At 45.0% G+C, this 57,307-nt stretch carries 60 protein-coding genes, 1 tRNA gene and 1 pseudogene (2 of these 62 only partly in view); 22 read left to right on the forward strand and 40 right to left on the reverse strand.

All coding sequences use genetic code 11. From position 1 onward, the window contains the following. A protein-coding gene (locus tag QMF28_RS06235; protein ID WP_281741755.1) for an ATP-binding cassette domain-containing protein crosses the window boundary here: on the reverse strand, positions 1-1,171 show its 5' portion. The gene continues 758 nt to the left of window position 1, outside the view; 1,171 of the gene's 1,929 nt are visible here — the first part of the coding sequence; it begins with the start codon at positions 1,169-1,171; its stop codon lies off the left edge, out of view. A gap of 67 nt (positions 1,172-1,238) precedes the next feature. Between QMF28_RS06235 and QMF28_RS06240 the strand changes: the two genes are divergently transcribed. Then, positions 1,239-1,835 (forward strand): P-loop nucleotide/nucleoside kinase family protein, encoded by a 597-nt coding sequence (locus QMF28_RS06240; RefSeq protein WP_281741756.1) that lies wholly within the window; start codon positions 1,239-1,241, stop codon positions 1,833-1,835. 60 nt (positions 1,836-1,895) lie between these two features. On the opposite strand, the gene QMF28_RS06245 is transcribed toward QMF28_RS06240, so the two are convergent. The 3 genes from QMF28_RS06245 to QMF28_RS06255 all read right to left on the reverse strand — a co-directional run bounded on the left by QMF28_RS06245 (position 1,896) and on the right by QMF28_RS06255 (position 5,743). Then, entirely contained in the window at positions 1,896-2,528 is a 633-nt protein-coding gene (locus tag QMF28_RS06245; protein ID WP_281741758.1) for an OmpW/AlkL family protein, read from the reverse strand. 168 nt (positions 2,529-2,696) lie between these two features. Further along, positions 2,697-4,112, reverse strand: coding sequence for an oxygen-independent coproporphyrinogen III oxidase (hemN, locus tag QMF28_RS06250; RefSeq protein ID WP_281741760.1), 1,416 nt, complete (start codon positions 4,110-4,112; stop codon positions 2,697-2,699). Between the two features lie 17 nt (positions 4,113-4,129). Next, complete coding sequence (locus QMF28_RS06255; protein WP_281741762.1) at positions 4,130-5,743, reverse strand: NAD(P)/FAD-dependent oxidoreductase; 1,614 nt, start codon at positions 5,741-5,743, stop codon at positions 4,130-4,132. Between the two features lie 121 nt (positions 5,744-5,864). On the opposite strand from QMF28_RS06255, the gene QMF28_RS06260 reads away from it, so the two are divergent. Beyond that, positions 5,865-6,410: a YaeQ family protein gene (locus tag QMF28_RS06260; RefSeq protein ID WP_281741763.1), complete on the forward strand. Its 546-nt coding sequence runs from the start codon at positions 5,865-5,867 to the stop codon at positions 6,408-6,410. 9 nt (positions 6,411-6,419) lie between these two features. Continuing rightward, on the forward strand, positions 6,420-6,836 hold the full coding sequence (locus tag QMF28_RS06265) for a putative toxin-antitoxin system toxin component, PIN family (protein ID WP_281741765.1): 417 nt from the start codon (positions 6,420-6,422) through the stop codon (positions 6,834-6,836). Here the strand turns inward: QMF28_RS06265 and QMF28_RS06270 are convergent. Next, positions 6,831-7,829: an LLM class flavin-dependent oxidoreductase gene (locus QMF28_RS06270; RefSeq protein ID WP_281741766.1), complete on the reverse strand. Its 999-nt coding sequence runs from the start codon at positions 7,827-7,829 to the stop codon at positions 6,831-6,833. The genes QMF28_RS06265 and QMF28_RS06270 overlap by 6 nt on opposite strands. A gap of 33 nt (positions 7,830-7,862) precedes the next feature. Between QMF28_RS06270 and QMF28_RS06275 the strand changes: the two genes are divergently transcribed. From QMF28_RS06275 to QMF28_RS06285, 3 genes are all read left to right on the forward strand, one after another. Then, complete coding sequence (locus QMF28_RS06275; RefSeq protein WP_068323477.1) at positions 7,863-8,084, forward strand: hypothetical protein; 222 nt, start codon at positions 7,863-7,865, stop codon at positions 8,082-8,084. Positions 8,085-8,099: 15 nt separating this feature from the next. After that, positions 8,100-8,300 carry a SlyX family protein gene (locus QMF28_RS06280; RefSeq protein WP_068323479.1) on the forward strand — a complete coding sequence of 67 codons (201 nt, stop codon included), beginning with the start codon at positions 8,100-8,102 and terminating at the stop codon, positions 8,298-8,300. A gap of 61 nt (positions 8,301-8,361) precedes the next feature. Continuing rightward, positions 8,362-8,709 (forward strand): phage holin family protein, encoded by a 348-nt coding sequence (locus QMF28_RS06285; protein WP_216186653.1) that lies wholly within the window; start codon positions 8,362-8,364, stop codon positions 8,707-8,709. 24 nt (positions 8,710-8,733) lie between these two features. Here QMF28_RS06285 and QMF28_RS06290 read toward each other — a convergent pair whose 3' ends face one another. Further along, a complete protein-coding gene (locus tag QMF28_RS06290) occupies positions 8,734-10,545 on the reverse strand; it encodes an AsmA family protein (protein ID WP_281741769.1) in 1,812 nt (603 codons plus the stop codon). Positions 10,546-10,611: 66 nt separating this feature from the next. On the opposite strand from QMF28_RS06290, the gene QMF28_RS06295 reads away from it, so the two are divergent. Then, complete coding sequence (locus tag QMF28_RS06295) at positions 10,612-10,956, forward strand: zinc ribbon domain-containing protein YjdM (RefSeq protein ID WP_281741770.1); 345 nt, start codon at positions 10,612-10,614, stop codon at positions 10,954-10,956. Positions 10,957-10,992: 36 nt separating this feature from the next. On the opposite strand, the gene QMF28_RS06300 is transcribed toward QMF28_RS06295, so the two are convergent. Beyond that, positions 10,993-11,208, reverse strand: coding sequence for an HP1242/YdcH family protein (locus QMF28_RS06300; protein ID WP_068323490.1), 216 nt, complete (start codon positions 11,206-11,208; stop codon positions 10,993-10,995). A 218-nt stretch (positions 11,209-11,426) separates the two neighbouring features. Here QMF28_RS06300 and QMF28_RS06305 point away from each other — a divergent pair, with 218 nt between their 5' ends. From QMF28_RS06305 to ppk2 (QMF28_RS06315), 3 genes are all read left to right on the forward strand, one after another. Further along, positions 11,427-12,305: a hypothetical protein gene (locus QMF28_RS06305; protein WP_281741771.1), complete on the forward strand. Its 879-nt coding sequence runs from the start codon at positions 11,427-11,429 to the stop codon at positions 12,303-12,305. A 467-nt stretch (positions 12,306-12,772) separates the two neighbouring features. Further along, a complete protein-coding gene (locus QMF28_RS06310) occupies positions 12,773-13,051 on the forward strand; it encodes a serine/threonine protein kinase (protein WP_281741772.1) in 279 nt (92 codons plus the stop codon). After that, the gene (gene ppk2, locus QMF28_RS06315) at positions 13,051-13,824 is read left to right on the forward strand and encodes a polyphosphate kinase 2 (protein ID WP_281741773.1); all 774 of its coding nucleotides are present in this window, start codon (positions 13,051-13,053) and stop codon (positions 13,822-13,824) included. Before QMF28_RS06310 ends, ppk2 (QMF28_RS06315) begins: the two co-directional genes overlap by 1 nt. Positions 13,825-13,829: 5 nt before the next feature. Here ppk2 (QMF28_RS06315) and ppk2 (QMF28_RS06320) read toward each other — a convergent pair whose 3' ends face one another. Next, positions 13,830-14,735 (reverse strand): polyphosphate kinase 2, encoded by a 906-nt coding sequence (ppk2, locus tag QMF28_RS06320; RefSeq protein ID WP_281743645.1) that lies wholly within the window; start codon positions 14,733-14,735, stop codon positions 13,830-13,832. Between the two features lie 51 nt (positions 14,736-14,786). Further along, on the reverse strand, positions 14,787-15,575 hold the full coding sequence (locus QMF28_RS06325; protein WP_281741774.1) for a lysophospholipid acyltransferase family protein: 789 nt from the start codon (positions 15,573-15,575) through the stop codon (positions 14,787-14,789). A gap of 104 nt (positions 15,576-15,679) precedes the next feature. On the opposite strand from QMF28_RS06325, the gene QMF28_RS06330 reads away from it, so the two are divergent. The 4 genes from QMF28_RS06330 to QMF28_RS06345 are packed head-to-tail and all read left to right on the forward strand — an operon-like array spanning position 15,680 to position 18,894. After that, on the forward strand, positions 15,680-16,489 hold the full coding sequence (locus QMF28_RS06330) for a UDP-2,3-diacylglucosamine diphosphatase (protein ID WP_425594885.1): 810 nt from the start codon (positions 15,680-15,682) through the stop codon (positions 16,487-16,489). Next, complete coding sequence (locus QMF28_RS06335; protein WP_281741775.1) at positions 16,486-17,514, forward strand: glycosyltransferase family 4 protein; 1,029 nt, start codon at positions 16,486-16,488, stop codon at positions 17,512-17,514. The genes QMF28_RS06330 and QMF28_RS06335 overlap by 4 nt, the downstream gene beginning before the upstream one ends. A gap of 12 nt (positions 17,515-17,526) precedes the next feature. After that, positions 17,527-17,931: a diacylglycerol kinase gene (locus QMF28_RS06340; RefSeq protein ID WP_281741776.1), complete on the forward strand. Its 405-nt coding sequence runs from the start codon at positions 17,527-17,529 to the stop codon at positions 17,929-17,931. A gap of 39 nt (positions 17,932-17,970) precedes the next feature. Continuing rightward, a complete protein-coding gene (locus QMF28_RS06345; protein ID WP_345739964.1) occupies positions 17,971-18,894 on the forward strand; it encodes a GNAT family N-acetyltransferase in 924 nt (307 codons plus the stop codon). A 68-nt stretch (positions 18,895-18,962) separates the two neighbouring features. Here QMF28_RS06345 and ppx read toward each other — a convergent pair whose 3' ends face one another. The 3 genes from ppx to QMF28_RS06355 form a co-directional block, all read right to left on the reverse strand. Continuing rightward, on the reverse strand, positions 18,963-20,525 hold the full coding sequence (ppx, locus tag QMF28_RS06350) for an exopolyphosphatase (RefSeq protein WP_281741778.1): 1,563 nt from the start codon (positions 20,523-20,525) through the stop codon (positions 18,963-18,965). 110 nt (positions 20,526-20,635) lie between these two features. After that, the gene (locus QMF28_RS09960) at positions 20,636-20,845 is read right to left on the reverse strand and encodes a GDCCVxC domain-containing (seleno)protein (RefSeq protein WP_425594886.1); all 210 of its coding nucleotides are present in this window, start codon (positions 20,843-20,845) and stop codon (positions 20,636-20,638) included. Positions 20,846-20,898: 53 nt separating this feature from the next. Continuing rightward, on the reverse strand, positions 20,899-21,615 hold the full coding sequence (locus QMF28_RS06355) for an MgtC/SapB family protein (RefSeq protein ID WP_281741779.1): 717 nt from the start codon (positions 21,613-21,615) through the stop codon (positions 20,899-20,901). 357 nt (positions 21,616-21,972) lie between these two features. On the opposite strand from QMF28_RS06355, the gene QMF28_RS06360 reads away from it, so the two are divergent. Beyond that, positions 21,973-22,173: a hypothetical protein gene (locus QMF28_RS06360; protein ID WP_281741780.1), complete on the forward strand. Its 201-nt coding sequence runs from the start codon at positions 21,973-21,975 to the stop codon at positions 22,171-22,173. Positions 22,174-22,176: 3 nt separating this feature from the next. Here the strand turns inward: QMF28_RS06360 and phoR are convergent, their stop codons facing one another. The 8 genes from phoR to QMF28_RS06400 all read right to left on the reverse strand — a co-directional run bounded on the left by phoR (position 22,177) and on the right by QMF28_RS06400 (position 29,008). Continuing rightward, entirely contained in the window at positions 22,177-23,475 is a 1,299-nt protein-coding gene (gene phoR / locus QMF28_RS06365; protein WP_281741781.1) for a phosphate regulon sensor histidine kinase PhoR, read from the reverse strand. A 62-nt stretch (positions 23,476-23,537) separates the two neighbouring features. Beyond that, positions 23,538-24,251: a phosphate regulon transcriptional regulator PhoB gene (gene phoB, locus QMF28_RS06370; protein WP_281741782.1), complete on the reverse strand. Its 714-nt coding sequence runs from the start codon at positions 24,249-24,251 to the stop codon at positions 23,538-23,540. 15 nt (positions 24,252-24,266) lie between these two features. Then, entirely contained in the window at positions 24,267-24,974 is a 708-nt protein-coding gene (gene phoU / locus QMF28_RS06375) for a phosphate signaling complex protein PhoU (RefSeq protein WP_216247610.1), read from the reverse strand. 12 nt (positions 24,975-24,986) lie between these two features. Next, positions 24,987-25,823, reverse strand: coding sequence for a phosphate ABC transporter ATP-binding protein PstB (pstB, locus tag QMF28_RS06380; RefSeq protein WP_281741784.1), 837 nt, complete (start codon positions 25,821-25,823; stop codon positions 24,987-24,989). A gap of 8 nt (positions 25,824-25,831) precedes the next feature. Further along, positions 25,832-26,698: a phosphate ABC transporter permease PstA gene (pstA, locus tag QMF28_RS06385; RefSeq protein ID WP_281741786.1), complete on the reverse strand. Its 867-nt coding sequence runs from the start codon at positions 26,696-26,698 to the stop codon at positions 25,832-25,834. Continuing rightward, positions 26,695-27,684: a phosphate ABC transporter permease subunit PstC gene (pstC, locus tag QMF28_RS06390; RefSeq protein ID WP_281741787.1), complete on the reverse strand. Its 990-nt coding sequence runs from the start codon at positions 27,682-27,684 to the stop codon at positions 26,695-26,697. Before pstC ends, pstA begins: the two co-directional genes overlap by 4 nt. 87 nt (positions 27,685-27,771) lie before the next feature. After that, positions 27,772-28,794 carry a phosphate ABC transporter substrate-binding protein PstS gene (pstS, locus tag QMF28_RS06395; RefSeq protein ID WP_216230462.1) on the reverse strand — a complete coding sequence of 341 codons (1,023 nt, stop codon included), beginning with the start codon at positions 28,792-28,794 and terminating at the stop codon, positions 27,772-27,774. 124 nt (positions 28,795-28,918) lie between these two features. Further along, positions 28,919-29,008, reverse strand: a tRNA-Ser gene (locus QMF28_RS06400). 134 nt (positions 29,009-29,142) lie between these two features. Between QMF28_RS06400 and QMF28_RS06405 the strand changes: the two genes are divergently transcribed. Beyond that, complete coding sequence (locus tag QMF28_RS06405; protein ID WP_281741791.1) at positions 29,143-29,388, forward strand: AbrB/MazE/SpoVT family DNA-binding domain-containing protein; 246 nt, start codon at positions 29,143-29,145, stop codon at positions 29,386-29,388. Positions 29,389-29,464: 76 nt separating this feature from the next. Here QMF28_RS06405 and QMF28_RS06410 read toward each other — a convergent pair whose 3' ends face one another. From QMF28_RS06410 to QMF28_RS06425, 4 genes are read right to left on the reverse strand one after another with little or no spacing between them, the layout of a single operon-like run. Continuing rightward, a complete protein-coding gene (locus QMF28_RS06410; RefSeq protein ID WP_281741792.1) occupies positions 29,465-29,869 on the reverse strand; it encodes a hypothetical protein in 405 nt (134 codons plus the stop codon). 11 nt (positions 29,870-29,880) lie between these two features. Next, positions 29,881-31,191 carry a serine--tRNA ligase gene (serS, locus tag QMF28_RS06415; protein ID WP_281741793.1) on the reverse strand — a complete coding sequence of 437 codons (1,311 nt, stop codon included), beginning with the start codon at positions 31,189-31,191 and terminating at the stop codon, positions 29,881-29,883. A 52-nt stretch (positions 31,192-31,243) separates the two neighbouring features. Next, entirely contained in the window at positions 31,244-31,924 is a 681-nt protein-coding gene (gene lolA / locus QMF28_RS06420) for an outer membrane lipoprotein periplasmic chaperone LolA (RefSeq protein WP_281741795.1), read from the reverse strand. A 10-nt stretch (positions 31,925-31,934) separates the two neighbouring features. Beyond that, positions 31,935-34,247: a DNA translocase FtsK gene (locus QMF28_RS06425; RefSeq protein WP_281741797.1), complete on the reverse strand. Its 2,313-nt coding sequence runs from the start codon at positions 34,245-34,247 to the stop codon at positions 31,935-31,937. 39 nt (positions 34,248-34,286) lie between these two features. On the opposite strand from QMF28_RS06425, the gene trxB reads away from it, so the two are divergent. Then, positions 34,287-35,243, forward strand: a complete 957-nt coding sequence (gene trxB / locus QMF28_RS06430; RefSeq protein ID WP_068323588.1) for a thioredoxin-disulfide reductase — start codon at positions 34,287-34,289, stop codon at positions 35,241-35,243. Between the two features lie 64 nt (positions 35,244-35,307). Here trxB and vapC read toward each other — a convergent pair whose 3' ends face one another. The 4 genes from vapC to QMF28_RS06450 form a co-directional block, all read right to left on the reverse strand. Further along, a complete protein-coding gene (gene vapC / locus QMF28_RS06435; RefSeq protein WP_068323595.1) occupies positions 35,308-35,706 on the reverse strand; it encodes a type II toxin-antitoxin system tRNA(fMet)-specific endonuclease VapC in 399 nt (132 codons plus the stop codon). Then, positions 35,706-35,939 carry a type II toxin-antitoxin system VapB family antitoxin gene (gene vapB, locus QMF28_RS06440; RefSeq protein ID WP_068323602.1) on the reverse strand — a complete coding sequence of 78 codons (234 nt, stop codon included), beginning with the start codon at positions 35,937-35,939 and terminating at the stop codon, positions 35,706-35,708. Before vapB ends, vapC begins: the two co-directional genes overlap by 1 nt. A 102-nt stretch (positions 35,940-36,041) precedes the next feature. Next, positions 36,042-36,197, reverse strand: coding sequence for a hypothetical protein (locus QMF28_RS06445; RefSeq protein ID WP_281741801.1), 156 nt, complete (start codon positions 36,195-36,197; stop codon positions 36,042-36,044). A 94-nt stretch (positions 36,198-36,291) separates the two neighbouring features. Next, complete coding sequence (locus tag QMF28_RS06450; RefSeq protein WP_068323605.1) at positions 36,292-38,352, reverse strand: sodium-translocating pyrophosphatase; 2,061 nt, start codon at positions 38,350-38,352, stop codon at positions 36,292-36,294. Positions 38,353-38,535: 183 nt separating this feature from the next. Between QMF28_RS06450 and ppa the strand changes: the two genes are divergently transcribed. The 3 genes from ppa to glnK all read left to right on the forward strand — a co-directional run bounded on the left by ppa (position 38,536) and on the right by glnK (position 41,137). Beyond that, positions 38,536-39,072 (forward strand): inorganic diphosphatase, encoded by a 537-nt coding sequence (ppa, locus tag QMF28_RS06455; protein ID WP_068323609.1) that lies wholly within the window; start codon positions 38,536-38,538, stop codon positions 39,070-39,072. A gap of 34 nt (positions 39,073-39,106) precedes the next feature. Beyond that, entirely contained in the window at positions 39,107-40,726 is a 1,620-nt protein-coding gene (locus tag QMF28_RS06460; protein WP_281741804.1) for an NAD+ synthase, read from the forward strand. Positions 40,727-40,798: 72 nt separating this feature from the next. Next, complete coding sequence (gene glnK, locus QMF28_RS06465; RefSeq protein WP_068323619.1) at positions 40,799-41,137, forward strand: P-II family nitrogen regulator; 339 nt, start codon at positions 40,799-40,801, stop codon at positions 41,135-41,137. 59 nt (positions 41,138-41,196) lie between these two features. On the opposite strand, the gene QMF28_RS06470 is transcribed toward glnK, so the two are convergent. Both QMF28_RS06470 and QMF28_RS06475 read right to left on the reverse strand, forming a co-directional pair. Continuing rightward, complete coding sequence (locus QMF28_RS06470; RefSeq protein ID WP_281741806.1) at positions 41,197-42,255, reverse strand: helix-turn-helix domain-containing protein; 1,059 nt, start codon at positions 42,253-42,255, stop codon at positions 41,197-41,199. A 78-nt stretch (positions 42,256-42,333) separates the two neighbouring features. Beyond that, a complete protein-coding gene (locus QMF28_RS06475) occupies positions 42,334-42,963 on the reverse strand; it encodes a response regulator transcription factor (protein ID WP_281741808.1) in 630 nt (209 codons plus the stop codon). A 220-nt stretch (positions 42,964-43,183) separates the two neighbouring features. Between QMF28_RS06475 and ilvD the strand changes: the two genes are divergently transcribed. Then, on the forward strand, positions 43,184-44,875 hold the full coding sequence (ilvD, locus tag QMF28_RS06480; protein WP_281741810.1) for a dihydroxy-acid dehydratase: 1,692 nt from the start codon (positions 43,184-43,186) through the stop codon (positions 44,873-44,875). A gap of 78 nt (positions 44,876-44,953) precedes the next feature. Here the strand turns inward: ilvD and QMF28_RS06485 are convergent, their stop codons facing one another. From QMF28_RS06485 to QMF28_RS06530, 10 genes are all read right to left on the reverse strand, one after another. After that, on the reverse strand, positions 44,954-45,442 hold the full coding sequence (locus QMF28_RS06485) for a copper chaperone PCu(A)C (protein ID WP_068323631.1): 489 nt from the start codon (positions 45,440-45,442) through the stop codon (positions 44,954-44,956). 47 nt (positions 45,443-45,489) lie between these two features. Then, entirely contained in the window at positions 45,490-45,966 is a 477-nt protein-coding gene (locus QMF28_RS06490) for a TlpA family protein disulfide reductase (protein ID WP_281741812.1), read from the reverse strand. Then, positions 45,963-47,222 (reverse strand): sialidase family protein, encoded by a 1,260-nt coding sequence (locus tag QMF28_RS06495; protein WP_281741814.1) that lies wholly within the window; start codon positions 47,220-47,222, stop codon positions 45,963-45,965. The genes QMF28_RS06490 and QMF28_RS06495 overlap by 4 nt, the downstream gene beginning before the upstream one ends. 2 nt (positions 47,223-47,224) lie before the next feature. After that, complete coding sequence (locus QMF28_RS06500) at positions 47,225-49,414, reverse strand: TonB-dependent receptor (RefSeq protein WP_281741815.1); 2,190 nt, start codon at positions 49,412-49,414, stop codon at positions 47,225-47,227. Positions 49,415-49,494: 80 nt separating this feature from the next. Then, positions 49,495-49,866, reverse strand: coding sequence for a DUF2946 domain-containing protein (locus QMF28_RS06505; RefSeq protein WP_281741816.1), 372 nt, complete (start codon positions 49,864-49,866; stop codon positions 49,495-49,497). Positions 49,867-49,969: 103 nt separating this feature from the next. After that, positions 49,970-51,469 (reverse strand): tripartite tricarboxylate transporter permease, encoded by a 1,500-nt coding sequence (locus QMF28_RS06510; RefSeq protein WP_281741818.1) that lies wholly within the window; start codon positions 51,467-51,469, stop codon positions 49,970-49,972. Positions 51,470-51,510: 41 nt separating this feature from the next. After that, a complete protein-coding gene (locus QMF28_RS06515) occupies positions 51,511-52,038 on the reverse strand; it encodes a tripartite tricarboxylate transporter TctB family protein (protein ID WP_281741820.1) in 528 nt (175 codons plus the stop codon). A gap of 84 nt (positions 52,039-52,122) precedes the next feature. After that, positions 52,123-53,124, reverse strand: coding sequence for a Bug family tripartite tricarboxylate transporter substrate binding protein (locus QMF28_RS06520; RefSeq protein ID WP_425594887.1), 1,002 nt, complete (start codon positions 53,122-53,124; stop codon positions 52,123-52,125). Positions 53,125-53,423: 299 nt separating this feature from the next. Then, entirely contained in the window at positions 53,424-53,891 is a 468-nt protein-coding gene (locus tag QMF28_RS06525) for a cyanophycin metabolism-associated DUF1854 family protein (RefSeq protein WP_281741822.1), read from the reverse strand. After that, positions 53,888-56,233, reverse strand: coding sequence for a cyanophycin metabolism-associated ABC transporter (locus QMF28_RS06530; protein WP_281741824.1), 2,346 nt, complete (start codon positions 56,231-56,233; stop codon positions 53,888-53,890). The genes QMF28_RS06525 and QMF28_RS06530 overlap by 4 nt, the downstream gene beginning before the upstream one ends. Before the next feature lie 205 nt (positions 56,234-56,438). Here QMF28_RS06530 and QMF28_RS06535 point away from each other — a divergent pair. Beyond that, a pseudogene (locus QMF28_RS06535) lies at positions 56,439-57,307 on the forward strand (cyanophycin synthetase) (its annotated part continues 1,312 nt past the right edge of the window); the annotation flags it as partial.

Consider the following 57,307-nt stretch of genomic DNA (forward strand, 5'->3'; position numbering starts at 1 on the left):
CAAGACCTTCGCGCATTTGATCAAAATAGGCGACCTCAATACGAGTACCCATCGTTGCGGTACCTGAGTCTGGTGCAATGGTTCCCAAAATCAATTTGAGCAAGGTTGTCTTGCCGGCGCCATTAGGGCCTAGTAAACCAACCTTATCGCCACGCAAAATCGTAGCTGTGAAATCCTTTACGATCGGACGGTCATAAGTCTTGCTGACGTTTTGCAGATCTGCCACAATCTTGCCGCTACGGTCGCCAGAAGAAACTGCTAACTTCACCTGCCCCATGGCATCTCGGCGTTCGGCACGGCTACTACGTAATTTTTCTAAGCGGGCTATACGAGCCACACTGCGTGTGCGACGAGCCTCAACTCCTTTACGAATCCAAACCTCTTCTTGGGCCAATAATTTATCTGCCCGAGCATTAGCTAGAGATTCAGAATTAAGCTCTTGTTCCTTAAGAACTTCATACTGAGTAAAGTTTCCAGGGTAGCTGCGCAGAATGCCGCGGTCAAGCTCAACAATTTGTGTACAGACGTTATCCAAGAAGGCGCGATCATGGGTAATCAAGATAACTGAGCCTTGATATTCCTTAAGCAACTCTTCCAACCAAGCAATCGAATCCAAATCCAAATGGTTGGTTGGTTCGTCTAGCAAGAGTACATCAGGCATCTCAACTAAAGCGCGCGCTAGAGCGACCCGCTTTTTGGTGCCACCAGAAAGCGTATTGATTTTCAGATCAGCTTCTAGGTGGAGACGATCTAGAGTTTCATGAACGCGCTGTTCCCAGTTCCAACCGCTTAGAGCTTCCAGCTGGGATTGCACTTCATCCAGACGGTGATGGGAAGCGTCATCCCATTCGCCAACGCTAAGCGCCTCATATTCTTCGCGCAAAGCTTTTGCTTGCGCCACACCCTTGGACACTGCATCAAAAACGGTTTCCTCAGCCTCAAAAATAGGTTCTTGAGGAACGTAAGCAATGCGCAAGCCTTGCTGATACTGCAGGAGGCCATCATCCATTTTTTCGATGCCGGCCAAGATCTTCAATAGAGAAGATTTGCCGGTGCCATTACGGCCAATTAAGCCAACACGTTCACCAGATTCCAGTGAAAAAGCAGTGTTTGCGAGGAGGTCAACGTGGCCAAAAGCCAGTTTTGCATCAGTAAGTACGATTAAAGCCATGGCGACATTATCGTCACTTCCCCAAAAGACGAGATATTTTCGTCAATTTCTGCGAGACTAGCTCTATATGGTCTGCAAATTAACCCCTTCTGCGCCCCGCCTCATCCTATTCGCCGGTCATGCGGGCACAGGCAAGTCCACTTTGGCAAAAAAAGCCTTGCCATTGATTATTGAGAAAACCGGGGAAGATTTTTTCTTTCTCGACAAGGACACTGCCTATGGTGCCTTTAGCGCTCATGTCATGCAACTCACTACCCAAAACCCAAATGACCGAGATAGCCCCTTCTATCTTGAAAATCTTCGTGACTGGGAGTACCAAGGGCTTATTGATATCGCAAGAGAAAATTTACTTCTTGGAGTAAATGTCATTTTAGTTGGGCCGTTCTCGAGAGAAATTCAGAGCGGCAGAATGTTTGATGCTCAAGCACTTGGCGTGCCACCGCAAACGAACATTCGGATTACCTGGATTGATTTAGATGAGTCTGAAGCCAAAAAACGCATGGAGAAACGCGCTGACCCTAGAGATGAGTGGAAGCTAGCGCATTGGGAGCAATACACTAAGCGCAGGACAGAGCCACCCACTCATACCTTATTGCATCGATTCGATAACTCTGTTTTTAACGATTCTGATTTTGAAAAACTCGTGGATGAGTTGGTGAAATAAAAAGTCAGAAAAAAATAGGGCTCCTAAGGAGCCCTATCTCAAGACCTAAGAACTGAATTCTTAGAACTTGTAAGTCACGCCTACAGCAGGCATCCATGGATTCAATGTCAACTTACCAAGATTTGTTCCACCTTGAACTGTAGTTACATTGGTGCTCATAGTTGCGTATTTAACATCAACGTTTAAGCCCCAGTTTTTATCAAACATGTAGTCTGCGCCAATCTGACCAACTACACCCACGCTATTTTGATCAACTTGTACAGAGTTATTTAAGCCAGGGAAATTAGCGCGGTTACCGAAGATGGTGTAATTAACACCAAGGCCAACGTAAGGCTTGAAAGCACCTAGATCAGTAAAGTGGTATTGGGCTAGCAATGAAGGTGGCAGCGCTGAAACTTTACCAATATTGGTATTTCCAGGTCCCGCAGTAATGTTTACCTGTTGTGGCCATGTCAACACTAATTCAGCAGCAATATTCTTAGTAAAGAAGTAGGAAACGTCAAACTCAGGAATAACTTGATTTTTAGCTTTTACGTTGAGATCTGCAACAGTACTTGTTTGACCATTCTGAAACAATAAATCTACTGCGCGTACGCGCACCATCCAAGGATTTTCTTCTGCTTGAGCTTGCGCTGCGATTGGAGCTAAGGATGCTACTGCAGCCATAGCTGCTACGAGTGACTTAATACGCATGATGGTTTCCCTTTTTGTTATCAATTTCGATGAAACTATTTTCGAATTGATACCAATGCGCGAATTTGATGTAAATCAAATGGAAAGCGCTTGAGAATTTTTTGATTGCTAAAAAGCAACACCGTTTTAAAGCTTATTTGATCTAGATCAAATGACTAGAGAGTTACCCTATAGAACCTTAGAGTAAGTTCCTTTTGCTTGTGATTCCCTGAGATGTCGATCAAAAGACATGGCAACTCGTCTCGCCAATAGGCGCCCCTTTGTGGGAACCAATATCGTATCGCCCTCCCAATCCAGAAGGCCCGCCTCACCCAGATGTTTTAACTCTTCAATCTCAGTTTTGAAGTAAGTTTGGAAATCAATCTGGTGTGATTTGGCAAAGGTCTTTGTATCCAATGCGAATTGACACATAAGTTCACCAATTAACTCACGCCGCAGCAAGTCATCTTGATCAAGTCTTAAGCCACGCAGTACTGGCAAATGCCCATGATCTAGTGCTTCGTAATATTCATCAAGGGTTCGCACGTTTTGCGAATAACAGTCATCCACCTTACCAATAGATGAAATGCCAAAGGCCAAAAGATCGCACTCTGCTTGGGTTGAGTAACCCTGGAAGTTACGGTGGAGCTTGCCCTCTTTTTGAGCGATTGCCAATTCATCATCGGGCTTAGCAAAATGGTCCATTCCAATAAAGACATAGCCAGCTTCACCTAGACGCTCAATCGTATTGGAAAGAATATCTAACTTATCAGCCGCTGGCGGTAAGTCTGCTTCAGCAATTCGACGCTGAGGCTTAAAGATGTGTGGCAAATGCGCATAGTTATAGACCGATAGACGGTCTGGATTCATTGCCAATACTGCATCTACAGTTTCTTTAAAGGTTGCCGGTGTTTGTTTGGGAAGCCCGTAGATTAAATCCACACTGCGCGATTTAAATCCATATTTTCTGGACCAATCCATGACCGCTTGAGTTTCTTCAATTGTCTGCACACGGTGCACAGCTTCTTGTACTGCCAGATTGAAATCTTGCACGCCCAAACTAATACGGTTAAAGCCCAACTCAGCCAAAAGTGCGATATCTTTTTCTGTCACTCGCCTTGGATCAATCTCAATAGAATATTCACCGCCAGGCATTAACTCAAAATGTTCACGGGTGTGCTGCATCAACTCAATCATCTCTTCATGAGAGAGAAAGGTTGGCGTACCGCCACCCCAATGTAATTGGGTAACTGGGATCTTTTTCTGGGAGCACATGGCTTTAGTCACCATGGCCATTTCTTTAGCAAGATACTTAATATACTTAGCACTGCGCCCATGATCTTTGGTAATAATTTTGTTACAACCACAGTAGTAACAAATATTAGGGCAAAACGGCAAATGGAAATAAAGGGAAAGAGGCTCATCCACTTTCGCCACTCGCTCTAGCGCACCTAAATAATCAGCTTCAGAGAATTCATTATGAAAGCGATCGGCGCTGGGATAAGACGTATAGCGAGGTCCATTGATATCAAATTTTTTCAACAACTCAGGATGAAATAAAACTTCTTTCTCTTGGGTTGAAGATGGATTTGCTACAGAGGTCATGGAGTGCTTATGTAGAGTTACTTTGACAAATAGTCTAGCGCTACTGCTTCCGCTACTTTAATCCCATCGACACCTGCAGACAAGATTCCACCCGCATAACCTGCGCCCTCGCCTGCTGGGTAAAGCCCTTTGATGTTGAGACTTTGATAGTTAGCGCCGCGCGTAATTCGTAAAGGGGAGGAAGTGCGCGTCTCGACACCAGTCAATACAGCGTCTTTCATTGAGAAACCTTTGATTTGTTTCTCAAATGCTGGAATTGCCTCTCTAATGGCCTCAATGGCATAGGCAGGCAAACTATCAGCAAGATCCGTTAGGTGAACACCTGGTTTATAGGATGGCAGAACACTGCCGAACTCAGTAGATGGCTTGCCCTCTAAAAAATCACCGATCAATTGACCCGGCGCCTCATACGTACCGCCACCCAACTCAAAAGCCTTAGACTCAATCGCCCTCTGAAACTCAATGCCCGCCAATGGACCACCTGGATAATCATCCGGGGTAATGCCTACTACGATGCCAGCATTAGCATTGCGTTCATTTCGCGAGTATTGGCTCATGCCATTGGTGACGACCCTATTCGGCTCTGAGGTTGCGGCAACAACTGTTCCACCAGGGCACATACAAAAGCTATAGACTGACCGACCATTTTTAGCGTGATGAACCAACTTGTAGTCTGCAGCGCCAATAAGCTCATTACCTGCATGAGGGCCGAGGCGCGCTTTATCGATTAGTGACTGCGGATGCTCAATACGAAAGCCTACCGAGAATGGCTTAGCTTCCATATAGACACCAGCATGATGCAATGCTTCAAAAGTATCGCGCGCACTATGTCCTAAAGCCAAAATCACATGACTAGCAGGCAAATCAGGTTGCCCCTCAATCTTGACCCCGGTAATTTGCTCGTTCTGAATATCAAAGCCAATCACCTTTTGGGTAAACCGTATCTCACCGCCTAGCTCAATAATTTCTTGGCGCATCTTTTCCACCACGCCAACCAAGCGGAATGTGCCGATGTGAGGTTTGGCTACATAAGTAATTTCTTCTGGCGCTCCGGCCTTCACAAACTCATGAATGACTTTGCGTCCATAAAACTTAGGGTCTTTAATCTGGCTATACAACTTGCCGTCTGAAAACGTACCCGCTCCACCCTCACCAAACTGAACATTCGATTCTGGATTCAGTTTATTTTTGCGCCATAAGCCCCAAGTATCTTGAGTGCGTTCGCGTACTTTCTTGCCACGCTCCAAAACAATTGGCTTAAAGCCCATTTGTGCTAGCACCAAAGCAGCAAAAATTCCGCAGGGGCCAAAACCAATTACTACTGGACGAAGCACTTTTCCGGAGTCAATTGATTCGGGTGCTTTGGCTACAAAGTGATAGCTCGTATCTGGGGAAGGCCTAATATGAATATCGCCTGCAAATTTTTTCAGCAGAGCATCTTCATTCTTTACGGATAAATCTACGGTGTAGATAAAAGATAAGGCAACATTTTTTCGGGCATCGTAACTTCGCTTAAAAACCTCAAAGCTTATTAAGTCTTTAACATGTAAATCCAAGCGTTTCAGAATCGCCTGCTCCAAGGCTTCAGGAGCATGGTCAATAGGTAGACGCAATTCAGTAATACGGATCATGGAGTTTTACGATACACAGTGATTTAAGGCCTTTTTAGCCCCCGAAGAAGCCATAGACCAAATAATACTGGTTATGGGCTCGCTCAGGCCAGGAGATCGCACATAAAGGCGATAATGCGTTATGGCTCTACGCGCAACTATCCACAAAGCAGATCTTCATGTCGCAGATTCTGACCGTCATTACTACGGCAGTCACTCCTTAACCATCGCTAAGCACCCCTCAGAAACTGAGCAGCGGATGATGATCCGGATCATCGCTTTTGCTTTGCAGGCTCACGAAGACCTGGTCTTCACAAAGGGCCTGAGCGACACCGACGAGCCCGATCTTTGGATCAAGGACCTCACTGATGCCATTAAGCTTTGGATTGAAATTGGCCAACCCGATGAGCGTCGTATTCTGAAAGCATGTGGTCGCGCAGATCAAGTGGTTGTCTATTGCTATGGCGGTCACACAAGTAAAATTTGGTGGGATGGCATTGCCAGTAAATTGACCCGTGCTCGCAACTTGCAAGTGATTTCTATTCCGGCCGAACAGGCTGAAGATCTCAATAAATTAGTTGAGCGCAGTATGGTCATCCATGTCAATATTCAAGATGGCGAAGCATATGTTTCATCTGACCAAGGTCAAGTGACCATTACCCCAGAGATTTGGCGCAACAATCAATAGGCCTCAGATATGAAGGTAGTGGTTTTTGATACCAATGTCTTGTTAGATCTATTTATCTTTAATGACTTTAGAGCGCTGCACTTAAAGCAAGCGCTCATTGAAGGCAAAATAGATGCTCTGGCAACACCAGCGACCTTAGAAGAATTTGCAGACGTCATTGCGCGCCCATTATTTTCATTAGACCAAGCACAGCAAGAGCAGATCTTTCTTCAATGGCAAGGTTTAGCAAGAGTACTAGACGACAAGGATCTAATGAAGTCGCTCTGGGCATGCCAAGACCCTGATGATCAGGTCTTTTTGGATCTTGCCTTTACCGCAAAGCCCTGCACCCTTATTAGCAAAGACAATGAAGTGCTTCGATTTGCAAATAAAGCAGTTTTAGAGCAGATCCTGATTACCGCAGACTACACAGCAATCACTCTATAGGCCTTGCGCTGCCTGAGCGGCGATCTCAAACGATCTGAGGCGAGCCTGATGATCAAATATTTGCCCCGTACAAATGATTTCATCTGCACCAGTGGTATCCAACCAATGACGCATTCCCTTCTTCACAGTTTCTAGCGACCCTACTACCGATACCTGCAAGGCTTGGTCTGCGGCAGCCCTCTCATGAGGCTCGCAAAATTCGTTCATGCCTGCAATTGGGGGTGGCAACTGACCCCTGGTGTTTCTGCGCATCCTCACAACATTTTGTTGCAAAGTAGTAAACAGATGACGAGCTTCTTCATCAGTGTCGGCCGCTACTACATTCATTACAAAGGCGCTATAGGGCTTAGCTTGCTGAGTCGATGGTTTAAAAAGCTCACGATAAATCTTCATTGCCTCCAGTAGCTGCTCAGGCGCAAAATGAGATGCAAAGGCATAGGGCAAGCCGAAGTGAGCGGCCAATTGGGCGCCGTACAGACTGGATCCCAAAATCCAAATGGGTACGTTGGTATTCATACCTGGGATCGCTTTAACCGATTGGCCCTCTTGCAGCGGGCCAAAGTAATACTGAAGCTCTCGAACGTCTTGCGGAAAGCGATCATCGCTGCCCAATAAATCTCGTCTCAATGCTCTAGCAGTCATTTGGTCGGTTCCAGGCGCCCTACCCAAGCCAAGTTCAATCCTTCCTGGATACAAAGACTCAAGCGTGCCAAATTGCTCAGCAATTACTAGCGGGGCATGATTAGGCAGCATCACCCCACCAGAACCCACACGAATGTGCTTAGTGCCACCAGCGATATAGCCAACGAGAACCGCAGTTGCTGAACTCGCATTACCAGTCATGTTGTGATGTTCTGCAACCCAGTAGCGGGTATAACCCCATTTTTCAGCGTGTTGTGCCACATCCAGCGAGTTTCGAAGCGCGTCAGCGGCAGTAAAGCCCTGCCGAATCGGAGATATATCTAGAATGGAGTATGGGATGGAATTTGCCATCGCTAGATCATACCGAGAAAGTGCATTATTTACATGAGCAAACCAAAAATGGCTGACCCCGATGATGGCCTATTTAAACCAGGTAGCAAACTCAGGCATATCAAGACCGGTGGCTTTTATAGGGTTGTCTTTCTTGCCAATGTAGAGGCTACCCTCGAGCCTGCTTATGTTTATGAATCAATGCAATCTCATGATTTCTGGATTAGACCTAAAACAGAAATGGAAGATGGTCGCTTTGAACTCATCTCCGAATAAGAAAGTCACATACACATGTCCGAAGAACGCATCACCAATCTCGAAATCAAACTGAGCTTTACCGAAGATCTCATCGAGAAACTCAATGAGACAGTTTATAAACAACAGCAGCAAATTGAATTTCTGTATCGCGAACTCAAAGCCATCAAAGAGCAGGCTAGCAGTGGTGGTGGCGGAGGTGGTAGCTTGAAAGATGAAATTCCTCCGCACTATTAATCAACTGCTAATATAGCTATTAGGCACAAACACCCTTACAACATCGGCAAAGGAATCCTCCGTGAGCAACTTAACGCTATTTTTAGTCCAGTGGGGCTTAACTTCTTTATCCCTTTGGGTTGCTAGCTACATTTTTAGTGGCTTACGCTTTGCAGATGGTGGCTCTTTAATCATTGCCGCTCTGCTTCTGGGTTTTGCGAACGCAATTGTTAAGCCATTGTTGATTCTTTTCACACTTCCGCTAACCGTAGTCACGATGGGCCTCTTCCTGCTCGTGATTAATGCTTTAGTGTTGATGCTTGTCTCTGCAGTAGTGAGCGGCTTTACGATTTCCAGCTTCTGGACTGCGTTTTTTGCCAGCATCTTTATTTCTTTATTCAGCCTCTTTGTTAGTGGCTTAGTTTTCTAAGAAATATCCCGAGCTTCGTTTCTCTTATTTGCTCGCTGAATAGATATCCGACCAAGAATGCAGCGCCGTTTTACAAGGCTGCGACTTGGTCGCCAAAGATTTAGCATTCTCGGCAGCAATACTAATACCGCCAGTCAAAAAGCCTAGTCCAATCGAGACGGCACTATTTACCACCCCTTCTTTGTTGACCCCCGCTTTTGGATTTTGCAGGGTGCCTTCAATCTTTACCAAGCCCCCAAGATCCAAGCCAGTTGTAAGGCCAGATTTTTCTCTTGGATTAATGCTGATATTCAACGCTTCATTAGCGAGGTTAACTGATCCTGATAGCGTAATGTCCAAGCGGTCTGTTTCCGCGCCAACTGAATCTCGAATATTAATCATGCCGTTATTTATGGGCAAATAAGCAACGGCACATTCCAAAATAGTTTGATTCGTTTTTTTTCGCATTGGATTGATTGCATCAAAAACTGAAACAACAAAGTCCCCGCCCTTATTAATAAACTTCGAATCTAATTTTCCCTGCCCAACTGAAATTTGGATTGCGCCATTAGCGCGACTGACCAATTGATGTAGGCTTGCGCCGCTACCCTGAAGGTTCCAAGCTATGTGAGTGGCGCCCCCAGAAACTTTAGCGCTTGAATCAGCACTTGCAACTATCTGCTCCAAGCTAAAGTTTTTAGCAAGCCCCTTGATAGCTACTTTTGGAGCTGGCCCATCAAAACCAGCAACAGAAATTTGTGCCTGCGCACTTCCCTTTCCAATATTGAAACTTAAATCATTTGCATCAATATTGTTTTTCTTAAATTGCAGCGTTGTTTTAAAGTTTGCGAATGGAGCTTGCCCTGGAATACCCAACTCAGCAATGTTGACGCTAATGACTCCATCTGCCAGGGGCAGTAAATCGAAAGGCAATTTCTCATCTGAGAAGAAATAATTACCTTGAGGTTTATGTGGGGCTGCAGGAGAAGTGCTTCCAGCCTTGCTAGCAATGGCGGCAGACCCAGCCAATGGAGCCAAATCAAAGGATTTGGAATTTAACTGAATATTAAATGTTGGTAAAACCTGGGGCTTCTTGTCAATGTCACCCTTAATAGCAAGCGTTTTCCCATTTAAGGTGAGATCCAAATCCAGATTCATGTTTACTGGAGACTGATTCCAGGCAAAGTAAGCATTGCGCAAGGAGCCTGTTGTTCCTTTAAGGTTGAGCTTATATTTTTCATACTCTACATCCAGCAGAATCGACGATCTTCCTTCTCTGCTGCCCAAAGATAGCTTAGGAAGATGAATGACTTTTGCAGCCTGATTGCCGTCTTGATGGCGGATGATGGCATCAACAATGTCCAGCGTCTTAATAGAAACAAATGTGCTATCTGCAGAATCGTTGCTTGCTGTATCGCTTGGGGTTTGGGTTACTGAACCATTGTTAGTCAAGACTGGCGGCGTCAAATTCCAATTACCCTCACCACTCTTATTGGTTTGCAGATTGGCTTCTAAGCCGGTTATACCTATTCTGCTAATTTCAACACTACCCTTGAGCAGCGGGAACAACCTAATATCTAACTCAATTTGCTTGAGTGCCAGCATGTTGGGGTTGCTTGCCCAAGAGGCATTAGTCAAAGAAACCTGTTCGGCCTTCACACTAATGGATGGGAAAAGATTGAGGCTAACTGGTCCAGTAATCTTGAGTTCCCGACCTGTAGCATCCTTGACCGATGAACTAAGGAGCTTAGTTAATTGCGTCGGATTAATAAAAGAAGCCGCATACCATGCGCCAAGTCCCGCCGTAGCAAGACAAGCTATAAAAGCAATTAAAGAAATCTTCAGGACTTTATTCACCCAACCATTCTAAAGCGATACCTGGTAATTAGATGTCGCCAACCACCCCTGGACTAAAATATACCCATGAGTACAGATAACTTACCGAAGTGTCCTGCTTGCCAGGAAGATATGACTTACCCCGATGGGGAGAATTATGTTTGCGCCCAATGCGGCCATGAATGGCCTATAGCTGCAGCTGCAGAAGAAATAGAGGCGGGATTGATCGTCAAAGACGCCAATGGCAATCTATTGACGGATGGCGATACGGTAACCCTCATTAAAGATTTAAAGGTTAAGGGTTCATCTACAACTCTCAAGGTTGGCACCAAAATCAAAGGCATTCGCTTGGTCTCTGGAGACCACGAGGTGGATTGCAAAACAGAGACTGGCAATATGCTCCTCAAAGCCTGCTTCTTGAAAAAAGCCTAGATTCAGTATCAATCTAGGCTTTCCATCTGAATTAACTTAAGCGCTCGCCTTTTTAAGGACCGCGTAAATCTGGTCCTTTAGCAAAAGCTTTTCTTTCTTCAAAATCTCAATCTCTTCTTGGGTACTTGGCTCTGTATGAGCTTCCATTCTTTGGATCTTCTGATCTAAATTATTGTGCTTATCAAATAAATGCAGGAAATGACGATCTGACGTTTTCAACTTGGTAATGAGTTCACGATATTCAGGAAACATAGATCCTCTTCATAAAAGGGTTATAGAAAACTGCCTGAGATTAGTTTAGCAATCCTGCATTCCAAGAACAATGCCCAAAGCGATCTTTTTGTTTTGACCCCTCCCCTTGTAATCCGCCGGAAAAACCCCATATAGGAAAGGCGAATTCCCTATTGAAATTGCAGTAATATCAGCTAGTGCATTAAGCACAATAACTACCAAAAGAAGGGTAATAGACCATGGCTACAAAGAAGTCTCCAGCAAAAAACAAAGTAGCTACCAAGGTGGTAACAAAAGCCCCTGCAAAAAAAGCTGTCAAGAAAGTTGCTGCTAAAAAAGTAGCGGCCAAAAAGACAGTCAAAAAGGTAGTGAAAAAACCAGCAGCAAAGAAAGTTGCTGCAAAGAAGACTGCCACTAAAAAAGTAGCAGCTAAGAAAACAACGACAAAGAAACCTGCAGCTAAAAAGCCAGCAGCAAAAAAAGTTGCCAAGAAAGTAGTAAAACAAGCTTCATCTAAAGCACCCAAGGTAGATCAATACGGTCTAGAGCAAGATGATGAGTTTTACGGCTTGTATTTTGCGAAGTCTACGAAAAAGGGTTTGGTTGAAGTCAAACCTTGCACCTTCTCATTGATGTACTGGTGGAAAGGCTTGCTTGGCTATCCTGACATGATTGAGATCTCCAAAGGAAACAATACTGCAATGCTGCAGTTTGAGTCTACTTTTGGCGGTGGCGACTCTGGTGAGACTGAATTAACCGAAAAAGACGTATTGGATATTGATCACATCATTGAAGTAGATGAAGAAGAAATGATGATCTCCCTCTACTCTTATGTACCAATTCCAGTTCCCGAGAAATTGGTTGGAGCTTTGAGCCTTGCTGTTCTGAACATCAACCCAGAGACTCGCTATGGCAGCTTAGAAATCTGCCCAACTGAGAACGAAGAAGGCGAAACAGAGCATTTCTTGCGCTATCGTGCTGCAACCTATTTGCGCGGCATTAAGTCAGGCAAAGTAGAAGCAATCGAAAGCATGGTTACCAATGGTTCCGAGTTCTTTGGTCTTGCTTTAGATGCTATGTGTGTGAATAAGTCGATTAAGAAGTGGCTTCTCAGCTAATTAAGCGACTGTTAATGGTGGACTAACTATCCACCACTATCTGCAAAGGTAGATATAAGTTATGGGAAAACGGTCATTGACCGTTTTTCTGCTTTCTAGAATCGTCACAGTTCTTTTGCCCTGCTTCTTGCACTCCACAAGAGCCGCTTCCTGAGCTTCAGTCTCTTTAGCCGTCTTAGGTGCATGCACTCCAATCGTTCCATCAGATTGTTGATAGACACCGAATTCACTATGAGGGGTGGAGCAAGCTGACAATAGGAGGCCAAGAAGGAAGGCTATGTAGTGACGTTTCATTTTAAAGAATGCCTAAAGATTTAAAAGTAACCCTATTCTAGGGCACGCTAAAGTAAAGATTAGAGAACTGTCATAAAACTGTCATATTTGCTTGAAATTGATAGATTTAAAACGTAGGATGAACCTAATAGTGAAGATTTACTAATAAGTCCATAAATAATTACAGGAAAAATATGAGCCAAAAGAAACTAGTGAAGCAACTTTTAAAAAAGCTCGATAAACTAGAGTCCGATAGAGAAAAACTCATCGATAAGCTAGCAAAAGCTTTGGATAAGTTGGAGAAAAAGGTTGTTGATAAAAAGACTCCTGTCAAGAAATCAGCGGCAGCCAAAAAAGCACCTACTAAAAAGGCTGCAGTAAAGAAAGTCGCAGCAAAGAAGACCCCTACTAAAAAAGCGCCAGCTAAAAGAACTGCTGCTAAAAAGTCAGCAGTCAATAGCGAAGCAAGTTAATGGGTCACAAAAATAAAGTGAAGCTAGAGGAATCTAGTTACGACTCTGAACTTCGCAAATTGCAAATTGAGTTGGTTAAGCTGCAAAACAGCCTCATCAAAAATGGTGATCAGATCCTAGTCATATTAGAGGGTCGAGATACAGCAGGCAAAGATGGAACTATTAAAGCCATCACAGAACATCTGAGCCCACGTGAAACGCGTATTGTTGCGCTTGGCAAACCATCAGATATTGAATCTGCGGAGTGGTACTTTCAGAGGTATGTGGCGCAACTACCCAAACAAGGTGAGTTTGTTCTATTCAACCGCAGTTGGTACAACCGTGCCGGCGTTGAACGCGTCATGAATTTCTGCACCAAAGCTCAATACGTTAATTTCATGGAAACCGTAAATGACTTTGAATCTATCCTAGCTAGCTCAGGAATCAATATCCTGAAATACTATTTAAATATCTCCAAGAAAGAGCAGGCTTTGCGTCTTAAAGATAGGGAAAGTGATCCTTTAAAGCAGTGGAAGATCAGCCCTATTGATCAGCAAGCGCAGAAAAATTGGAATGCTTACAGTAAGTGTAGAAATGAAATGCTGGAAAGAACCAGCTCTAAAGATGCGCCTTGGACGATAGTTAAAGCTAACGACAAGAAGCTGGCTCACTTAAATTTAATTCGAGATTTACTCTCTAGAGTCTCTTACCCTGGAAAAGAAAAGTCACTACTGAAGACAGATAAAGATATTGCCTTTAAGTGGGATGGCAAACTATCTAAACTCGAGAAATAAAATCTTTAGAAGACTTCAGGCACGTACATCTTTTGCGGCACCGGACCACGAAGATAGTCTGGGTTATGCACCCGCCTAGGTAATGTAATGACAGGATGGTCAATTTCCTGATACGGGATTTGACTGAGTAAATGGGTGATGCAGTTGAGACGAGCTTTTTTCTTATCATTGGCGGCAACCACCCACCATGGCGCCTCTGGAATATGCGTACGCTCAAGCATTGTTTCTTTGGCCTTGGTATAGGCCTCCCATAGCCTTCTTGCCTCTAAATCCATTGGGCTTAATTTCCACTGCTTCAGCGGATCGTGGATACGCATCATAAAGCGGTTGTACTGCTCATCATCAGAGATGGAGAACCAATACTTTATTAAGATAATGCCCGAGCTAATCATCATTCGCTCAAGATCTGGAACTGTTCTTAAGAACTCTTCGTATTCTTCATCATTACAAAACCCCATCACCCTCTCCACACCAGCACGGTTGTACCAGCTTCGATCGAAAAGAGCGATTTCACCACCAGCAGGCAAATGAGAAATATATCTTTGAAAGTACCACTGCGTCTTTTCGCGTTCGTTGGGTGCCGGTAAGGCGACTACCTTGCAGACACGGGGATTAAGGCGCTGGGTAATACGCTTAATAGCTCCGCCCTTGCCTGCTGAATCACGACCTTCAAATAGGACTGCAACCTTGAGCTTATTGGCCACTACCCAGTCTTGTAGTTTTACTAGCTCGCCCTGCAGCCTAAATAATTCGCGGAAGTATACGTTGCGTGGAATCTGGGATTTGCTATCGCCATCAGGAGAAAGACGATCATCATCAAGCTCCATCTCAAGCTCTTCATCCATGCTATCAAGAATTTCTTCTTGTGCACGTCGATACCACTCGGCCATCTCTTTATGCTTCGATGTCATTTTCATTCCACTCCTAGAATACCTTTATAGCCAGGAAAGATGACACTTTTATTACATCAAAGGCTGATGGCCGTTTAAATAGTTGGAAATAGCCTCCTGGCTATGCAAGGCTAGCCACTTGCGATCTCTAGATGCTTCTGGATGCCCTCCAGAAGGAGGCAAAAAAGTTAATTCTACGATTAATTGACGATCATTCAATATCTTAGCCATAGACTCTAGCAGCCCCATTTCACCAACGAAGGCAGTAGCTTCACTTCTCTCACCAGTCACCGACGAAAAATAGGCAATCGCCAAGGAATAGACGGGTGCATTAGTAATCACTGCCGATTCAAATAGATTCGGCTTAAATGGCAAAACACTCACCCCTATTGTGGAAGTGCCCTCCGGAAAGATGCAGACAGAATGAGATGCAAGAACCCTGCTTACATCCTCTGCAACCTTCTTCCCATGGCGAGCATTGTCTCGTTTAATAAACACAGTACCCAATTGCTTTGCCATCCATCCAAATATAGGCCAACCCTCTACATCAGATTTTGCTACGAACCGGATAGGCTTAAAGGCATTAATTGCATGGATATCCATCCATGAGATGTGATTTGACGCTAATAAAAATGGTGTTTCAGGAAGAATGGATTGATTCTTTAGTCTTAGCTCGATGCCAAAGATAATGAGCAATCTTTTTGACCAAGCCTGGATCAGTTGATTTTTCCTTTTTTGATCTGCAAAAGGAAACTGAAAAGATAAAGTGGCCAATCCGGCAATTACGTGAGCCCATACCAGAACCCAACACCAAGCTACCGATGTATTTCGCGATGGATTTGAGGAATGTATCTTGCTCATATGGATTAGCAATATAAATCAAATTCCAAAAATAATTGCATCGTCACAAAACTGCCTCAGAACTGTCATGCTGCTTTCACACTCCATTGGCTTAATACTGTTTCATGATGCATTACAAAGCTATCTGGATTTCAGATGTACACCTGGGAACATCAGGGTGTCAGGCAAACTACCTTCTAGATTTCTTAAAACACAATGAAGCAGAAAAATTCTATCTAGTAGGCGACATTATTGATGGCTGGAGACTTAAGAAGTCATTCTACTGGCCCCAATCACACAATGACGTAGTACAAAAACTCCTGCGTAAGGCTCGTAAAGGCAGTGAAGTTATCTATGTCCCCGGCAATCATGATGAAAGTGCCAGACAATTTTTTGGGCTTTCGTTTGGTGATGTCAAGGTAGTGGAGGAGGTAATCCATACAACGGTCGATGGCAGAAAACTATGGGTAACTCATGGCGATCAATTTGATGGAGTGATGCAATACGCCAAGTGGCTCGCCTATGTTGGCGACACCATGTATTCGTTCATTCTTTATATCAACCGCTACTTCAATATGCTCCGCGCCAAGATGGGCTTGCAGTATTGGTCTCTATCTCAATACCTCAAGCACCAGGTAAAAAACGCAGTTAGCTATATCGCAGATTTTGAGCACATTATGGCCAGAGAAGCACGCCTGAGAGGCTGTGATGGCGTTGTTTGCGGACATATTCACAAGGCAGAAATCCGTGAGATCGATGGCTTGTTGTACTGCAACGATGGTGATTGGGTCGAAAGCCTCACCGCCCTGGTTGAAACACAAACTGGTGAACTCAAAATCATTCACTGGACACATATCAAGGGTGAGCCCGTTGAAGCTTCACTAGCCTCCCTTCCACCTGCTATTGAATCACTTATTAAAGAGGTTGCGCTATGAAAATTATGATCATTACCGATGCATGGGATCCGCAAGTGAACGGCGTTGTCCGCACTCTTAAGCAAACCCGCTCAGAATTAGTTGCCATGGGTCACGAAGTGGAAATGATTACCCCTACTGGTTTTAAATCGATCCCATGCCCAACCTATCCTGATATCGCCTTATCCCTCTTCCCAGGAAAAGAGGTGGCGCGTCGAATTAAAGAATTTGCACCTGATGCCATGCATATCGCTACCGAGGGTCCATTAGGGCTATCTGCTCGTGCCTATGCAGTAAAAAATCGCCTGCCCTTTTCTACCGCATATCACACCCGCTTCCCTGAATACGTCAAGGCACGTACCGGAATCCCTTTAAGCATTACCTATGCATTTATTCGTTGGTTTCATGGTCCATCTATGGCAGTCATGGCGCCAACCATTGTGGTTAAGGACGATCTAGAAAAATTTGGCCTCAAGAATGTCGTCCTGTGGTCAAGGGGTGTAGATCTCGACACTTTTAAGATGCAGGATTCAAAGGCACTTAATACTGCTCACCCTATCTTCTTATATGTAGGGCGTGTAGCTGTTGAAAAAAATATCAATGCATTTTTAGAAATTGATTTGCCAGGTTCAAAGTGGGTGGTAGGAGACGGTCCAGCTCTTGCTGGAATAAAAGAAAAATATCCAGAAGTGAACTATCTGGGCGTATTACAACAACATGAGCTGGCAAAAGTGTATGCAGCTGCAGATGTATTTGTATTTCCAAGTAAGACCGACACGTTTGGTCTAGTTTTATTAGAAGCAATGGCATGCGGTACGCCTGTGGCAGCGTATCCAGTCACGGGTCCTATTGATGTACTAGGAAATTCAAATTCAGGTGCAATGAATGAAGATCTACGAGAGGCTTGCATGCAGGCACTCAAGATTCCACGTGAGGTAGCACGTGCCCATGCTGAGAAATTTTCATGGCGTGCGGCTTCCGAACAATTTGCACAGCATCTGAAGCCTGTACCAACGCCAGAAGTTCACGTCACTGCATTAGCTTAAAGAAAGTTATTTGTGAACTTCCCTTACCACGTTGACCAAAATCCACACAAAGGCAACCGAGGTCTTGCTAGAGCATGGCATGCTGCTAAGAACTCATGGTGCGGATTGGTATACGCCTTCCGAGAGGAAAGCGCCTTTCGACAAGAGCTTACCCTGCTTGTATTACTGACGCCTATTGCATTTGCATTACCAATATCGCTTTTAGAAAAGTCACTTCTAGTCTCTTCTCTTGTAATGGTGCTCGTCATTGAACTACTGAATTCCAGCGTAGAGGCGGCGATAGATCGAATTTCTTTTGAGCACCATGATCTTTCCAAGCGCGCAAAAGATTTTGGTAGTGCCGCTGTCATGCTTGCCCTTGTTGTGGCAACGCTACTTTGGGCCGCAGTCTGCACCCCTTTGATTCTAAGTCTCTAAATGAGCATCTACCCAACTATTTAATTATTAAGGCCATCCATGTCTGATATCCCCAATCCAATCGGCTCATTTGAAATTTTTGCCCCAAAGAAAGTCAAAGCGCTCAGGAAGAAAAAGACAAATACCCTTCAAAAGCTCTCTAAAAAATTAGCCAAGAAGCTTTTTGGGAAAAAGTTTGTTACTAAAACAAGGGCTGAGCTTAGGGAAGTAGAAATAACTCCTGCTACTCAAATTGATAAACCCAAAAAACCGGCTTTTCAGGTCATTTGGGCAAGCACCCCTGGTGAAATTAAAGAAGCCCAGAGATTGCGATATAAAGTTTTTGCCGAAGAGATGGGAGCGATGCTACCGATGAATGCAGAAGGTCTCGATGTTGATGAATTCGATGCCTATTGCGACCATCTATTAATTCGTGATCAGGACAGTCTAAAGGTCGTAGGCACCTACCGTGTACTTCCCCCGCACAAGGCTCAAGAAATTGGTCGCCTCTACTCTGATTCTGAATTTGACTTATCTCGCCTTGACCATCTGCGCCCTAAATTAGTTGAATTAGGCAGATCTTGCGTTCATCAAGACTATCGCTCAGGCGCAGTGATCATGGCTCTTTGGAGCGGCCTGGCGCAGTACATGCAAAAGAATGGCTATGAAATCATGCTGGGTTGCGCCAGCATCCCCATGGCTGATGGCGGACACTTTGCAGCGAGCCTTTATAACTCACTCGGCAATGATCAAATGGCGCCGACAGAGTTCCACGCCTTCCCACGCTTGCCATTGCCTTTGGATAAGCTTAATGGTGGCTTGGATGTACAGCCTCCACCCTTGATTAAGGGTTACCTCAAGCTCGGAGCCAAAATTTGTAGTGCCCCTGCTTGGGATCCAGACTTTAATACTGCTGATCTATTAACAATGCTGAGACTGTCTGAAATTAATCCGCGTTACGCAAAGCATTTCTTAGGTCTCTAGCTTTAAGGAATGAATTTCTTAGTAAAAAGCCACTTCTGAATGAGGTGGCTTTTTGTATTTAGCTTGAGTTACTTAAAGCTGACTTGATAAGAGCGGCCAACTCTTTCCCACTCTGCGGCCTCTTTTAAAAGACTAAATTCTGTCAAAGGGTGTTCGGCAGCCCATTCTTTTGATAGACTCACTAAATATGAGCCGTCATGCTCCGATACCCTTACCTTTGGAATGCTAGTGTCATTTCGGCCGCGACAAAGAACTTGAGCAAGCCTCAAACAAAAGAGCATGCGCCAGTCTTCAAAGCCGTGATTATTGGCTAACTTACCAAGTTTACCGGTATGGCCAATCAATAAAGCAGCAAGTCTTGCCTGGTCATTCTTGGAAAATCCGGGCATATCAGCGTTTCCAGCAATATAAGCCGAATGCTTGTGATAGCCATTATGGGAAATAGATAAACCAATTTCATGAAGGTTAGCAGCCCACTGCAATAATGCGACGTTATCTGCCCTACTCTCTGATTCAGGCTTGGGCAGTTGTTGTAAAAAATCTGCTGCCAATTTACCCACCCTATCAGCCTGCTCACGATCCACGGCATAACGTTGCATGAATTGCTCTACGGTGACATAGCGCATATCGTGATGCTGAGATCGACCAAGTAAGTCATAAAGAACGCCGCTACGCAATGCGGCGTCAGTCACTTCCATTTCTTCAATACCCAATTCATCGAATGCTGCCAGCATAATTGCTAAGCCTCCAGGCCATACGGCCCTTCTATCATCTTTGAGACCAATCAATTCAACCTGATTAACATGCTCGTACTTGAGCAGTTGCTTTTTGAGGTTCTTTAAGCCCTCACGGGTAATGAGGCCACTTGCTCCATTGACGCGCCCCATCGTTAATCCATCACTGTGCCCATTGAAATTATTGCTAGCAATCAATTCAGCCAGTGCTCTAGCAGTGCCAGAGGAGCCGATGACTTGTTTCCATCCACTTTTTAAATAAGCTCCGGAGATCACCTGTATTTCACGGCGGGCAGCTAGCTCAGCCTCTTTAAAAGCATGAGCATCAATATTTCCTTTAGGGAAAAAACGCAAACTATGTGATACGCAGCCTATATAAAGACTTTCCATCAACCTTGGCTCGTAACCTTTGCCAATAATGAATTCAGTAGAACCGCCACCAATATCAATGACAAGCCTATTACCTTGAATAGCCTGCACTTCATGCGCCGCCCCAATATAAATAAGACGCGCCTCTTCTACGCCAGCAATCACTTCAATTGGAAAACCTAAAGCCTCTTGCGCATCCTCAACAAACTGCTGGGCATTTTTAGCAACACGCAATGTATTGGTAGCAACCGCGCGAACATTTGCAGGATCAAATCCACGAATGCGTTCACCAAAACGTCTAATAGCAATTAAGCCCCGTTGATAGGCATCATTACCAAGCAATTTATTTTCCGTCAGTCCAGCAGCCAAACGAACTGTCTCGCGTAAGGTATCTATAGGACGTAGCTGAGTTCCTGAGGGCGTATTGACAACTTGGGCCACTAGCATGCGAAAACTATTAGAGCCTAAATCAACCGCAGCTACGAGGTCTGCAGATATTGCTAAAGGATCTACGGGATTGCTGGCCAAAATGTTCCCCAAAAATGGAATGCTGCATCAATTATGTCTATTTTATGTACAAACCATGACATATTGATGAAATCAATACCAAGCCTATCTGGCTGGGGAGCAAAGGAATTTTAGGCGGCTAAGTTCTGCTCAGAGCTAAAGCAATCTCGATTGCCAAAGCTACACAAAATGCAACAATCTCCAGACTTCGGCTTCAAAATTGCACTGCAAGAACCGCAGCGATAAAAATGCTGAGAACCTTCGTCCGAGCTAACGATCTCAGAGTTCTGACAATGGGGGCAAGTAACAATGGCTTGCGGGTATTGGATGGTCTTATTCACAGCCTAATTCTGAACTAGGAATATGACACTACTATGTCAGTGAAGATTGCTACTCAATCAGTTGTACTGGGACTCCAGAATGCTTGATTTACAAAATCTTGATTGGCAATTTTTTCAATAAGTTGATCCATCTTACTGCCATCAACAGCAGATGTAGTCAATACCGCCTGAATTTCAACATCGTCATCCCCAAATTGATGCACTTCAATATCTTGTGTTTGATACCCCGCATCTTCAAGGGTCTTTATGAATTGTCTTAAAACAAGTTTTTGAGCATGCTTAGGTGTGATGATGTAAACAGAATTAGTTACCTCAACAGAATCAGTATCCAGCGGCTGCCCATTTATTAAACCCACTATAGGGCGCAGCAAAGTATTAGCAGCAATAATAAAAGCCGTAGCAAGGCTTGCTTCAAGAATTAAATCAGCACCAGCACATGCACCAACCGCACCTGATGCCCACAAAGTAGCGGCAGTATTGATACCCCTTACACTACCCTCCTCACGCATAATGACACCGGCACCTAAAAATCCAATTCCAGAGACAACGTAAGCCATGACGTGTACAGCACCATCATGACCTGTTAAGCGATTTGCAGCGTCCACAAAAATTGCTGCGCCCAATGCAACCAAAATATTGGTTCTTAATCCTGCTGTTCGTTGACGATACTGGCGCTCTAGACCAATTAAACCACCAAGAAGAAAGGCTGCGAAAAGACTAATTGCTGTATCAGCTAATGAACCAAAATTAATGTTGTGAATAAATTCCATGGTGTCCAAATTTAATCATCGTAATTTACCGATGGACCTCAACCAATCGTTGGGCAAACTTTTGATTTCGGCGTGTTTAACTGGTATTAGTACAGCCTCATGAGGTATTGGCTTACTACTCACTCCCACTCTGAGAGCTAAAGGAAGGTATTTAACGAGATTCTCAGTCATTCGCTCATTACTCCTTATAAAAATATAAAGAAGATCGTAATCTTAATTTATGGCAGTTTTATTAATATTGGCGGCCACATCATAAAAAAATAGGGATTGAAGATATAACCTAAGAATCAAAAATGACAGTTTTGTCACATTACTTTGCTAGGATTGGATCTAAGTTAATCCCTAGATTGAATAGTCATGAGTAAATATCAATACGAAGATGCAGTTAAGCAACTGCAAGAGTCTGGCAGCATTGGATTGGCTGACCTAAAAAATCTTCCACACATAGATCTTGTTGAACTACTGGAAGAGATCAAGGTTTGGTGTCTTTATGCCAACGGCAAAGCCGACAAACTGCCTAAGGAATCTAAAAAGAAGAAAAAGAAAAAGAAAGAGTGAGATTTAAGCTGCGACACGCTCTTTTGGGAAGCGGAGCATAAATTTACTACCCCTACCCGGAGTACTTTCAATCACTAACTGAGCCTGATGGCGGTTAGCAATATGCTTCACAATAGCCAGCCCTAGACCAGTTCCACCGGTATCTCTTGACCTACTCCGGTCTACACGATAAAAGCGTTCCGTTAGCCTTGAAAGATGCTCAGATGCAATGCCTGGGCCAGTATCCGTTACCGAAAATTCACCCTGTCCTTGTTCGTTAACTTTCCACTCCACCGAAATTGCCCCCACATCTGGGGTATAACGAATTGCATTTGATACCAAATTGCTGAAGGCGGAAAGGATCTCTCTTTCATCGCCCAATAAGTTTTGCGATGATTTCACATCAAAACTTAATGAATGCTTTCCTTGTGAGAGTGCTTCAGCGTCATTTTTAATGAGCGCCATCAAAGTTTCGATCTTCACCACAGTATTTGTAGCTGGCAATGCATTTGACTCGAGATTAGCTAAGGTCAATAGATCCTCAACCAAGCTCTTCATTCTTTGGGCTTGTGACATCATCATGTCTAGGTACTGGTCCTGCTGATCCTTTTTAAGCTCCAAAGATTGAACTGTTTCCAGAAAGCCCATTAAGACGGTGATTGGCGTACGCATTTCATGCGAAACATTGGCTACGAAATCACGCCGCATGGCATCTGCTTTTTGCAAGTCAGTAACGTCCTGCACGAGAAGGAGATGGCGTTTTTGACCAAATGGGAAAGCTTGCAGCATCAAACTCAAGCTGCCGTCTGGGCCCATACGCTCCATCAAGAGAGGCTCTTCAAAATTACGTTTATTCAAATACTGTATGAATTCAGGGCGTCTAATTAGAAAATTTACACGCTGCATCACATCGCGCTTAAAGATCAATCCAAAGAATCTTTCGGCGATGCTGTTACACCACTCAATTTGATCGCTTTCATCAAGCATGACGATGCCATTAGGTGAGGCTTGAAATGCCTCAATAAAATGATCGTGTTGCTGTTCAATGCTACGTATACGCTGTTTTAGGTTCCTGACGAGTCGCTGAAGTCTAAAAAATACTTCTTCCCAAAAACCACTTGGCAACGGCATGTTCTCGACAGAGTCTGCAAGAATGTATTTTCTCAGGCGCGCTAAATTGATGTACGCATATACAAGCGGTATAGAGAGTACTGCAACCCCAGCCGCAATAGCCCACTCTGCACCCCAGAAGGACAATGTGATAAATGCCGCAATAAAAGCGACACAAATGATGACAAAGAAACGGGTTAAAACGGAGAGCATGCTGCAATATTAGAGCATCTCTAAAGGCCTCTAGAAATTTCTAGAAAAATGCTTAAAAAGCCTTAAGTTTCCGTTGGGGTCTTAGTAATACGGTAGCCGCTACCTCTGACTGTCTCTACATAGCGGTCGCAATCAAATGGCACCAGAGCAGCCCTTAAGCGTTTGATATGAACGTCAACCGTTCTTTCTTCAATATAGACTTCACTACCCCAGACCTTGTCTAATAAACTGCCACGGGAGTGAACCCTCTCAGGGTTAGCCATAAAAAATTGCAGCAAACGGAACTCCGTAGGACCCAAAGCAATTGGTTTAGGTTCCTGATTTGGCCAGACTGCCAATACACGGTGAGAGCTTGGGTCTAACTTTAACGGACCAACAGTCAACGGGCCTGTATCTTCAATAGGCGTCTGCCTTCTGAGTATTGCCCTGACCCTTGCCACCAGCTCTTTGGGAGAAAATGGCTTCGTCACATAATCATCTGCGCCAGAATCCAGCCCAAGAACCTTATCTGATTCTTCGCTTTTTGCTGTGAGCATCAAAATAGGCAAGCTTTTAGTACGGTCATTTGCACGAAGCTCTTTAGCAAACTGCACTCCAGACTTTCCTGGCATCATCCAATCCAAAATAATCAGACTAGGCAATTGATCTTTCATCATCGCCAGAGCAAGCTCTGTTTGCATTGCTTTTTCTACTTCATATCCAGCATGTGACAGATTAATCGCAATCAATTCTGCAATTGATGGCTCATCCTCAACTATGAGTATGCGGTGAGTCATTATTCGAGATCCTAATTATTGTCTATTAGCTTCGCGTACTAAATCTTCATGAGGAATATGACGAACATCAGATCCCTTGGCAATATAGATAACAAACTCTGCAATATTTTTTGCGTGATCACCAATACGCTCAATTGCTTTAGCAATAGTCAACATATCCAACCCAGTACTAATCATATGAGGATCTTCAGACATGTAAGTGATAAGTTTACGAACAAAGCCTCTGAATTCCTCATCAATCTGACGATCCTCTTGCACCACTTCAGCCGCTGCAATAGTATCCAGACGAGCAAAAGCATCAAGACTACGTCGCAATAAAGAGATGGCCATCTGACCAGACAATCTAATCTCAGCAACGTTAATGTTGTGTGGCAAGCCAGACTCAATTAAACGTTTAGTACGCTTAGCAACGCGCTCAGCCTCATCACCCGCACGCTCTAAATTGGTAATCGCTTTAGATACCGCCATTACGAGACGTAAATCACGTGCAGTAGGCTGTCTACGTGCAATCAATTCTGTACAGGCTAAGTCGATCTGGATTTCGAGATCGTTGACTAACTTTTCATTTTCGATCACAACATTGCAGGTTTCAGCATCCATTTGCGTAAAAGCGCGCATGGCTGTGGCAATTTGTGACTCCACTAACCCGCCCATTTCAAGCAAGCGGCTTGAGAGCGAATTAAGATCTGCGTCAAATTGTGATGATAGGTGTTTATCTGGCATGTGTGTCTCCAATTAACCGAAGCGGCCTGTAATGTAATCCTCTGTTTCTTTACGCTTGGGCTTAATAAATATTTCGTCTGTTTTGCCGTACTCAATCAAGCTACCTAAATACATATAGGCTGTGTAATCCGATACGCGCGCTGCTTGTTGCATATTGTGAGTCACAATGGCAATGGTGTAATCATTCTTAAGCTCATGAATCAACTCTTCCACCTTACCGGTTGAAATGGGGTCCAAAGCAGAAGTTGGCTCATCCAACAAAATTACTGAGGGCTTTACTGCTACCCCACGAGCAATACATAAACGCTGCTGCTGACCACCAGAAAGAGATAAACCGCTCTGATTTAGCTTGTCCTTAACCTCATTCCACAAAGCCGCTTTGTTTAGTGCCCACTCTACGCGCTCATCCATTTCAGAGCGAGAAAGTTTTTCATAAAGTCGCACACCAAAGGCAATATTTTCATAGATCGACATTGGGAATGGTGTTGGCTTCTGAAAAACCATACCAATTCTTGAGCGAAGCAAATTCAAATCTTGGCCCGGTTCAAGAATGTTTTGTCCGTAGAAGTTAATCTCCCCCTCAGCACGCTGACCTGGATATAGGTCATACATACGATTTAAGGTTCTCAGAAGCGTTGATTTACCGCAGCCTGATGGCCCGATAAATGCTGTAACCTTGCCCTGTTCAATATCTAAATTGATCTTCTTTAGGCCCTGGAATGCGCCATAGTAAAAATTCAGATTACGCACTTCAATCGCATTAATAGCCGCTTGTTGCGACTCTTGATTTGCTGTATCCACTACACCCCCTTGACCATCAACCTGATTTAAGTCAAACATTGTTCTCATATTACTCATCATCCCTGTACCTTGTCTCGGAATACCACGCGAGCAAGGATATTTAACCCAAGCACTGCAAATGTAATCAGTAAGGCGCCACCCCAAGCCAGCTCAACCCAGTTGTCATAGGGACTCATGGCGAACTGGAAAATCACTACCGGCAAATTCGCCATTGGCGCATTCATATTCGTCGAAAAGAATTGATTATTCAGTGCTGTAAAGAGTAAAGGTGCAGTCTCACCGCTGATTCGAGCCAGCGCAAGCAAGATACCTGTAATCACACCGCTTTGGGCTGCGCGAAGGGTAATCATGAAAGCAACTTTCCATTTTGGTGTGCCGAGTGCATAAGCTGCTTCACGCAAGCTTCCTGGAACCAATCGCAACATATTTTCTGTAGTTCTCACTACTACAGGGATAGCAATTAAGGCTAGAGCAATTGTGCCGGCCCAACCAGAAAAGTGTCTGACCTGAGCAACTACGAAAGCATATACAAATAGGCCAATAACAATCGAAGGGGCTGACAACATAATGTCAGTTACAAAGCGGGTTATTGCAGCAACTTTACTGCGGTCTCCGTACTCAGAAAGATATAAACCAGCCAACACGCCTACTGGGGTACTTATGAGAGTACAGCAACCGATCAACATCAAGCTGCCCACAATAGCATTTGCCAGACCACCGCCATCAGAACCAGGGGCAGGCGTGCTTTGCGTAAATAAATTTAAGTCAAGGGCAGAGAAGCCCTTAAAAACCAAAACACTCAGTATCCATAGCAAAAAGATCATCCCCAATGCCATAGCACCAGTGGAGAGCATTAAGCCAATCTTATTTGCTCGCTTACGCCTTGCAAAAATGGCTTGATCAATGTTGGAGATATTATTCATGTCTTTAATCCCTGCTTCTTCTCCATATTACTTAACATCCACTTTGCACATGCCAGCACAACAAAGGTGATAATGAAAAGCGCTAAACCCAAAGCAAATAAAGAGGAGAGATGGTTACCAATCTCGGCTTCTCCAAATTCATTAGCAAGTGTTGATGCAATTGAAGTGCCAGGTGCAAATAAGGATGGAGATAGGCGATGAGCATTGCCAATAACAAAAGTAACGGCCATAGTTTCACCAAGCGCTCTACCTAAACCCAGCATTACGCCGCCAATTACCCCTGCCTTGGTATATGGCAGAACGACATTCTTAACAACCTCCCAGGTTGTACAGCCAATCCCGTATGCAGATTCTTTTAAAACCGGCGGCACAATCTCAAACACATCACGCATCACAGAGGCGATAAATGGAAGAATCATCATTGCCAAAATCAGACCTGCACACAAAATGCCGATACCATTAAATGCACCGGAAAACAAAATACCTAATCCCGGTATCTTCCCAAGCGTGCTAGCTAATGCGGGTTGAATATAATCAGCAAATAATGGCGCAAATATGAAGAGTCCAAACATCCCATAGATGATGGATGGAACTGCTGCAAGCAACTCTACCGCTGTACCCAGAGGCCTACGCAATGCACTTGGGCATAACTCAGTTAAAAATACTGCAATACCAAAACTTAAGGGTACGGCAATAAGCAATGCTATCAATGAAGTTACCAAGGTTCCATAGATTGCAATAAGGCCACCAAACTCCCCATTCACAATATCCCACTCTTGGGTGAAGAAAAATCCCGGACCAAATGTGCTTAAAGCAGGCCATGCATTAATCACCAAAGAAATCATGATTCCAACCAGTGCAAGCAAGACCGATAACGCAAAAAATTGGGTAATTCTATGAAACAGAAAGTCCTGAACGCGTTGCACCTTAGCAATGCGAAGTGCTTGAGGCGTTGGCGCTGAGGGGGACTGAGTAGTTTCTTTCATAAGTTACGCTTATTCATATATTGAAACAGCCCCACCCAAGGCGGAGCTGTTTTTTAAGATAGATTAAAGATCGCTAACTATCAAATCTTACTTGGTTACTACCTTTGTAAATACATTCTTGCGGATGAAATCAGTAGTCACATCAGGCATTGGCACGTAATCCAATTCTTCGGCCATTTTCTTGCCATCCTTGAAAGCAAAGTCGAAGAACTTTAATACTTCAGCTGCATTTGCTTTATTTTCTGGATTCTTGTAAACCAAGATAAAAGAAGCGCCAGTGATAGGCCATGATTTAGCACCAGGGGCATTAGTAATAAAGGTGCCCATGCCAGGTATCTTAGACCAATCTGTGCCAGCAGCAGCTGCGGCAAAAGTAACGTCGTCAGGCTGAACAAATTGACCGTCTTTATTTTTCAAAGAAACGCTAGTCATTTTATTTTTCTTAGCGTATGCATATTCAACGTAACCAATTGCACCCTTAACGCGCGACACGTTTGCAGCAACACCTTCATTGCCCTTACCGCCAACAGATGAGGCTGCAGGCCATTTAACTGCGGCACCCTCACCAACAGCATCTTTCCAGTTTTGGCTAACCTTAGCTAAGTAGTTTGTAAAAATAGCTGTAGTTCCAGAACCATCGGCACGATGCACAACGGTAATTGGCAAATCAGGCATCTTCATACCAGGGTTGTTCAACACAATTCGCTTATCGTTCCAGTTTGTAATAACGCCCTGAAAAATATCGGATAAGGTATCTGGAGATAATTTCAACTCGTATGGCTTAACACCCTCTACGTTAATTACTGGCACTACGCCGCCAATAATCGCAGGGAACTGGACTAAACCATCTTTTTCTAAGTCATCAAATTTAACTGGGTTATCAGTAGCGCCAAAATCAACTGTTTTAGCTTTAATTTGCTTGATGCCGCCAGAAGATCCAATGGACTGGTAATTCATATTTGAGCCAGTTTTAGCCTTGTAAGCCTCTGCCCATTTTGCATAAATTGGGTACGGAAAAGTTGCGCCGGCACCAGTCATATCCGCTGCAAATGCGGCTGGAGCAAGTGAAATTGCACCTATTACTAGGGCTTTTTTTAGAAAAGATTTCATTTGGTCAGTCCTTACATTAAATGTGCGCAACGGCGCGATATAAGAACAATACGATGGGAATATTACGGTTATATGACAGCCCTTAAACCCCCATTTTTAGGGGGTTTAAGGCTATTTAATTGCCTGGCGGAGAGGGAGGGATTCGAACCCTCGGTAGGTTTGACCCTACGCCTGATTTCGAGTCAGGTACATTCGACCACTCTGCCACCTCTCCTAACCGATAAATCATTATAGCCATCGATACATTAAGCCATGCGGGCGATAGTGGCTAAAGTTTGAGCTAGGCAAGCTGGATGAGTTCCGTTAAGGTAGGCATACATTTATGCATATCTATTCAAGGACTAACTCATGAAAATTAAAATTTCTAAATGGGGTAATAGCATGGCGCTACGCATTCCCACTGCCTTCGTCAAAGAAATCAAATTGAAAGATGGAGATAGTGTTGAGATAACCCTATCTAAAGATGGCTCATTAATTATTAGACCGCAAAAATTAAGTCGCAAAGAAATTATGGAAAAATTAAGAGCATTCAGAGCTACGTTGAAGATGGGCACATCAGTAATGGACGAAGTTCGCTCTGGGGCTCACTACTAGTGCGTTATATTGATGGAAGTATTTTTATAACGTTGTGTGCAGCTGAACGGGTAATGCCACTCAATGATTTGATCTATTACTCGCAAACACCTGTCATTAGCAGTGCGCCAGAGAAGAATCCAAAAGGCTTCTTACCGTCTTTTGCAAATCCTTCGATGCTGAGATAGTCCACAAAAGCACCATTCTGACCTGCAGACTTTTGCGTCCAAATAACTTTGTAAGCGTTACCGCTGTTTCCAGATGCGATGACTTTAGGCTTTCCCAAAGAATCCATCACATCACCAACCACTTCCCCAGTTTTCTTGACCACTGCAAACTCTTGGCCAATTCTGGGGCTATCTTTAACGATATCTAGCTCTCCATTGCTTTTAATGTAAGCATCACTCAATACCACGCATCGATAGGTTTTTTCAGTCGCTAAAACCCCTGGAGAAATCAATGCCGCACAAATAAGGGTTAGAAATAATGAGAGCTTATGCATTTGCTCAAACTTTAAATAGGCTTGAGTACTGCTAAGCCACCCAAATAGGGTTGCAGCGCTTTAGGTATGGCAATGCTGCCATCTACTTGCTGCTTGTTTTCAAGCAAAGCAACCAATGCCCTACCCACTGCTAAGCCTGAGCCATTTAAGGTGTGCACCAACTCTGGCTTGCCTTGACCGGCCTTAAATCTAGCCTGCATGCGTCGCGCCTGAAAATCACCCATGCTAGAGCATGAGCTAATTTCTCTGTAAGCATTTTGTGATGGCACCCAGACTTCTAAATCGTAAGTCTTAGTGCTACCAAAGCCCATGTCGCCGGTGCAGAGCAACACTTTTCTATAAGGCAGCTCTAGAAGCTCTAGGATTCTCTCTGCATGACCAGTAAGATCCTCCAAAGCTTGCATAGAATCTTCTGGCTTAGTAATTTGTACCAACTCTACTTTGTCAAACTGATGCTGACGAATCATGCCGCGCACATCACGACCATAGCTACCCGCCTCTGAGCGGAAGCATGGTGTGTGAGCTACAAACTTCATTGGTAAGTTATCAGCATTCACGATTTCATCGCGAACTAAATTAGTCACCGGTACTTCTGCTGTTGGTATTAGGTAGAAGTTTTCTGTTTTGGCTTCGCCACCCTCATCCTCACCACCCATTTGGCGAGGAACTTTGAATAGATCCTCTTCAAACTTTGGCAGCTGGCCTGTGCCACGCATGGATGCAGCGTTCACCATATAGGGTGCATAGACTTCTTGGTACTCATGTTTTGTGGCATGGGTATCGATCATGAACTGCGCTAAAGCACGATGCAATCTGGCGATTGGTCCCTTGAGCACTACAAAGCGTGAACCGCTGATCTTGGCTGCCACTTCAAAGTCGAGCCCTAATGGGCCACCGAGATCAACGTGATCTTTAATCTCAAAATCAAAAATAGGCTGCTCACCCCAACGCTTTACTTCTTTGTTTTCTGTTTCGTCTTTACCGGCAGGCACAGACTCGTCTGGAAGATTTGGGATACCCATCAAGAAATCAGCAATCTCTGCCTGAAGCGTGCTTAATCTTGCTGCACCAGATTCCATGTCGGTGTTTACTTGTGCAACTTCAGCCATCTCAGCAGAGGCATCCTCACCCTTGCCTTTTTTCATACCAATCGCTTTAGATAATTGGTTGCGCTTGGCTTGCAATTCTTCAGTACGGGTTTGCAAAGATTTGCGCTCTGATTCCAGGGCGTTGAATTTCTCAACATCCAACTGGAACTTGCGAGTGGCTAAACGCGCAGCAACTGCGGCGATATCTTTACGGAGTAATTGCGGATCAATCATATGTTGCTCTAGTTTGGTTTGTTTTGTTTTAGTGCTTAGTGAATATGTGGCTCTAGTTTAAGCGCAGGACTTCAGCCCCTGCAGGCGGAATAAAGGTAAAGCGATTGGCAGGCAAATTGACGTTGAGCTGGATCTTATCCAAGGTAACCAGGACCACGCTTCCTAGCCCATCAGTTAACTCAAGAGCTTTTGGCAAGCCATTAGCCATACCTATAGAGATCTTTGTATAAGGAAGATCATTTTTACTCTTCGCATTAGGATCTTTTTTTGGCGTCAGTGAAACCCATTTCATTCCCAAACGCTCTTCAACCTCAACCAAGTCAAAGTGCTGGTCCAGTGAAGTTTCGCCAAACAGAATAGCTGCTGGGGTAGATGCTAAAGCCTGCCCTGCTGGACGAAAGGTAGCTTGGTTTAAATCTTTATCCCACAAGATTAATTGCTTGCCATCGGCAATCAACTTTTGCTCGTAAGGCTTTTGTGTTTCCCAAATAAATCGGCCTGGACGCTGAAATACAAAATGGCCTTGCGTTTGACGCAAAACTTTCAAGCCTTTATCTTGCGGCTCATTCGCCTTAGGGGCACGCAACTGCTGTTGCACAAAATCCCCTTCGGCAGTTTTAGAGTTACGCACAAATTGACGTAATTGCTCAGCACCGCTCTCCACTTGAGAGTAGGCCGTATTTGAAAATAGGATAGCTACTCCAAGGAGTGCCGCAGATATAAATCGTTGCAAAATGACTGCCTTATTCGGATGGGCGATGCAAAATCTCGCGATTGCCACCGTTGCCCATCTTGGATACGAGGCCTGCTTTTTCCATATCCTCAAGAAGACGTGCGGCGCGGTTGTAACCAATGCGCAGATGACGCTGCACTAATGAGATAGATGGGCGTTTGTTTTCGAGAACAATAGCAACGGCTTGATCGTAGAGCGGGTCGGCTTCGCCACCGCTCTCGCCAGTTAATGCATCGACGTTGGATTCATCGGCGCCTTCGAGAACACCGTCAATGTAATTGGCTTCGCCCTTCTCTTTGAGCCACTCGACTACTCGATGCACTTCATCATCGGATACAAAGGCACCATGCACGCGAACTGGTAAGCCGGTACCCGGCGCCATGTAGAGCATGTCACCCATACCGAGCAATGCTTCCGCGCCCTGCTGATCCAGAATCGTACGGCTGTCGATCTTCGAGCTGACCTGGAATGAAATACGGGTTGGTACGTTGGCTTTAATCAAACCAGTAATCACGTCGACACTTGGGCGTTGTGTTGCCAGAACTAAATGAATACCAGCAGCACGTGCCTTTTGAGCAATACGTGCAATCAACTCTTCAATCTTCTTGCCGGAGACCATCATCAAGTCAGCCAACTCATCGATCACGATGACGATCACTGGTGCTTTATAGATTGGCTCTGGATCATCCGGTGTCAAGCTAAATGGATTGGTGAGCTTCTCACCTTTCTCTTCTGCTTCGGCAATCTTTTTGTTAAAGCCAGCTAAGTTACGCACGCCAAACTTACTCATAAGTTTGTAGCGGCGCTCCATCTCATTCACGGCCCAATTCAGCGCGTTATAAGCCTGCTTCATGTCGGTTACTACTGGGCATAACAAATGTGGGATCTTGTCGTAGATTGCCATCTCTAGCATCTTCGGATCGATCATGATCAAACGCACTTCATCAGGCTTAGCCTTAAAGAGCAATGACAAGATCATGGCGTTAATACCAACAGACTTACCAGCACCAGTAGTACCCGCAACCAAGCAGTGCGGCATCTTCGCTAAGTCAGCCACCATTGGGCTACCGGAAATGTCTTTACCTAAAGCGAGTGTTAGCAATGAATGGTTGTCGTTATAAACCTGTGAAGTCAGAATCTCTGACAAATACACAGATTGACGAGTTGGATTTGGTAACTCCAGAGCCATGCAAGTCTTACCAGGAATGGTTTCTACTACACGCATGCTGACTACGCCTAATGAGCGAGCCAAGTCACGTGAGAGGTTCACAATCTGACTACCCTTCACGCCTACTGCTGGATCAATCTCGTAGCGCGTTACTACTGGACCTGGGTAAGCAGCGATGACGGTTACCTGAACATTAAATTCAGCTAACTTGCGCTCGATCAAACGGGAAGTAAATTCCAATACTTCAGCAGAGATGGTTTCTTTTGCTTCAGGAACTGGATCAAGTAATGCGAGTGGTGGCAACTCAGAGTCTGGAATATCCACAAACAATGGTTGTTGTTTCTCGCGCTCTACGCGAGCACTCTTTGGAATCTCTACCGGTGCACGCACAATTTGTACTGGCGCAGCCACTTCAACACGGCCACGGAATTCTTCTACAAACTCTTCGCGCTCTTCTGCAGCAGCTTCACCTAGCTTGCGATCTTCTTCGCTATCGCGACGTTCACGAATTCGGTGGAAAGACACCTCTAAGAAACGCCCTACTTTTTCAGCGACATCTAACCAAGAGAAATGCAGAAACAGGGAGAGGCCAGCGCATAGGCCAAATAACAATACGAGAGTGGCGCCGGTAAATCCGAGGGACATTTGCAATGGGTCGCCAATCAGCTCACCCAAAATGCCGCCAGGCGGCCTAGGAAGCTCCCAGGACAGCGAATGCATCCGAATAGACTCAAGACCCATACTGCACGCTAAAGTCAGGCCAAAGCCCAACCAGCGCATTAATAGGGAGTCTGGCTTAGCCTCTGGATCCGGAGGCAAGGGAATACTCCAAAGCTCACGCCAGCCATTGAGGACGCGGCGCCCAAACAAGGCTACCCACCAAAAGGCAGAAATACCAAAGACATACAGCATTAAATCGGCTAAATAGGCCCCAAAACGACCGCCTAGGTTCTTGGGAGCCTCAAAACTGGCATGGGACCAGGCTGGATCAGCCTTGGAGTAGGTCAGCAAAATGGCAAATAAGCCCAGGCAAAGGCCTAGGGAGATGAACCAGCGGGCCTCTAATAAGAGGCGGGGCATCCTGCCCTGCCCGCTGTTCTCTGGGGGCTCGGGGCTCAATGGAGCCTTGGACTTCGGATATGTGGTTCTTGCCATGTTCTACCGATTGTAATCAAGCAAATCTATAATTTGAATATGACTACAAATACCCCAAAACACTCCAAAGTTCTCATCCTCGGATCAGGCCCTGCTGGCTATACAGCCGCTGTCTACGCTGCTCGAGCCAATTTGAACCCTACCCTCATTACTGGACTGGCTCAAGGCGGCCAATTAATGACCACAACCGACGTGGAAAACTGGCCTGCGGATGCCGATGGCGTTCAAGGCCCTGAGCTCATGGATCGCTTTTTAAAGCATGCCGAACGCTTCAATACTGAAATCATTTTTGATCACATTCATACAGCAGCCCTCAAAGAGAAACCTATTCGCTTGGTTGGTGATTCTGGAACTTACACCTGTGATGCATTAATTATTTGTACTGGTGCTTCTGCTCAATACATCGGCTTACCAAGTGAAGAGGCATTCATGGGTCGCGGTGTTTCTGGTTGCGCAACTTGCGATGGTTTCTTCTACCGCAATCAAGATGTTTGCGTAGTGGGCGGTGGCAACACTGCTGTTGAAGAAGCGCTCTACCTCACAGGTATTGCGAAAAAAGTAACGGTCATTCATCGTCGCGACAAATTCCGTGCTGAGCCAATCTTGAACGATCGCTTAATGGCGAAAGTGGCTGAAGGCAAAGTGGAACTTAAATTGAACGCCACTCTAGATGAAGTGCTTGGCGATGAAAAAGGCGTTACCGGTGTGCGCATCAAGAAACAAGATGGCAGCACTGAAGACATCGCCGTGACTGGCGCCTTTATCGCCATTGGTCACAAGCCAAACACTGAACTCTTTGTTGGTCAGCTCGATATGAACAATGGCTACCTCAAGACCCACTCCGGACTTGAAGGCAATGCTACTGCTACCAATATCCCTGGTGTGTTTGCGGCTGGCGACGTACAAGATCACATTTACCGTCAAGCGATAACTAGTGCTGGCACAGGTTGTATGGCCGCATTAGATGCACAGCGTTATTTAGAAACATTGGAATAAGTCTCTAAACTTTTAATAATAAAAATGCCTAGCAATGCTAGGCATTTTTATTAGGATATTTTTTCTAAACCCAATTTTCAAGGGCAAGGTTAGGGACTCTTTTAAATTCGGATACATTATTTGTTACTAGGGTTAAGCCATGACTTCTAGCATGAGCTGCAATATGAATATCATTTACTCCAATAGGCTTACCCTTGCTCTCCAAGAATGCTTTAATTTGACCATAATGCTGGGTTGCATTTATGTCATAAGGTAAAACTTCCAAATGACTTACAAAGTCTTCAATGTTATTAAGATTACTTTCAACCTGTTGACTCTTTTCTGCACCATACATCAACTCCGCTAACGTAATTGTTGATATAGCCATTCGATTTGCATTTTTATTGAAGATCTTCAGCACTTCCAGTGGCTTTCGCTTCATTACATAAATAACAATATTGGTATCTAGCAAGTACTTCAGCATTAGAGAGGCTCTCTATCGCTTTGCTCTTGAGAGCCTCTTTCATTCATAAAATCATCACTTACACGAGCATCACCTAAAAAGTAGTTGTCCCACATGTTTTCAATTGGGGCAATTATTCGCTCCCGACCCTTTGCGCGAACATTAACCTTGCGAACATTTTCTGGCAGCCGCATTTCAGCAGGCAATCTCACGGCTTGAGTCCGGTTATTTGTAAAAACAGTTGAAATAGCCATAACTTTTAATCTCCCAGTGTATATGGCAATTGTATATTGCATCGAATGCCTATGCAATCCCCAAAAATACCCTTCTCAGCATGCATGGTTTGAGGGAATTATTCATAAAGCATCCCGCTCCAGATCATCTTGCTTTTCTTGCCGCATGATTTGCTCTTCGGTGGTTGCATCTAATTTAGATTCATCAACAAACCCCTTAGGGAATGTTGATGGATTGCTTAGGTCAACCTGGATTTTTATGATTTCAACTTCACTCATGCCCAAATAATAATCCTCCTCATTACAACCTATCTCAGAACCGTAAATAAAAAGCCTAGCAATGCTAGGCTTTTTATTTACGCAACAACGATTGTTATCTTGAGATCACTGGCAAAAGTGGCACGATGAGCAATGCCACGATATTGATAATCTTAATCAGCGGATTAACAGCAGGACCTGCAGTATCTTTGTAAGGGTCGCCTACAGTGTCACCAGTTACTGCAGCTTTATGAGCTTCAGAACCTTTACCACCGAAGTTACCTTCTTCAATATATTTCTTCGCATTGTCCCAAGCGCCACCACCGGTACACATCGAGATTGCTACAAACAAGCCAGTCACGATCGTACCCATGAGTAAGCCACCCAATGCAGCAGGTCCTAGTAAGAGGCCAACTACGATTGGAGCAACCACTGGCAAGAGTGAAGGAATGATCATCTCTTTAATCGCTGCTGAGGTGAGCATATCCACTGCTTTGCCATACTCTGGCTTAGCGGTGCCTTCCATGATTCCAGGGATGTCACGGAACTGACGACGCACTTCCTCGACTACTGCGCCTGCGCATCGTCCCACTGCTTCCATAGCCATCGCACCGAACAAGTAAGGAATCATGCCGCCAATAAAGAGGCCAATGATCACCATGTGGTTGGACAGATCAAATGACACTTGTTGGCCAATACCCTCTAGAGCATGGGTATAGTCAGCAAATAAAACAAGTGATGCCAAGCCAGCAGATCCAATCGCATAACCTTTGGTAACCGCTTTAGTGGTATTACCAACCGCGTCTAATGGATCGGTAATGTCGCGTACAGATTGTGGCAAACCTGCCATCTCTGCAATACCACCAGCGTTATCAGTGATTGGACCATAGGCATCGAGCGCCACCACAATACCTGCCATCGACAACATGGCTGTTGCTGCAATCGCAATGCCGTACAAACCAGCTAACCAATACGCTGCAAAAATTGCGGCACACACAAACAGTACCGGATAAGCAGTCGACTTCATTGAAATGCCTAAACCAGCAATGATGTTCGTACCGTGGCCTTTAGTAGATGCTTCAGCAATGTGTTGTACTGGCTTGAACTGTGTACCGGTGTAGTACTCAGTAATCCATACCAAACCTGCTGTTAGCAACAAGCCTACTACGGTTGAACCAAATAAGCGCCATTGGCTACCTGGGATACCCAAGGCATCGTCCGGCATGATGAAGTTAGTTACGAAGTAGAAAGCAATCAGTGATAAACCGCCAGCAATGACCAAGCCTTTATACAAAGCAGGCATAACGTTTCTCATACCGGGAGTTGCTTTGACAAATGAGCAGCCAATGATGGAGGCAATTATTGAAACACCACCGAGTACCAACGGATAAATAATTGCTGCCACTGGTGCACCGGTAACCATGAGCGAACCCAACACCATGGTTGCAATCAAAGTTACGGCATAAGTTTCAAATAAGTCTGCCGCCATGCCTGCGCAGTCACCAACGTTATCGCCAACGTTGTCAGCAATCACTGCGGGATTACGTGGATCATCTTCCGGAATACCCGCTTCGACTTTTCCTACTAAGTCAGCACCAACGTCAGCGCCTTTAGTAAAGATGCCGCCGCCCAAACGAGCGAAGATCGAAATCAGTGAAGAGCCGAATGCCAAACCAATCAGTGGATGCAAGACAGAAGAGAGGTCTTGTCCTGCACCAATCGATACCAGGAACATAAAGAACAAGCCGACACCCAAGAGACCAAGGCCCACTACCAACATGCCAGTAATAGCGCCGCCTTTAAATGCCACATTGAGCGCTTCGTTCATTCCCTTGGTAGCCGCTTCTGCAGTACGAACGTTTGCTCGTACCGAGACGTTCATGCCGATAAAGCCGCAAGCACCAGAAAGAACGGCACCGACAACAAAACCTATGGCAGTCGCAAAATCGAGGAAGAGTGCCATCAAAATGGTCAGGATTACCCCAACTACGGCGATCGTTTTATATTGGCGCGACAAATAGGCCGCCGCACCCTGCTGAATCGCCTCCGCAATTTCTTGCATCTTGGCGTTACCAGTACTTTGCTTCAAGATCCAGCCGCGCATCACAAAACCGTAAATTACGGCTAGGACACCGCACGCCAAGGCAAAATACAAGCCTAAAGTGACATTACTCATGCTTGAACTCCCTAAAGTTAATCGTTTGTTAATCTTTATTGATTTGCATAACCTGCACTTAGGTAGACCTGGTTCCCGAAAGCTTTAAACTATGGTCTTTAAGCAGTATCAGTATGTAACAGAATCACCCCTGCGCCCCCTTTATAGGATCAGGGTATTTACTAATCATTATTCGGAGTATTTATGAGTCTCGACAAAGTCAAGCCAGGTAAAAAGATCCCTGAAAGCTTCAACGTCATTATTGAAATCCCAATGAACGCGGATCCAATCAAGTATGAAGTAGATAAAGAGAGTGGCGCAATTTTCGTTGACCGTTTTATGGGTACTGCAATGCACTATCCATGTAACTATGGCTACATCAACAAAACCATCGCTGGTGATGGCGACCCTGTTGACGTTCTCGTAATTACTCCTTTCCCATTGATCCCAGGTGTGGTTGTTAGCTGCCGCGCAATTGGTGTTTTACAAATGGAAGATGAAGGCGGTCAAGACGCGAAATTGTTGGCTGTTCCAGAAGACAAAATTTTGCCTATCTACACTCACTGGCAAAAACCAGAGGACATCAATCCTTTGCGCTTAAACCAAATTCAACACTTCTTCGAGCACTACAAAGATCTCGAGCCAGGTAAGTGGGTAAAAGTGAAGGGTTGGGGTGGCGTTGCAGAAGCTCATCAAGAAATTCTTGAGGGCATCGACCGCTACAACAAAGAGAACAAGTAATTTTTTAAACTATTGATAGGCTTTGTGAATCGGAGTGAGCGCACAGAAAATTGCTTTAGCCCAAATCAACCCATTACTGGGTGATTTGGCTGGTAACGCGCAGCTGATTCACAAGGCCGCTCTAGACGCCTATTCTCAAGGCGCCAAACTTGTAGTCACCCCCGAGCTCTCGCTCACCGGCTATCCCCCAGAAGACCTATTACTCCGCCCTGCTTTTATTGAGGCAGCGCAAGAGCAGCTAGAACTCTTGATGAAAGAGCTCGCTCAGTACTCTGGTCTGACCGTTATCGTGGGTCACCCCAAAAAGACATCAGCAGGTTTGCAAAACTATGCGTCCGTTTTACAAGATGGCAAAGTGATTGCAGGCTATGCGAAACAAGAATTGCCTAACCATGAAGTCTTTGACGAAGTGCGTTACTTCGTTCCCGGCAATCAAGCTTGTGTATTTGAATGCGAAGGCATTCGTTACGGATTAATTCTGTGTGAAGATGCCTGGCATGCTGGTCCAGCTAAGCAAGCGCATACTGCTGGCGCACAAGCACTACTCGTGCCAAATGCATCTCCGTATCATTTGAAAAAAGAAGCACTACGTATTGATGTATTGCGTGGCCATATTGCCCAAACCAAAATGCCTCTGGTCTATGTCAATGCCGTTGGCGGACAAGATGAATTAGTTTTTGATGGCGGCTCCTTTGCTTTAAATAGCAAAGGTGAAGTTGTGATGGCGATGCCCCAGTTTGAAACTGGCTTAGGCATTGTTGCAACCACCTCATCCGGCGAATTAGAAAAAGGCTTAATTACCCCACCCCAGTCTGTTGAGGCGCAGGCCTATCAAGCACTGGTCTTGGGTGTACGGGACTATGTCACCAAGAATCGCTTCCCTGGTGTGATTATTGGACTATCTGGCGGCGTGGACTCAGCATTAGTTCTGGCAATTGCTGTAGACGCTTTAGGTGCCGACAAGGTACGCACCGTCATGATGGCCTCGCGCTACACCGCGGACATCTCTTGGATCGATGCGCGCGAGATGGCGCAGAACCTAGGCGTGCAATACGACGAGATTCCGATCAGCGGACCGGTTGATGCTTTAGAAGCATCCTTAGCTGAGCAATTTAAAGGTTTAAATGTTGACGCCACTGAAGAAAACATTCAGGCACGTGTGCGCGGCACGCTGCTCATGGCTCTATCGAATAAAACTGGTCGACTCGTTTTAACCACGGGTAACAAAAGTGAAATGGCAGTCGGCTACTGCACGCTCTACGGAGATATGGCTGGCGGCTTTGCGGTCATTAAAGATATTGCCAAGACTTTGGTGTATCGCTTATGCGCCTATCGCAATAGTATTAAGCCCATCATTCCGGAGCGTATTTTGACTCGCGCCCCTTCAGCTGAATTACGTCCTGACCAAAAAGATCAGGACAGCCTACCCTCCTACGAAGTATTAGATGGCATCGTTGAACGCTACATGGAACAAAACCAATCTATCGCCCAGATTATTGCCGCAGGATTTGATGCAGAGAGCGTGGAAAAGGTCACCCGCCTCATTAAGCTCAATGAATATAAGCGCCGTCAGGCACCCCCAGGGGTCCGTGTAACGACCCGTGCTTTTGGCCGGGATTGGCGCTACCCAATCACATCACAATTTAGAGCCTAGACTCCCAGAAAATAGCCATTTTTTGGCAAGCTATTGAAGTTCTAGGTATGATTACTGCATTAGGGGGAATAAATGAAATTAATTACATCCATCATTAAGCCGTTCAAGCTCGACGAAGTCCGTGAATCCTTGGCTGAAGTAGGCGTTACTGGCCTTACTGTTACTGAAGTAAAAGGTTTTGGCCGTCAAAAAGGTCACACTGAACTGTATCGTGGCGCCGAATATGTTGTCGACTTCTTGCCTAAGGTAAAAGTAGAAGCTGTAGTTGCTGATGACCGCGTGGAAGCAGCTATCGAAGCCATTACTAAAGCTGCTCGTACTGGCAAGATTGGTGACGGAAAGATTTTCGTTACTGCAGTTGAACAAGTGATTCGTATTCGTACCGGTGAAACCGATAACGCAGCAGTTTAACGATCGATTACATGCATTACCCAAACCAGCGGCTTCATTAGCCGCTGTTTTTATTTGGATTAACGTAATTGAGAGTCTGTAGAGGGGGCTGGAGCAATAGTCTGAACAATTTCAGCAGGCTCCAAAATAATGGTCTTGCTACTCGTGTTTCCAGTGCGCACCTTAGCGCCTTGGTAATACAAATCTACCTGATTCAATCCACCAGTTAGAACCTTGAACGGTGGCTTGCCATACACGCTAGCTCCAACACCAGGCTCAAGCATTTTGTTTTGAGTTTTACCGGTAGCATCCACCACACAAACAGTTTGCGCAGTCTTGGATTGCAAATACACCATGTCACCCGCTTTTTTAGGTGCGTCTGGTTTGTAATTGAGAGCAGAAGCATCTGCAGGCGGGCACTCTACTGAAGCAGCAGCAACAGGCTGAGTGGCTGGAACAGGAACAGATGTTGCTGGCTGAGCAGCTGGTGCAGGCTCAGCAGGCGCACTTGCAGGCGGCGTCTCTGGCACAACCTCTTGAATGATGACTACCTCTTCTTTAACTGGCTCAGGGAAAAATAGTGGGCGTAAGTTCACCACGGAAAAAATCACTGCTGCAGTAATAGCCAATAAGAGAATGATTTTCTTTTTAGGATCAATAGATGCTTTTGACTTCACGCTGTAGTCAAGAACGCTCTCAGTTACTTTTCTTGCGATAGGCTTTTCAGCTTTTGGTTCGGCGGCTGGCGCCTGCGAAACAAGTTCTTTTGTTTGCTCTGTTTCTTTTGCCTGATTTTTTTCTTTTGTTTTTTCAGGCTTTGCTTTTTTCTCTGCAGCAGAGGCTTTTGTCTCCTCCTGCAATTTTTCTTCTACTTCAGCTGGTTTAACGGGTTGCACTACTCCAGAAAAATCAAATGCATCTTCTGGGGTGAGTTTTAGTAAACTGGCAACTTTTTTTGCTGCTGTGAATTTAACTTGGGCGCCATAGAAACTACTGCTCTCACCATTCTCAATCTGTTCAATTTGGCGAACCGAGAAACATGACATCCCAGACAAATCTTTTATGCTCAACCCAAGACTTTCTCTAGCCTTGGTAAAAGCTTCTTTACGAATCTCTGGCAGTTTGTCTGATTTATTCACTAAGCAGTAACCATCTCATATAGAAGTAATAAGTTTGATAGTAACGCCAAAATAGCGCAAGGGTAATTAGCCGCCAAGCTAATTATTTAAGGGGTGGCTCTCAAGATTAGACTCAAGATACTTCTTCACTAAAACCTGCACTGAATCAGCGTGCATTTTGTCCATCACCCTAGCCTTGTGAACCTTAATCGTGGCATCGGTTGTTCCTAGTTTTACTGCAATATCCTTGTTTAAAAGGCCTTTAACAAGCCATCCACACACTTCACGCTCTCTTGGGGTCAGGCTTTCGTAATCCTTCTTGGCTTCAACATCCAATGAAACGCGCTTGAGCTGGCGACTATCAAAGTCAATTGCATCTGCAACCGCTTTTAAGAGCTCTTCTAGGTTAAATGGCTTAAATAAGAAATCGATCGCACCCTTCTTGAGCCCCTGAACTATCTGATGGGGATGGCTTTGTCCACTAACAAAGATAATGGGGGTCTTGCGACCGAACTTGAGAAGCCTCTCCTGCAAATCTAGGCCTGTCATATCTGGCATTTGCATATCCAAGAGAATGACTGCTGGAGAGACCGGAACAGACTTCTCTAAGAACAGGGTTGCAGAGGCATAGTCTTCGACCAAATAGCCCAATTCCCGCAGCATTCTTGAGAGAGAAATACGCATCGATTCATCATCATCAATTAGGTATATGTGGCCGACTTTAGTCATTGAATTCAAAGGAAAAAGTAATAGATGAGCTAATGTACTGCAGTGCTTTTCAGGAAGCTATTAGCTATCTAGCTAATATTTAGACCTAAATCAATGATTTCATTGGTATATTTGTATTGCATTGCAACATTTTGGCTCTCCACTGCCCCCATGGGACCCTCAAACCCATCTCACGGCACAATAGAGCCTTTCGACACAAACCTTTTCTGGAGTAATAAGCATGAAACGCCTAAATGAACGCTCGCGCATGGTCACCGAAGGGGTCGCTCGCGCACCTAATCGTTCGATGTATTACGCAATGGGTTACGAAGAAAAGGATTTCGTAAAGCCAATGGTCGGCGTTGCGAATGGTCACTCCACTATCACTCCTTGTAATAGTGGCTTACAAAAATTAGCTGATGCTGCGGTTGACGCTCTTGAAGCAGCCGGCGCAAAAGCACAAGTATTTGGTACGCCAACAGTTTCTGATGGTATCGGTATGGGTACTGAGGGTATGAAGTATTCACTCGTATCTCGCGAAGTCATTGCTGACAGTATTGAAGTGTGTGTCAATGGTCTTTGGCAAGACGGTGTAGTTGTAATTGGTGGTTGCGATAAAAATATGCCAGGTGGCATGATGGCTTTAGCCCGTACGAACGTTCCTGGTATTTATGTTTATGGCGGCACGATTAAGCCGGGCCATTACAAGGGTAATGAACTTAATATTGTTTCTGCATTTGAAGCAGTTGGTGAATTTACTTCTGGTCGACTCAGCGAAGAGGATTTAAAAGGCGTTGAGCAACACGCTTGTCCAGGCAGCGGCTCCTGCGGCGGTATGTATACAGCAAACACCATGAGCTCCTCATTTGAAGCTTTGGGTATGAGCCTTCCCTACTCCTCCACAATGGCTAACGTTGATGCTGAGAAAGTGGCAAGTGCAGCCGAGTCAGCACGTGTCTTGGTTGAAGCGGTTAAAAACAACCTGCGTCCACGTGACATCATCACTAAGAAGTCTATTGAGAACGCAGTGAGCGTCATCATGGCTGTTGGTGGCTCTACCAATGCGGTATTGCATTTCTTGGCCATTACTAGCGCAGCTGAGATCGACTGGACTATTGATGACTTCGAACGTATTCGTAAGCGCGTTCCAGTGATCGCGGATATGAAACCATCCGGTACTTACCTAGCAACTGATTTACATCAGGCTGGCGGTATTCCACAAGTAATGAAGATTTTGCTCGATGGCGGATTACTCCACGGCGATTGCATGACCATCACTGGCAAGACAATTGCTGAAGTATTGAAAGATGTTCCATCAGTGCCACGCGCTGATCAGAAAGTAATTCGTACTTTAGATAATCCTTTGTACAAGCAAGGTCACCTGGCTATTCTCAAAGGCAACATCTCTCCTGAGGGTTGCGTTGCGAAGATTACTGGCTTGAAGAACCCATCCATTACTGGCCCAGCCCGTGTGTTTGATTCTGAAGACGACGCGATGGCAGCCATCATGGCGCAGAAGATTAAGGATGGTGACATCGTGGTCATTCGCTATGAAGGTCCTAAAGGCGGCCCTGGTATGCGTGAAATGCTTGCCCCCACCTCTGCCCTGGTTGGCCAAGGTTTAGGCGAGTCTGTAGGCCTCATTACCGATGGCCGCTTCTCTGGCGGCACTTGGGGCATGGTAGTTGGCCACGTAGCGCCTGAAGCGTATGTCGGCGGCACAATCGCCCTCATCAACGAAGGCGATTCCGTCACAATTGATGCGCACAAGCTACTGATTCAACTCAACGTTGATGAAGCAGAAATTGCGAAGCGTCGCGCAGCCTGGAAGCAACCTAAGCCACGTTATACCCGTGGTCTGCTAGCCAAATACGCAAGTCTTGCAAGTAGCGCTAGCAAAGGTGCGGTAACGGATTTGAATTTAGAAATCTAAACAGTTTCGCCAAATAAAAAGCCCCTAAGTAAAACTAGGGGCTTTTTATTACCTCAGTATTACTGCTGAATCTAAATCTTAGTGCTTCATTGCTCCGCCATGACCGGAGCCTGGGTTACCCATGGCATTCACAGGCATCTTTACTTCTACTTCGCCAGCTTTGGCAAATTTGAGCTTGACTGGAACGGTTTCACCAGCAGTCAATGGCGCCTTAATATTCATAAACATAAGGTGCAAGCCACCTGGCTTCAACTCCACAGCGCCACCAGCAGGCACAGCGATATCTTTTACTTGGCGCATCTTCATGACGTTGCCGTCCATCGCCATTTCGTGCAATTGCACTTCACCAGCAACTGGTGAGCTTGCTGATACCAATTGATCAGCAGCACCTTTGTTCTCAATCTTCATAAAGCCACCAGCAACTTGCTGTCCAGGAACAGTAGCGCGGGTATAGGCATTCTCAATTTGTACGCTACCCACTTTAGCGTTTTGTGCGTGCACTGAAAAACTTAAACCCAAGGTTATTCCAGCAAAAGCACATAAACCAAACAATCCTTTTATCTTCATTTCTTTTCTCCTAGTGATTAATAATTAAGGTATTGAATTTTGGTGAACTATGATTTTGGCATCAAAGTCATTTGTAATTGGCGAAAATCAATCAACCCTGTTTTGCGAGTTGCTTTGCCACTCCTATCGATCATGATCGTTGTAGGAGTCTCACCTTGCCATTTCGGATCAATCTCATAACGCAAGCGCTCATCAAATGAAGCGGCCACATAAAAGTTATTGGCTTTTTCCAGCCCTGCTTTGCTCAACATCTTTTTAATTGAATCAACCGGTACATCATCCACCTGAATGAAAATTACCTTAGCAGTAGGATTATTTTTTACGAAGCTCCCCCATTGCGGCATCTCTTTTACACAGGCTGGGCAAGTCACGCCCCAAAAATGAACTGCCAGAGGGGCGCCATTAGCAGTCTTTACTAGAGAACTCCAATCCCCCGCTTGATATGGCTTCAAAGTATTGGTATCGGCCAACCCAATATTGACCATAAATAAACTCAAGAGCAATACTATCCAATACTTTTTCATTTTTTATGCCCAACATTGATTAGCTGATAACCATCAGCTCGCGTTAACCAAGATAAAAAGACCGCATCCCCATGAGATAGCAACAAGGGGTGATCACTATACCCTTCAGTACTTGCCAATATCCTCGGTGAACTCCAAGTGTTTCCATCATCAGCTGAGTCTTGTATGTATACAGATGACTTCTTGCCATCGAACTCTTTCCATACCAGCCATACTTGCTGCACCATCGAAAATAGATAGGGCCTTGCCACATTAGCACCCTCCGCGCCAATGCGACTTGGCTTGGAATAGCTTGCACCTTGATTAATTGAGTTGGCATAGAACACACCAGAACGCTTACTGCCTTGTGTATACCAAGCCACATGGAATTTTCCGGAACTAGATACCGCTATCGATGGCCCATGATGCGGACAGGCATCCGTTTTCCAATCATCATCAGCAACTTTACGAACCGGGCCTGCCCCCTTACCTGAAATCACCTGGGAGGCTTGATCCCTTATACCGCCAGCAAAGATGGCTCGATAGACGATGACCGGCTGACCTTGCGGATCAAGTGCTGCACCAATACGACAACACTCACAACTACTCTCATTGGCAAAACGCTCTACATCAAACGATTTACCGCTATCCTCGGAGAATGAGTATGCAATGGAGCCACCTAAACGCTTTTCACCACTCTTTTTTGCTGCAGCAACTAAACGCTTATCGATCCACGAGATAAAAAGATTGCCATCTGGATTGATCAGAGCCGATGGAAAGCGCTGACTAGAGCTATCTTTTACTAAGGATGTCGGCACTGAAAATGTATTGCCGCCATCCGTAGATCGGGCAGTGTTGATTTGCGCATTCCAGTTAGTATCCTTAAAAAACGAGTATGCCAAAAAGACATTTCCTGCTTTATCAGACACAATTTGTGGTCTTGCATCACTACCGGTATCTAGCGATTTTCCATGCTCTGCAATCTTGGTTGCAGGCGTAAAAGTTTTCCCCAAGTCTGTCGATTGGGCTACAGAAACTACTCCATTGGCCGTCCACGCCAATAGTAGTTTTCCATTCTGATCAAAAAATGGTGTTGCAGCGTTCGCACACTGCAATCCATCGCCCTGACAAAGATCACTGGGCTTAGTCTTCATAGCACCCGCCATCCCCGAAGAATGGTCCATCTGTGCTTGTGCTTGCCCAATAGCCCCTAACGCACCTAATAGAAGTGCACAAAGCAATACAGGGCGTTTGAACAAGTGATTGATTTGCATCATGATTAAAAGATGATACGCCCACCGACTGAGATAGCTTGTGGCATACCTTGTGTATAGGAAGTAGAACTGCCTCCCGTACCAAAGGTAATGTACTGACGATTAAACAAGTTCACTGCAGATGCATAAATCGTTGCATTTTTTGTGAGCTCATAGTTTGCACGTAAACCTACCACCGCATAAGAGGCTACCGGCAAAGTATTAGCAGTGTTCAACCAAGAGCTCCCCACATAACGAACTGTGGCAGTCAAACTTGCTTGAGGTACTGGGTAATAAGTTAAGCCGCCGCCCAGAATGTTCTGCGGAACGCCGCCAACCTGCTTATTAATTGGGTCACTAGTAGCGCTCATTGTTAACTTAGTGCTTGTAAATGCATAGTTCGCATCAGTAGCCCACTTCGAGTTAATGTCGTGATGAAACTGAAACTCAATACCCTGACTTAAGAGGTTTTGATTATTGGTGTAGTAACTGATATTTTTAGAGTTACAAATTCCAACATTTCCAGTTCCGGCTAAAGGATTTCCTGTAGCGCCGCATAGACTTCTAGCCAAGGCTACGTCGCTTGAGCTTTGGCTAGACAGGCTATAAGTTGCAACAGCATTCTGAATATAGTTGTTAAATGCGGTTAATTGCGCAAATCCGCCCTTCCATCGATAGTCTGTACCGACCTCATAACCCGTCATTGTTTCAGGCGTTAGATTTGGGTTGGCAAAACTATAACCACTTGATGAGCCATAAGAGCGTAGGGTGTTATTCATACCCGGTGCATGAAATGCTTGATAGGCAGCAGAACGTAAATCCCAATTCTTGCTCATCTTATACAACAATCCCAAGGTAGGGCTCAATTGCGTCTTGCTTTGGTTGGGTACATTCTGATATGAAGGGTTTGCGCCGTTAGAGCCTGCGTTGTAATTGGTAGGAGTCTGGCTATTCCATTGATCCACACGGGCAGCCAATGTTGTTTCTAGCGGAAAAGATTCAGCATTGGACTTTAGTTGCCCCATCAAACCATAAAATGATTGTTGGCCTTGCGCATAATTCACGGCAGCTGAAGTACCGTTGTTATTTAAGTTATTTGTTAAATTTGATCCGGCAATATTGCGTGCATCAACACCTACTACATACTGATTGATTAAACCTGTAACTTCTTGGGTGTAGAGTGCTGACGCACCTACTGTGCTGTAGGGGTCCTTATAGGTTGCATTGATATATGGTGTATTGGCAGGAATATTATTTGATCTGCTTGTTGTAGTTGAGCCATTCTGCTTATTGAAATTAGTATTTTCATAGAAGAAATTGACATCCACTTTAGATTTGTCGTCAAAGCGGGTTGTGGTTCCGCCTGCAACATCAGTTTCCTGAGTAAGATTGGTCGCAAATGCATAACCAGAAGAGAGATCAGACATTGTGTGATAGCCCACACGGAAGAAGCCATTGGTATCCTGGGTTGCTTTGAAGTAACCTTGCATTCTCACATTAGAGTTATGAGAAGACGTAGGACCTTGGCCATTCTTAATGTTGGCTGGTGAGCCTGGTGAGATTGTTGCAATATTTTGATAACCATCGGTATTGAAATAATCAGCCGAAAATCGTAGTTGAAGATTTTCTGAAGCGATAATGTCTTTGGATGCTGCTACGTTGCCAGTTCCAAACGCACCATAGCTAGCAGATGCCTCTTGCTGGCTATTAACGGGGGTTTTGGTCTTAATATTAATTACGCCACCCATGCCGTAGTTGCCCCACAAGCTAGAAACACCGCCGCGAATAAACTCAACCGAGTCGATTGAGGACATCGGTACTAAATTCCACTGTACCGTTCCATAAAAGGCGTCATTAGCTGGCAATCCATCTATCAATACCAAAGTACGCGCATTACCAAGACCGCGCACGTTAATACTTTGACCCGTTGGATCCTTTTGGTAATAAGGCTGATCATTCAAGATCACGCCAGGTACATTCTTTAAGATTTGATCAATGGTCTGATCTGGCGCTACTTCTAGCGCCTCTTTAGTGAGAACCGTTGTATTGAGAGGAATCTCATCTAATGGAGTGCTTGATCGAGTAGCTGTTACGGTCACGCTCTTTAACTTCTGATCGTAGTCTGGCGGTGGCGCAATTTGCGCCTGCGCATTGATGAACACCGACCCAAATAGCATGCCAACACATGCGCTGAATTTCTTTTGCTGAAACAACATTTACTGCTCCACTTGATAACGCGACAACGTATTGAATGAATCGTTGCCAACCACATAGCTAGGCTATGCCCTAAATTTAATTAGGCGTTTACTGGTGGAGCTGCTGAGGGAGGTGATACCCAAACTGCGAGTGGTTTAGGCGACTGATAGAAAAGCTGTGGCAGCAAAGCTAAAGTTTGCGGCGCTTGGAAAGTGAGATTGGTATTAAAGGCTGGTGTGATGCTATTTTGAGCAACGCAATATGGACATGGCTGTGCTTGTTCTGCCACTTCTTGCTCATCGCCCTGCACATTGATTTGCAGCTTGCTGCCATCAACCGAACAAATCTCCATCGCAAAACCTTGACCATGTTTCGCAAGCGAGACTGCTTGTGATACGGCTGGCGCAAGTGCACTCATTGCGATTGCAAAAGCGGCAATCCAGTGAATGAGGCGGTTTTTATGGAAATTCATAATGCGAGAATTTTATCGGAATTTTGTATTTCTTCTGTCTTTGGCATGAAAAAAGGGGCTGACGCCCCTTTTTCCTTTGGAATCGCTATTTCTAGCGAGTTACTTATGCTGCTGCAGACTTTTTCTTGCCTACAAACTTGCCAATCAATGGCCAGAAGAGGAGTACTAAAGCCAAAGATGTAATGCCGCCTACCAATGGGTTAGAGAAGAAAATATCTAAGCTACCCTGTGAGAAGAGCATGGACTGACGGAAGGAGTCTTCTGCACGGTCACCCAATACCAAGGCCAAGACCATTGGTGCCATTGGGTAGTCGAGTTTCTTAAAGACGTAGCCCAGAATACCGAAGCCCATCATCAACCAAACGTCAAACATGGCGTTATGAACGGTGTATGCACCCACCGCACAAATCACAATAATGACTGGCGCAATGATTGAGAATGGAATTCTTAAGATGGAGGCAAACAGTGGCACGCAAGTTAATACAACGAACAAGCCAGCCAAGTTACCCAAATACATACTAGCGATCAAGCCCCAAACAAAGTCAGGCTTCTCTACGAAAAGCAATGGACCAGGTTGTAAGCCCCAGATCAACAAGCCACCGAGCAATACCGCTGCTGTTGGTGAACCTGGAATACCGAGGGACAACATTGGGAGAAGTGCTGCAGTACCCGCAGCGTGAGCTGCAGTTTCTGGAGCAACAATACCTTCCATCTTGCCGGTACCGAACTTGTCACCTTCTTTGGATACACGCTTAGCAACGCCGTAAGCCATGAAAGATGCTGGAGTTGCACCGCCTGGAGTAATACCCATCCAGCAACCAATTAAGCAGCTGCGTAATGAAGTAGCCCAGTACTTAGGCAATTGCTTCCAAGTTTCCCAAACCACTTTGCCGCGAATCTTCGCTGCCGCACCTTGGAATGCCAAGCCTTCTTCCATAGACAGGAGAATCTCGCCGATACCGAACAAGCCGATCACAGCGATCAAGAAGTCAAAGCCACGCATCAATTCTGGGTTACCGAATGTTAAGCGCAATTGGCCAGTAACAGTATCCATACCAACGGTAGCCAAAGCAAAGCCCAACATCATTGCTGAAATGGTCTTAAATGGCGATCCTTTATTCATACCTACGAAACTACAGAAGGTAAGCAGATAAACCGAGAAGAACTCCGGCGGACCGAATTGGAGTGCAAACTTCGCAACCAATGGTGCCAAGAAGGTAATCATCACGATCGCAAAGAAAGCACCTACGAATGAAGATGTGAAGGCTGCAGTCAATGCTTCGCCAGCTTTGCCATTACGGGCCATTGGATAACCGTCAAAGGTTGTCGCAACAGACCACGGCTCGCCGGGAATATTAAACAGGACCGATGTAATCGCTCCGCCGAACAACGCACCCCAGTAGATACAGGAGAGCATGATGATCGCGGATGTTGGTGGCATCGTGAATGTCAACGGCAACAGAATCGCAATGCCGTTTGCACCACCTAGACCTGGCAAAACACCGATGATCACACCGAGCGTTACACCAACCAACATTAACAGCAAGTTAAAGGGTGTCATTGCAACGGCAAAGCCGTTGAATAGAGCGCTAATTTCTTCCAACTTGAACTCCTTATTTAATCTTTTTTAATAGTTATTATTTTTTAACGTACACCCAAGAATTCGAGCGGGTTAAACCATGCACCGTGTGGCAATGGAACTTGGAACCAGTACTCAAACATGAGGTATAGGGCAGCGCTCACGCCAACAGACACAGCAACAGCCTTCCAAATTGGATACTTGCCTAACCACACCATGAAGATCGCAATGTAGAGAGCTGCAGAAACATAAATGCCAATCAGTTGCACACCCAATACAAACACAGTCGCTGGCAGAAGCACAGCCATAACTTGCTTTAATGGCTCGCTATCGACAAATGACTCTGTTTTCTTTTTCTTATTAACGATCGCAGCTTGGTAAAGAGTGACCGTGCTTGAAAGCAAAATAATCAAGCTGATGTAGAAAGGGAAATATCCCGCCTCAGGACCGTCAACACCCCAGCTAGCACCCAACTTCAGGCTACCTACCATTACGGTGATGCCAATCGCTAGGAACACGAGCGATGTGATGATATCCATTGCTCTTACGCTGATCGCGGATTCTTGATTTGAATTATTTGTATGTTCAGACATTTTTATATTTTTAATAAAGTTGATTAACGCACTTACTTAAAAAATAGGACCCCCAACTGGAGGTCCTATCTTATTTCCACAAAATTACTTAGCCAAGAATCCTGCCTCGCCCATCAACTGCTTGTGCAAAGCTTCATTCAATGTGAGCCAGTTTCTAAACTCTTTACCAGTCATAAATGTCTGATTGAATGCTCCATCAGCCATGAATTTTTTCCACTCTGGTGTAGCGCGAACTTTTTTGAACAAATCGACATAGAAATCAACTTGTTCTTGAGTTACGCCAGGAGCCATAAAGATACCGCGCAACATAACGTAGTCAGTTGGAACGCCAGCCTCTTTACAAGTTGGTACGTCATACCATGATTGAGTATCAGTAACCTTCTCTTTGTATGGCATGCGTGTGTCATCAAATACGCACAATGCACGTAATTTATTAGCACGCCATTGAGCAACTGCTTCAATAGGGTTGTTCACAGAAGAATCAATGTGGTTACCAACCAACTGAACCGCAACGTCGCCACCCCCTTTGAATGGAATGTAAGTGAACTTAGCACCAGTTGCTTTTTCAATCGCTACAGTAATGATCTGGTCTTCAGACTTAGAACCAGTACCGCCCATTTTGAATTTGCCACCCGCTGCTTTAGCAGCATCGATATATTCCTTGGCAGTCTTGTATGGTTTGTCAGCGTTGTCCCACAAAACGAATTGATCAAGTGCCAGCATTGCTACCGGAGTGATATCTTGCCAGTTGAATGGAATACCAGTTGCTAAAGGAGTAGTAAACAAGTTAGAGAGCGTAATCACGATCTTATTTGGATCGCCCTTCGCTTCTTTCATTGCCAAGAAACCTTCTGCACCAGCGCCTGCACCCTTGTTAACAGGAATAACAGCCTGCTTCATCAAGTTATTTTTTGTAATGATGCCTTGGATCATACGAGCCATTTGGTCAGCACCACCGCCAGGACCAGCAGGAATAATGAACTCAACAGGCTTGGTTGGTTCCCACGCTGCAAATGCAGGGGAAACGCCAGCAACACCAAGGGCTAATGCTGTAGAAATCAAAGCGCCTTTTAATTTCATCTTCATAGGATATGTCTCCAAAAAATGGTTAACCAATTTAATTTGGCTTATTTGTTGTGTGAGTGATTTTTAAACAAGATGTGCCAGTAAAACTTGACTACCATCAATAATTTCGCAATCGATTCACATGGGCTTCTGAAATCTAGTAGAAACCCTGATAACTCAAGCCAAAGACCGTTGATAGTGTACTTACATCAGAGGTAAAAAACTGCATTTAATGCACGAATAATGCACATTAATAAAAGGTCTTTAATGCAAATGATTGTTAAGGGTTTTCCCTTAATCTGAACGAAAGATGGAGTCGATTAGCGGAAGCGATCTAGAAGTTTTTTGCTAACTTTGTCCAGTTGCGTGGAGTCTTTAATTAAGAACTGCAAACCATTCGAGTCAGCAATAAGCAAGGTATTTCCAGCAATCCTGCGAATATCTTCCTCGCCTTTGAGGCGAATACGTGTCGGGCCACGATCAGTTTCGATATCCCAAATACTTGGAGTGGCGAAGGTTGAGACCTTGGTGATTTTTTCAATTACCGGCATGAACTCACGTTCAGCCAGCTCTTCTTCAATCAATCCAAGCTCTGCTTCAGAAATCGCAGCCATATTTGGAAACCAGCAAAGCTCTTTACCGGATTGATTCATGATCCCAATGCCTGCGCCAGGCGAAGTTATCGGAAAAGCCCTTACTGGATGGACGCCCACATGTCGCTCACCCTTCTTATCAATAAAGACTAGGCGGCCTAGCGCATCACGCTCGAGCTGATGAGTTGTGCTCATACCCCACCCCCAATTTTCTTAGCAACTTCTTCTAGTTTTTCTTCTTGCTGCTCAGCCTGTTCTTCTTCCAAGCTTTCACCAATAGCACCGCCCTCAACCAACTCTGCTGCATGGCGTAGCTGCGCTTGGTACAAGGTGTAATAAGCGCCTTGCGCTTCCATTAGCTGCTCGTGAGAACCAATTTCAACAATCTCACCCTTATCCAACACAACCAAGCGATCTGCTTTTCTCAAGGTGGAGAGGCGGTGCGCAATCGCAATCGTGGTGCGACCTTTAACCAAGTTATCTAATGCACGCTGAATTTCCTTTTCAGTGGTCGTATCAACAGATGAGGTTGCTTCATCCAAAATCAAAATGCTTGGATTAATTAACAAGGCACGTGCGATGGAGATGCGCTGACGTTCGCCACCCGATAAAGACTGACCACGCTCACCAACCAGGGAGTCATAACCTAAGGGCAAACGTAGAATAAATTCATGTGCGTGAGCTGCACGTGCAGCTTCAATAATTTCTTCACGAGTAGCGTCAGGCTTGCCGTAAGCAATATTCTCAGCAATCGTGCCAAAGAATAAGAATGGTTCTTGTAATACCAAACCAATACGTTTGCGGTAGTCAGAAATGGCGATGCTGCGAATATCGCGCCCATCTAATGAAACAGAGCCGGAACTAACGTCATAGAAGCGGCAAATCAAGTTCACTAAAGTACTTTTTCCTGAACCACTATGCCCTACTAAGCCGATCATTTCACCGGGTGCAATATCTAAATCAATACCTTTAGTGACAGCGCGATTGCCGTAGCGGAAACCTACGCCACGCAGTGAGATGCGACCCTTTACCTCGCCCAAAGGCACTGGGTTGATAGGCTCCGGAACACTAGAGACGTGATCGAGAATGTCAAAAATACGTTTAGCACCTGCGGCTGCTTTTTGTGTATGCGAAACAATGCGGCTCATCGAATCAAGGCGAATATAAAAACGTCCGATGTAAGCCAAGAATGCAATCAATACACCAACGGTAACTTTCTGATGCGCCACTTGCCAGATACCAAAACCCCACACCACCAACAAACCTGTTTCTGTCAGCAGTGTCACTGTAGGAGAGAACAAGCCCCAGACGCGATTCACACGATCATTAATTTGTAGGTTGTGTTTATTGGAGTCTACAAAGCGTTTGAGTTCGCGATCTTCTTGTGCGAACGCTTTAACAACACGAATACCTGGAATCGTATCGGCAAGAATGTTAGTTACTTCCGACCAAATACGATCAATCTTTTCAAAACCAAAACGAAGGCGATCACGCACTACGTGAATCATCCAGACAATGAATGGCAATGGTGCCAATGTAACTAAGGCTAGCAAAGGATCGATGGATACCAAGATCGCTGCTGTCATGGTGATCATCAACACATCAGTTGCAAAATCAAGTGCGTACAAAGACAAGAAAACGCAGATACGATCAGTCTCCGCACCGATACGTGCAATCAAATCACCTGTACGTTTGCCGCCAAAATATTCCAATGAGAGTTTGAGTAAATGTTCAAAGGTAGTGTTTCTTAAGTCAGCGCCAATACGCTCACTCACCAGCGCAAGTAAATACGTTTTCCACCAACCCAAGCCCCATGCAATGATCGCAGCGCCAAATAAAGCCAAGAGATACATGCTGGCCAAATGGAAATCGATCGGGTTACCCCTCTCATATGGAATCAATACGTGATCCATTAACGGCATCGTGAGGTATGGCGGAATTAATGTTGCGCCAGTGGATAACAGAGTTAATACAAAACCGAGCAGCAATTGCTTCTTGTAAGGACGGGCGAAACGCCAGAGCTTGAATAATGTCCAGGTCGATGGCGGTGCGTCATCTTCGGGATCGCAAGTTGGACAGCTCTCAGAGTTTGCTGGCTTAGGACTCAAGCAAGCTGGGCACACCTGTTTGTCGTACTCAGTAACCTCGCCACTACTAATCTCTTCGCCACGATTAAGCTGCTTAAAGCTAGATTGCAATCGAAGCACCTGTGGATTAACGGCTAAGGTGAAATTCCAAGACTTGAGTAACTTATCGGCAGTTTCTAGCCTTAAATGTCCTACTCCTGCATGATCGCCATGGACTAAATGAGCACCTTGACCCAATTGCCAAGATTCAAATACCTTGCCATCCGTCCAAAATAGACCCTCTTCACTGAGTAAAAGCAGGCTTTTTTCAAAGCGCAAATCCGCATCCAGATCGAGCTCGACCCAAGCCAGCAGGTCATCAGGACTCTTGAATGGGGTGTTTTGATTCGCTAAAACAGCCTCCCAAGAGCTTGGCAGCACGGGGGCAAAAGGTAAGATTTGTGGCTTCATTGACCTTAAAAGTATAGTGGAGCTGAATTATTTAGATTTATTGCTCCTGTCAACTTTAGGGGGGCAAAAGCCGTTAAATTGTCTATATAGCCCTTTTTACGTATTTTTGCTACTTTTGTGAGTTTTTCAATAACTACTAGAAACAGAGAGACTGTCTGACGCGTCAACGCCAAAAACCCTGGCGACGGCCATCGCAACACTGCATATGCCCCAATTACTAGATAAATCCATCGAGATTCTGAGCGTTAAGCATCTCCGTGGCCCCAATATGTGGACCTACCATCCTGTTATCGAGGTTTGGGTCGATATTGGCGATTTAGAGGACTACCCCTCTAATCTCATTCCTGGCTTTTACGATCGCCTTGTCAAAGCAATGCCTAGCTTGGTTGAACATCGTTGCAGCTATGGCGAAACTGGCGGGTTCTTAAAGCGCGTTGAGGAAGGCACTTGGCCTGCTCACATCATGGAGCACCTTACGCTTGAGCTGCAAAATTTAGCCGGTATCCCTGGTGGATTTGGCAAAGCACGTGACGGTGATCGTCGTGGTGTTTATAAAGTGATGGTTAGCGCCATCAACGAAGAGGTCACATTAACTGCCCTCAAATATGCGCGTGACCTTTACTTGGCTTTAGCACAAGACAACAGCGATTGCGTTGCTCTAGTACAAACCATCATCGAAAATTTACGTGATCTTGGGGATGATCTTTTGCTAGGTCCCAGTACTGCTTGCATTGTTAATGCTGCTGAAGAACGCGGCATTCCTTCGATTCGCTTATCCGAAGGCAACTTAGTGCAATTGGGTTATGGCGCCAAGCAACGTCGCATCTGGACGGCTGAGACTGATCAAACAAGTGCCATTGCAGAAACGATTTCTCGTGACAAAGATTTAACCAAGAGCTTGCTGCGTAGCGCAGGTGTACCTACGCCCGAAGGTAGAACCGTAACCAGCCCTGATGATGCATGGGAAGCAGCCCAAGACATCGGCTTGCCAGTGGTAGTAAAACCAATCGATGGCAATCATGGTCGCGGTGTATTTATTAATCTCTACACCCAACAAGAAATTGAAGCTGCCTA

Origin of the sequence: Polynucleobacter yangtzensis, from assembly GCF_027924165.1 — a bacterium.
GTDB classification, from domain to species: Bacteria; Pseudomonadota; Gammaproteobacteria; order Burkholderiales; family Burkholderiaceae; genus Polynucleobacter; species Polynucleobacter yangtzensis.

Bases quoted from the DNA above. Each gene is read 5' to 3' on its own strand.
- QMF28_RS06240 (WP_281741756.1), top strand. From the start codon at position 1,239: ATGGTCTGCAAATTAACCCCTTCTGCGCCCCGCCTCATCCTATTCGCC.
- QMF28_RS06245 (WP_281741758.1), bottom strand. From the start codon at position 2,528: ATGCGTATTAAGTCACTCGTAGCAGCTATGGCTGCAGTAGCATCCTTA.
- hemN (WP_281741760.1), bottom strand. From the start codon at position 4,112: ATGACCTCTGTAGCAAATCCATCTTCAACCCAAGAGAAAGAAGTTTTA.
- QMF28_RS06255 (WP_281741762.1), bottom strand. From the start codon at position 5,743: ATGATCCGTATTACTGAATTGCGTCTACCTATTGACCATGCTCCTGAA.
- QMF28_RS06260 (WP_281741763.1), top strand. From the start codon at position 5,865: ATGGCTCTACGCGCAACTATCCACAAAGCAGATCTTCATGTCGCAGAT.
- QMF28_RS06265 (WP_281741765.1), top strand. From the start codon at position 6,420: ATGAAGGTAGTGGTTTTTGATACCAATGTCTTGTTAGATCTATTTATC.
- QMF28_RS06270 (WP_281741766.1), bottom strand. From the start codon at position 7,829: ATGGCAAATTCCATCCCATACTCCATTCTAGATATATCTCCGATTCGG.
- QMF28_RS06275 (WP_068323477.1), top strand. From the start codon at position 7,863: ATGAGCAAACCAAAAATGGCTGACCCCGATGATGGCCTATTTAAACCA.
- QMF28_RS06280 (WP_068323479.1), top strand. From the start codon at position 8,100: ATGTCCGAAGAACGCATCACCAATCTCGAAATCAAACTGAGCTTTACC.
- QMF28_RS06295 (WP_281741770.1), top strand. From the start codon at position 10,612: ATGAGTACAGATAACTTACCGAAGTGTCCTGCTTGCCAGGAAGATATG.
- QMF28_RS06300 (WP_068323490.1), bottom strand. From the start codon at position 11,208: ATGTTTCCTGAATATCGTGAACTCATTACCAAGTTGAAAACGTCAGAT.
- QMF28_RS06305 (WP_281741771.1), top strand. From the start codon at position 11,427: ATGGCTACAAAGAAGTCTCCAGCAAAAAACAAAGTAGCTACCAAGGTG.
- QMF28_RS06310 (WP_281741772.1), top strand. From the start codon at position 12,773: ATGAGCCAAAAGAAACTAGTGAAGCAACTTTTAAAAAAGCTCGATAAA.
- ppk2 (WP_281741773.1), top strand. From the start codon at position 13,051: ATGGGTCACAAAAATAAAGTGAAGCTAGAGGAATCTAGTTACGACTCT.
- ppk2 (WP_281743645.1), bottom strand. From the start codon at position 14,735: ATGACATCGAAGCATAAAGAGATGGCCGAGTGGTATCGACGTGCACAA.
- QMF28_RS06325 (WP_281741774.1), bottom strand. From the start codon at position 15,575: ATGAGCAAGATACATTCCTCAAATCCATCGCGAAATACATCGGTAGCT.
- QMF28_RS06330 (WP_425594885.1), top strand. From the start codon at position 15,680: ATGATGCATTACAAAGCTATCTGGATTTCAGATGTACACCTGGGAACA.
- QMF28_RS06335 (WP_281741775.1), top strand. From the start codon at position 16,486: ATGAAAATTATGATCATTACCGATGCATGGGATCCGCAAGTGAACGGC.
- QMF28_RS06345 (WP_345739964.1), top strand. From the start codon at position 17,971: ATGTCTGATATCCCCAATCCAATCGGCTCATTTGAAATTTTTGCCCCA.
- QMF28_RS06355 (WP_281741779.1), bottom strand. From the start codon at position 21,615: ATGGAATTTATTCACAACATTAATTTTGGTTCATTAGCTGATACAGCA.
- QMF28_RS06360 (WP_281741780.1), top strand. From the start codon at position 21,973: ATGAGTAAATATCAATACGAAGATGCAGTTAAGCAACTGCAAGAGTCT.
- phoR (WP_281741781.1), bottom strand. From the start codon at position 23,475: ATGCTCTCCGTTTTAACCCGTTTCTTTGTCATCATTTGTGTCGCTTTT.
- phoB (WP_281741782.1), bottom strand. From the start codon at position 24,251: ATGACTCACCGCATACTCATAGTTGAGGATGAGCCATCAATTGCAGAA.
- phoU (WP_216247610.1), bottom strand. From the start codon at position 24,974: ATGCCAGATAAACACCTATCATCACAATTTGACGCAGATCTTAATTCG.
- pstB (WP_281741784.1), bottom strand. From the start codon at position 25,823: ATGAGAACAATGTTTGACTTAAATCAGGTTGATGGTCAAGGGGGTGTA.
- pstA (WP_281741786.1), bottom strand. From the start codon at position 26,698: ATGAATAATATCTCCAACATTGATCAAGCCATTTTTGCAAGGCGTAAG.
- pstC (WP_281741787.1), bottom strand. From the start codon at position 27,684: ATGAAAGAAACTACTCAGTCCCCCTCAGCGCCAACGCCTCAAGCACTT.
- pstS (WP_216230462.1), bottom strand. From the start codon at position 28,794: ATGAAATCTTTTCTAAAAAAAGCCCTAGTAATAGGTGCAATTTCACTT.
- QMF28_RS06405 (WP_281741791.1), top strand. From the start codon at position 29,143: ATGAAAATTAAAATTTCTAAATGGGGTAATAGCATGGCGCTACGCATT.
- QMF28_RS06410 (WP_281741792.1), bottom strand. From the start codon at position 29,869: ATGCATAAGCTCTCATTATTTCTAACCCTTATTTGTGCGGCATTGATT.
- serS (WP_281741793.1), bottom strand. From the start codon at position 31,191: ATGATTGATCCGCAATTACTCCGTAAAGATATCGCCGCAGTTGCTGCG.
- QMF28_RS06425 (WP_281741797.1), bottom strand. From the start codon at position 34,247: ATGGCAAGAACCACATATCCGAAGTCCAAGGCTCCATTGAGCCCCGAG.
- trxB (WP_068323588.1), top strand. From the start codon at position 34,287: ATGACTACAAATACCCCAAAACACTCCAAAGTTCTCATCCTCGGATCA.
- vapC (WP_068323595.1), bottom strand. From the start codon at position 35,706: ATGCTGAAGTACTTGCTAGATACCAATATTGTTATTTATGTAATGAAG.
- vapB (WP_068323602.1), bottom strand. From the start codon at position 35,939: ATGGCTATTTCAACTGTTTTTACAAATAACCGGACTCAAGCCGTGAGA.
- QMF28_RS06445 (WP_281741801.1), bottom strand. From the start codon at position 36,197: ATGAGTGAAGTTGAAATCATAAAAATCCAGGTTGACCTAAGCAATCCA.
- QMF28_RS06450 (WP_068323605.1), bottom strand. From the start codon at position 38,352: ATGAGTAATGTCACTTTAGGCTTGTATTTTGCCTTGGCGTGCGGTGTC.
- ppa (WP_068323609.1), top strand. From the start codon at position 38,536: ATGAGTCTCGACAAAGTCAAGCCAGGTAAAAAGATCCCTGAAAGCTTC.
- glnK (WP_068323619.1), top strand. From the start codon at position 40,799: ATGAAATTAATTACATCCATCATTAAGCCGTTCAAGCTCGACGAAGTC.
- QMF28_RS06475 (WP_281741808.1), bottom strand. From the start codon at position 42,963: ATGACTAAAGTCGGCCACATATACCTAATTGATGATGATGAATCGATG.
- ilvD (WP_281741810.1), top strand. From the start codon at position 43,184: ATGAAACGCCTAAATGAACGCTCGCGCATGGTCACCGAAGGGGTCGCT.
- QMF28_RS06485 (WP_068323631.1), bottom strand. From the start codon at position 45,442: ATGAAGATAAAAGGATTGTTTGGTTTATGTGCTTTTGCTGGAATAACC.
- QMF28_RS06490 (WP_281741812.1), bottom strand. From the start codon at position 45,966: ATGAAAAAGTATTGGATAGTATTGCTCTTGAGTTTATTTATGGTCAAT.
- QMF28_RS06495 (WP_281741814.1), bottom strand. From the start codon at position 47,222: ATGATGCAAATCAATCACTTGTTCAAACGCCCTGTATTGCTTTGTGCA.
- QMF28_RS06500 (WP_281741815.1), bottom strand. From the start codon at position 49,414: ATGTTGTTTCAGCAAAAGAAATTCAGCGCATGTGTTGGCATGCTATTT.
- QMF28_RS06505 (WP_281741816.1), bottom strand. From the start codon at position 49,866: ATGAATTTCCATAAAAACCGCCTCATTCACTGGATTGCCGCTTTTGCA.
- QMF28_RS06515 (WP_281741820.1), bottom strand. From the start codon at position 52,038: ATGTCTGAACATACAAATAATTCAAATCAAGAATCCGCGATCAGCGTA.
- QMF28_RS06520 (WP_425594887.1), bottom strand. From the start codon at position 53,124: ATGAAGATGAAATTAAAAGGCGCTTTGATTTCTACAGCATTAGCCCTT.
- QMF28_RS06525 (WP_281741822.1), bottom strand. From the start codon at position 53,891: ATGAGCACAACTCATCAGCTCGAGCGTGATGCGCTAGGCCGCCTAGTC.
- QMF28_RS06530 (WP_281741824.1), bottom strand. From the start codon at position 56,233: ATGAAGCCACAAATCTTACCTTTTGCCCCCGTGCTGCCAAGCTCTTGG.